Origin of the sequence: Streptomyces umbrinus (genome assembly GCF_030817415.1) — a bacterium.
Classification (GTDB): domain Bacteria; phylum Actinomycetota; class Actinomycetes; order Streptomycetales; family Streptomycetaceae; genus Streptomyces; species Streptomyces umbrinus_A.
The window spans coordinates 1,364,480-1,421,577 of sequence record NZ_JAUSZI010000002.1 but is presented as its reverse complement, the minus strand read 5'-3'; the positions used below and the strand labels follow the sequence as shown (position 1 = coordinate 1,421,577).

Here is a 57,098-nt window from a genome sequence, read left to right as displayed (position 1 = left end):
GGGGTCCGCCACGACATCGATCCCGGTGATCAGGTCGTCCGTGATCGTGAAGGCGAGCACCAGGAAGAGCCGCCCGTGCGGAGCCATCGCGAGTCCGACCGAACCGTTCACCAGCGCGGGACCGGTGAACCGGGCCCGGCCCGTGGCGGCCATCGCGCCCTTGGCGACCGGGTGCGCACCGTTCACCACGACGGGCTCGGGCGTCGGGACGACCGACCTGTCGGCGTGCAGCACCACGTCCGGATGGAGCAGGGCGACCAGGGCGTCGAAGTTCCCGCCGCGGGTGGCGGCCAGGAAGGCGTCCACGACACGGCGCCGACGGGCCAGATCGGCCTCGGGCAGCGGTGAGGCACCCTTGACCCGGCGCCTGGCACGGCTCGCGAGCTGTCTCACGGCGGCCGGAGAACGCTCCAGCATCGGGCCGATCTCGTCGAAGGGCACGGCGAACATGTCGTGCAGGACGAAGGAGAGGCGCTCGGCAGGGGACAGCGTGTCCAGCACGACCAGCAGGGCCACCCCGACCGAGTCGGCCAGCAGAGCCTCCTCCTCGGGATCGCGCCCATCGTCCTGACCACGCGCCGGAACGGTCACCTGCGCTTCGAGCGACTCCTCACGCCGGTGCTCCCTCGAGCGCAGCATGTTGAGGCACACCCGCGCCACCACGGTCGTCAGCCACCCGCCGATGTTCTCCACGCCGTCGGTGTCGGCGCGCCCCACCCGCAGCCAGGCGTCCTGAAGAGCGTCGTCGGCCTCACTCGCGGAACCGAGCATCCGGTACGCCATCGCGTGCAGACGGGGCCGGTGTTCCTCGAAACCCTCGGTCAGCCAGTCGAGCTCGCTCACGTGTCACATTCCTTCGTCGGCCGGGGTCATGGCAGTAGATCCACGAAAACCCAGCCGAAGGTACCGGGAGCCGGACTCCCGGGCCGAGCGATTTACGGAGGAACCATGACGACTCCCATCCTGGTCACCGGCGGTACGGGCACCCTGGGCAGCCACGTCGTCCCCCTTCTGCGGGAGGCCGGCCACGACGTGCGGGTCCTCAGCAGGCACGGCCGCGCAACCGGTGACGGCGTCGAGCACGTGACCGCCGACCTGCTCAAGGGTGAGGGCATCGAGGCCGCGCTGGCCGGAGTCGAGACCGTTCTCCACCTCGCGGGCGGCCCCAAGGGCGACGACGAGGCGACCCGCAACCTCGTGCGGGCCGCATCGCGCGCAGGAGTACGGCACCTGGTGTACATCTCTGTCACCGGCGCGGACGCGGTCCCGCTGGGCTACTTCCGGGCCAAGCTGGGCGCCGAGCGTGCCGTGGCCGACTCCGGCCTGCCGTGGACGACACTGCGGGCCGCCCAGTTCCATGACCTGGTCCTGAAGATGGCGCAAGGGATGACGAAGCTGCCCGTGATCCCGGTCCCGGGCGGACTCCGCTTCCAGCCGGTCGACTCCCGCGACGTGGCCGCCCGACTCGTGGAACTGACCCTCGGCAAGCCGGCCGGCCTGGTCCCCGACCTGACCGGCCCGACGGTCCACGCCCTGGCCGACCTGCTCACCACCTACCTGAAGGCCCACGGCAAGCGCCGCCTCATGCTCCCAGTCCGCATGCCAGGAAAGGCAGGCCGCGCCTACCGCGCAGGCAACAACCTCTCCCTCACGGACACGACGATCGGCAAGCGAACCTGGGAGGACTTCCTGGCGGAGAGGAGCGCCCTTCAGGGGCGCGGGGAACTGCGCGACCAGCCACTGACGGCCCGCAGCCATCGAACAACAGGCTTGGTTGTCATTGCCGGGCGAGCGACACAATCAGGACGCCGGCCCCGCTGATGAGCGCCATCCCGAACAGCCACACCGAGAGCACCCGTCGACGCAACACCCGATACGCCTCCTCATACTCACCCCGCAACTCAGCACCCCGCTGAACCGTCCGCTGCCACGAAACCCCCGCCAGCGCCACGTACACCTCCGCGAACCGCTCCTCGACCTCGACCCGCTGACTGTCGGTGAGCCACCCGAACTGCCGGCTGAAACGGCCCGCTTCGGCCCGCCCTTCACCCAGGGTCGCCTCGATCAGCAGATGACCCTCCAACTCGTTGATCAACACCCCCGCATCGACCGGCCGTTCGTCCATCGCCGTCACCGCAGAACCCTCTCCGGCACAGGCAACTGCCCGGCCACGGCACTGATTTCGGGATGGTGCAGGTCGAACGCCGGGGATTCGGAACGGATCCGCGGCAGGACGACGAAGTTGTGCCGCGGCGGAGGACAGGAGGTCGCCCACTCCAGCGAACGGCCGTAACCCCACGGGTCGTCGACCTCGACCTTCTCGCCGTACTTCGCCGTCTTCCACACGTTGTAGAAGAACGGCAGCAGGGACAGCCCGAGGACGAAGGAGAAGATGCTGGACACCGTGTTCAGGACCGTCAGTCCTTCCACGGCCAGATAGTCGGGAATCCGGCGCTGCATACCGTTCGTGCCCAGCCAGTGCTGGACGAGGAAGGTGCCGTGGAAGCCGATGAACAGCGTCCAGAAGGTGATCTTGCCGAGGCGTTCGTCGAGCATCTTGCCGGTGAACTTCGGCCACCAGAAGTGGAAGCCGGAGAACATCGCGAACACGACCGTGCCGAACACCACGTAGTGGAAGTGCGCCACCACGAAGTAGCTGTCGGAGACGTGGAAGTCCATCGGCGGCGAGGCCAGGATGACACCGGTCAGACCACCGAAGGTGAAGGTGATCAGGAAGCCCGTCGCCCACAGCATCGGGGTCTCGAAGGACAACGATCCCTTCCACATCGTGCCGATCCAGTTGAAGAACTTCACACCCGTTGGCACGGCGATGAGGAACGTCATGAAGGAGAAGAACGGCAGCAGCACACCGCCGGTGACGTACATGTGGTGGGCCCACACCGTCACCGACAGGCCGGCGATGGCGATGGTCGCGCCGATCAATCCCATGTAGCCGAACATCGGCTTGCGGGAGAAGACCGGGATGACCTCACTGATGATGCCGAAGAACGGCAGCGCGATGATGTACACCTCTGGATGCCCGAAGAACCAGAACAGGTGCTGCCACAGCAACGCTCCGCCGTTGGCGGCATCGAAGATGTGTGCGCCGAATTTCCGATCCGCCTCCAGCGCGAACAGCGCGGCGGCCAGGACGGGGAAGGCGAGCAGCACGAGGACCGCGGTGAGCAGCACGTTCCACACGAAGATCGGCATGCGGAACATGGTCATGCCCGGGGCGCGCATGCAGATGATGGTGGTGATGAAGTTGACCGCGCCCAGGATGGTGCCGAAGCCGGAGAACGCCAGACCCATGATCCACATGTCGGCGCCGATGCCCGGCGAGCGGACCGCGTCGGAGAGCGGGCTGTAGGCGAACCAGCCGAAGTCGGCCGCCCCCTGCGGGGTGAGGAACCCGCCGACCGCGATCAGCGAGCCGAACAGGTACAGCCAGTAGGCGAACATGTTCAGCCGGGGGAACGCCACGTCGGGCGCGCCGATCTGCAGCGGCATGATCCAGTTGGTGAAACCGGCGAACAGCGGCGTCGCGAACATCAGCAGCATGATCGTGCCGTGCATCGTGAACGCCTGGTTGAACTGCTCGTTCGACATGATCTGCGTGCCGGGACGGGCCAGTTCGGCGCGCATGAACAGCGCCATCACGCCGCCGATGCAGAAGAACGCGAACGAGGTGACCAGGTACAACGTACCGATCGTCTTGTGGTCAGTGGTGGTCAGCCAGCGGACGGCGGCGAGGCCCGGGCGACGGCCCGCACGCGGGGGCGCGAGCGCCGCGGTGACAGTGTTGCTCTCCATACCCCGCCTGTGTCCGAGGCCTGTCCCGGCGTCACACTTGAGCGGAGCGACAAGGATCACCGCATTCAGGTGTGACGATCGAGGGATTGCCGGACACCTACGGAACATGAGCAACGACGAGACCTTCGCCGCTGCCTATCGCGAGCACTACTGGGCGGTCAGCCGGTACGTTGCGCGGCGACTGGACGGCCGGACGAGCGAAGTCGAGGAAGTGGTGGCGGAGGTCTTCGCCGTCGCCTGGCGGCGCCGGTCCGACCTGCCCGCGTCCCCCCTTCCCTGGCTGTACGGCGTGGCACGCAACTGCCTGTCCAACGCGGTACGCGGCTACGGACGCCGCCGGCGACTCGTCGACAAGCTCGGTCACGACGAGACCGCGCACGGCCGGCAGATCGTGGACAGCCCCGACTCGGAGCAGCCCGGCGCCTGGGTGCACGACGCGCTGGCCCGCCTTGCCCCCGCCGATCAGGAGGTTCTGCGGCTCACCACCTGGGAGGAACTCGGCATCGACGAGGTCGCCGTGGCCCTCGGCTGCGGCAACAGGGCGGCGGCGATGCGGCTGCACCGCGCCCGCCGTCGGCTCAGAGCCGAGATCGACAGCATGCGGACCGCCGTGGCCGCCGGTCCCACGACGCCTCGCCGCGACACCCCGAAGGAGCAGCGCCATGGCTGACGAACTCGAACTGCTGCGCCGCGCCAACCCGGTGCCGTCCGGCGACCCCCGCTTCGGCGATGGACCGCTGGGCCACGAGGCCGAGCGCCGCCTCAGCCGGCTCATGGGACCGGCGGCCGACGAGAGCCCGGGGCCAGGGCGCTTCCGGCTCGGCCGCAACAGCCTCGGCCGGCTTCTGCGAGGCCCCCGCCCCCGCCGTACGCGTCTCGTGTGGGCCCTAGCGACGACCGCGGCCGTCGCCGTGACCTCCCTCACGATCCTCCTCGCGGGCCCGAGCACCACCCCCGCGGTGGCTGCGCCGCGCCCGCTGGTCGTCCGGGCCGACTCCACGCCGGTACCGCTGGACCGGCTGGCCGAGCGGGCCGACGGGGCGGCGGCGGACGGTTCGTCCGGTCTGCGCAAGGGCACGCATGTGCAGTCGTGGAGCATGGGCATGTCGGAGGACAAGCCTCCGATCACGCTCCCCGTGGAGCGCATCGTGCGCTGGAACGCGGACGACAGCCACACGGAACTGGTCGTCGCGACCGACCCGCGCCACCCGGGCCGGCCGGTGCTGTCCGACGCGGACGGCGATCCGGACCTCGTCGACGACGGTCACGTCATCAGCGATCAGACCTTTCCGCCGAGCTGGAGCGACGCCCCGCCCGAGTCGCCGCCCCCGCACGACGCCGAGCGGCTGCGCGCCTATCTGCAGGAGGCGCAGCACACCGACACCCCGCTGACCACGCGCGAACTGCTCGACGCCACACGGCTGTTGCTCGACACCTGGACCCTCGGCCCCCGTGAGGACGCGGCACTCGCCCGAGTCCTCGCGGACGCCGGCGGACTGCGGCCCGTCGGCCAGGTGACCGATCGCCTGGGCCGGAGCGGTCAGGCGTACGTGTACGACGCCACCGGGGCCCGGCAGATGCTGATCATGGATCCGGTCACCGGTGCCGTCCTCGGCCTGGAGAGCACCGCCACGGCCGCCGACCCCGAGTACGGACTCGAGGTGGGTGACGTCATGGACTACAGCGCGTGGATTCGCTGATCAGGCACCGGTCTGCCGCGTGGCCGCCTCGACGGTCTGGGCCAGCAGCGTGGCGATCGTCATCGGACCGACCCCGCCCGGCACGGGAGTGATCAGCGAGGCCTGCTCCCGTGCGCTGTCGAAGTCGACGTCGCCGATGTTGCCGGGGTTGTAGCCGGCGTCGACGACGACCGCGCCCGGCTTGATGTCCTCGCCGCGGATCAGCCGGGGCCGCCCCACCGCGGCCACCACGATGTCGGCCTCCCGCACGACCGACGACAGATCGGCCGTGCGCGAGTGGCAGTACGTCACCGTGGCGTCGCGGCCGAGCAGCAGCATCCCCACCGGCTTGCCGAGGATCGCGCTGCGACCGACCACGACGGCCCGCTTACCGGCCGGGTCGACGTCGTACTCGTCCAGAAGCCGCATGATCCCGCCGGGCGTGCACGACGCGAAGCCCGGCAGACCGAAGCTCATCGCCGAGAAGGACGCCAGTGTGACCCCGTCGACGTCCTTCTCCGGAGCGATCGCCTCGAACGCCGCGCGCTCGTCGATGTGATGACCCATCGGGTGCTGCAACAGGATGCCGTGCACGGTCGGGTCGGCGGACAACTCGGTGAGCGTGCCGATCAGCTCGGCCGTCGTGGTCCCGGCGGACAGAGCCACGTGCCGCGACTCGATACCCGTCTTGCGGGAACGGTTCTGCTTCATGCGTACGTACGTGACGGAGGCGGGGTCCTCACCCACCAGCACGGTGGCCAGACAGGGCGCCACCCCCGTGCGTTCGGTGAGGCTGGCCGCCCGCTTGGCCGTCTCGTCGGTGATCCGCCGGGCGAGACCGGTGCCGTCCATCAGCTGGGCCTGGGGCATGAGCCGCTCCTGAGCGTCGTAGAAGATGCCCAGGCGCGCGGCGAAGACGTGTGCGTCGGGCCGCTCCCCGGTGGTACTCCACCTCAGCGCCAGTCACGGCCTGCCATCACCCTACGCTCCGCTGGGGTGTGGTTCTCGTCTGCGGGCCGTCGGTGGCTGGTCGCGCCCACGCGGCGGAGCCGCAGATGTCACAGCCCCGCGCCCCTTGAGGGGCGCGCTGTACCGCAGCGGAATTGAACGGTTCTGCTCAGCCGAGGGTCAGGAATCCTCCTCCGGCCCGGACGTCGGGTCCACGCCTGCCAGGAACCCGGTCGCCTGCGCCTCGATGCGTACGGCGCCGATGGCCGCCGCCCAGCGCGCCACCTCGGTCGCGAGGGCCGCGGCTCCCGCCTCGTCGCCGTGGTCGCGGGCCAGAACGGCCAGGAGAAGCTGCTGGGAGAGGGTGCCGGGGACGTTCCCCGCCCGGGCGCCGAGAGCGGTCGCCCGGGTCCAGCGCTCGCGTGCCCGCGCGTGGTCGAGGTCGTCGTGGTCGTGGTCGCCGAGATGCCGCAGCGCCTCACGGGCGAGCAGGTCGTCGCCCGACTCCCCGGCGCTCAGGGCGAGTTCGTAGTGCGCGGGCGCCGCCTCACGCTCGGCGAAGAGGTTGTCGACGATCAGGCCGAGGTACATCCGCGCCCACCCCCGGCGCACATCGTCGGCCGCCCGCTCGCACAGCTCCTGCGCACGCCGCCGCAGCTCCGCCAGCTCGACGGGATCCTTGCCCGCGGGCCCGAACCGGAACGTGCCGTCACCGAGGAGCAGCCGGAAGTACGTGTGCCGCAGCCGTACGAAGTCCAGGTCCCAGATGCCGACCGGTGCGGTTGGTTCGGCCAACGCCCTGTCCGCGGCGGCGATCCGGGTGGCCGCGGTGTCCGTACCGCCGAACCAGTCGTGCTCAAGAGCGACCTCCGCCCCGGCCAGAGCGAGGGCCGCCCGGCCGCGGGGCTCGGCCGTTGCGGCCGCGTCGAGGAGAGCCAGAGCGCGCTGCCATCGTCCGGCCCGGGCAAGTTCACGCGCCGCGGCGACGACCTCGTCCACCGGAAGGACGGCTTGGGTCGTACTCGTCTTCGTCATGGCGAGGAAGGTAGTAATCAGAAAAACTATCCACAAGAAAACTATCGGGCGGTTGTCAGGACGTCAGGAGGAAAAAGGTGGGTGACTCGGTCGACCGGCACGTCGCGCTCTGGTCGAAGGAGCTCGGCTGGATGGACCCGGTCAAGGAGGCGATCTTCGCGCGGCTCGCGATCCTGGCGCGGCACGCGGCGCAGGCCCGCCGGGACACCCTGGACTCCGACGGGCTCAAGCACTGGCAGTTCAAGGTGCTGCTCACCCTGCGCAGGCTCGGCCCGCCCTACGAGACGAGCCCGTCACGGCTCGCCGATCTGCTCGGGCTGACCCGGGGCGCGCTGTCGGCACGGCTCGGCCCGCTGGAGGGCGCCGGCCTGATCACGCGTACGCACGACGCGGCCGACCGCCGCCGGGTCCACGTACGGCTCACCCCGGCGGGATACGACGCCTTCGAGCGGCACGCGGCCTCCGAAGAACATGGCGAGAACGCGCTGCTCTCAGTGCTGTCAGAAGGAGAGAAGCGGACACTCGCCGACCTGCTCCGGAAGCTGGTCGAGGCCGCAGAGGCCGCAGAGGCCGCCCCGGACGGGTCTGAGCCGAAAAGGTCCAGGTCACACGGGTCGTGATCCGGACCCTCGGCATACCCCTTACTGCTCTGTGTCGTCCCATGCCTGCAGCACCGTCTGGTCGACGATCTTCCCGTCGCGCAGCGACATCATCGAGTTCGCGAGCACCCTGGTGCCGTCCGCGTACTGACAGGACTCGGTGAAGGCGACCTGGTCGCCCTGGATCACACACTGTTCCAGCTTGTGTGTCATGTCGCGGCTGTAGACGTCGTCGAGCATCTCGCGGATCTGCTCGCGGCCGTGCATGACCTTGGGGTGGCTGGGCTGGGTGTTGCGGTCGACGACGCGCATCTCCGCTTCGTCCGCGTACAGCGACAGGAGCGCCGACGCGTCCTGGCCTTCGATGCCCCGGCGCAGGGCTTCGGTGTCGAAGCCGGAGCTTGTCGCAGTGCCCATGATGGACCTCCTTGTGGGACCACTCGCGAAGGCCGCGGCCCGGTATGGAGCGGGCCGTTGAGGGCCTCTCCCTCTGAGACTCCTCCGGCGCGGCGGCCACGGCAAGCGCAGGCGGACCGATGCGCCTGTCGGGTGGGGGGCCGTGCGCGGCCGTGTCCGTGCGCGGCCTGCCGACGTTGCTGAAGGCATGATCTCAACACGACGTATCGTCGCCGCCGTTGGCCTCGCCGTCGGCGTCACGGGCCTTGCCGTACCGTCCGCGACCGCTGCCACCACCCCGGAGACGGGGAAGGTGAACCCCATCGCGATGCTCGACTCGCTCGCCGTGAGCGACCTTCCCGCGGAGCACAAGGCCGAGATGCCGAGGGTCTCCGACCAGCTCGACAAGCTCAATGAGCTGAACGGCCTCTACCAGCTGGAGCAGCTCCACCAGGTGACCGACCTCGCGGCCCCCGCCATGGGACTGGTCGGGGCCTTCGAGTAGAGCCGTCGCGTACCGAACGGCCCGGTCCGTCGGCGTGTGCCTCGTGGGGAGGCCCACGCCGACGTCTTTCTGTACGGGTCAGGAGTGGGCCTTCACGTATGACTGGGCATCCGGGAGCCGGGCGGGCCGCCCCGGATGCGCGCGGGGGCGGTCCGGGTGAGGCTGAGGGCATGTCGGAACATCCCGTAGTGGTCGTGCACCCGCCGCAGGAGGAGGGCGGGCGACGTGTGACGGTCCACGGCGAGCCGATCGGCGTCGCCGTGAACCTCCTGGACGTCGTCGAGTTCCTGCGCCGCGCGGGCCTGGAGTTCGACGAGAACGAGGCCGCGGTGTCACCGCTCGTCGAGTGGCGTGGCGGAGGACCGTCCTACTGGGGCCCGGAGCCGCGCCGCCCCTGACGGCCGTGCGCAGGTCGGAGGGTGCGTGTAGGGGCCCACGTCCTTCCCCGGGAGTACCTGGTCCCCGGCGACTGCCGCCACGGGACCAGGGTGAATGCCTCCATGGGCACGATGTGCGGGGCCGCGGCGGCGCGGAGGCTGGTGGCATCAGGAATGAGGAGGCCGCCATGAACCGCCGGATCCGCATCCGTCCCACCCGCCGCACGACCACCGCGCGCGACACGACGATCGACCGCAGGACCCCCTCGGGCCGACTCCTTCCGTACTGACTGCCGTAGCGGCCCCCGGCGGACGTCAGCAGATGGTCTGGGTGCTGTTGACCAGGGTGTTGTTGCGGAACGTGGTGTTGTCACCGCAAGGGCTCTCCCGGATCGAGGAGTTGGTCACCCTGAGGTTCTGAACGGTGATGTCCGAGTTGTTCGGGAACTCCGAGCGGGCGGCCAGCCGGATCTCGCCGCCGCCCGTGACACTGCCGCTCTGGGCGGCGAGGTTCACGTTGTAGCAGTTCTCGATCAGGATCGCGTTGTTGCCGGTGTCGGAGATGGTCACGCGGTCGATGGTCGCGCCGCCGCTCTCGGAGACGCAGAAGACGCCCCGGCCGCCACCGCGCGCGACGACCTCGCCGACCCGTACGTTGGTCGGGTAACCGCTGCCGATCCGGCCGTTGCGGTTGGCCATGCGGAAGGCCGCGTAACCCGTACCGGCGCCCGCACCGTCCGCGTCGACCTTCGTGACCGTCGCGTTGACGGTCTGGTTCAGCAGGAGACCGGACTCGCCCACATTGCGCGCGGTGACCGTGCCGATGGTGATGCCGTCGACCCCGTACGTCTCCACGGCGTGGCTGCTCGCCCCGGAGACGTACACGTTGTCGATCCGGACGTTGCGCGTCCACTGGCTGGTGTCGCCGCGGTTGTCGATGCGTACGCCGAGACCGCGGGAGAGGCGCATGTCGATCTGGCCGAGCACGACGTTGGTGACGTTGCGCATGAAGATGCCGTACAGCGGGGTGCCCGTGAGGTTCAGATGCTGGACCTCGATGTCCCGGGCGCCGCGTGCGTAGACCGGGGCCTGGTCGCCGGAGCCCGAACCGGTGACAGCGATGGTGCCGCACACGTCGAGCACGGTGTAGCTCGGCAGGGAGACCCTGGAGCCGGCGCTGATGGCGCCCGAGCCGCGCACCACGACCCGTTCCTTCGAAGTGCGCCCCGCCATAAGGCTGTTGACGGCTGCCTGCATCGCGGCCCGCATGTCGGTACCGGTGTACGTGACACTGCTGCCGCGCCGGGCGGTCCAGGTGCCGCCGTTCAGTACCGCCTCCGCCTGGTACGAACCCTCGCCGCACGCTGCCGCCGCCTGTTGCGGGGCCGCGCTCGCGGGGGCCGTGAGCAGGGCTGCTCCTGTGAGCAGGGCGGTCGTGCACGCGACGGTGACGCCGGCCCGCCTCCCGCGGGCTCTGGCGGTTGTGGGGGGCTGGTCGGCGCTTGCGGTCTTGCGGGTGAGGTGAGGTGCGGCTCTGCGTCCCATCTCGACTTCTTCTCCTGTGTGGGGGTCCGCCGCCCGCGCGAATGCGTCGCAGCAAGCGTTTTCTATGGCGGGCGGTGAGTGTGGCAAGGGCTTTCTGCGGCGTCAAGAGGCCCGTGTGACAAAGGAGTTGGTCACATCTCGCGGCGTACGAGGAAAGCCAGCAGCGCACGCAGATCGTCCGCCGCGTGCGGAGCCGTGGGGAGGCCCTCGAGGCACGCGTGGACATGGGAGATGTGACGGTGGGCCTCCGCCAGCGCGGCGCTGCGGCCACCGGCCTCCTCGATCACGGCCGCGGCCCGGCGGGCGGCTGTCTCGTCGAGCTCTTCGGCGCTCTCCAGGAGGCGGGCCAGGGGGCGGACGGCGGTCGGGTTGTCGAGAGCCGCCAGGACCGGGAACGTCTTCTTGCGGCGACGCAGGTCCGCGTGGACCGGCTTGCCCGTGACGGCGGGGTCGCCCCAGATGCCCAGGAGGTCGTCGATCACCTGGAAGGCCACGCCGAGATGACGCCCGGCGCGGTCGAGCGCGGTGACCGTCGCCGCGGGGGCTCCGGCCAGTACGGCACCCAGGGCGGCGGCACAGCCCAGCAGCGCGCCGGTCTTGTGCTCGGCCATCGCCCGATACTCGTCGGGGCCCACCGCTTCCGGGCCCGTCCAGGGGCGTGACTCGAAGAGCAGGTCGTCGGCCTGACCGCTCACGAGATCGTTGAGCGCGGTGGACAGGTGACGGACGGCCGACGGGACGTGGCTGCCGGGCGCGGAGGCCAGGGTCTCCACGGCCAGGGCGAACAGGGCGTCCCCCGCGAGGACGGCAGGGCCCGTGCCGTACGCCTTCCAGACCGTGGGGCGGCCACGCCGGGTCGCGTCGCCGTCCATGATGTCGTCGTGGAGCAGTGAGAAGGTGTGCACCAGCTCCACCGCGACGGCCGCGCTCACTCCCGCGGCCGCGGCCGCCCCGGCCGCCTCCGCGCCCAGGACGGCAAGGGCCTGCCGCAGCCCCTTGCCGCCCGCCGCCGCGGCGGGTGCACCACCGGCCTCACACCAGCCGAAGGAGTACGCCGCCATCTCACCCACCCACGGGTGCAGCCGCCCGACCGCCTCGGCCAGCGCGGGGCGCACCAACGCCCGGCTGCGGTCGAGGAGTTGAACGGCCCGCTCGGCATCGGCCGTGGTCGAGACGGGCGGATACGGCGCGGAGGTCGTCATCGTCATCGCCGAACCTCCGTGCCTGCGAGGGTGGTTGCGGGGGTGCCGGCATCTGCGGCCTCAACCTCATCTGTTTCGGCGGCGGTGGAGGCCGGGCTGCAGGCAGTCGGCGTGGCGGCGGCCGGGGTCTCCGTGTCCACCGCTGACGGCCGGCCGGAGTCGGCGCCCGCGCCGGGCCCGGTACGGGGGCCCGCGTCCGGCACGGTGGCCGTCCGGACATCCGTATCCGCCACGATGCCGAACTCCGCCTGTGCGCGAGCCACCATCTGGCGGGCGTGCCGCAGGCCGATGCGTTCCAACACCTGTGCCAGATCGGCCAGTTCGGCGGCCGTGTCGTCCAGGTCGTGGCCCAGATGGGCGAGGGACTTGGCGAGGCCGAGCCGGGAGAGCGCCTCACCGCGGGGCTCGCTCATCGCGCGGAACTCCGCCAGCGCCTGGGAGTAGACGTCCCGGGCCTCCGCGTAACGCCCGGCCCGGTAAAGGACGTTGCCGCGCATCTTGTGGTTGTACGCCAGCGCGCTCGACAGGTTCATCTCCCGGCAGGTCACCTCGGCCTCGGCGAGCAGGCCGAGCGCGCGCTCGGCATCCCCGTCTCGGACGGACACGATGTCGGCCAGGCCGCGCAGCGCCCACGCGTGGCCGCGCCGGTCGTCGGCCCGCCCGGCGATCTCCGCGGCCTCCTCGAACATCGCGTACGCCGTGTCGTACGAGCCGGTGTTGCGGTGAATCTGCGCGATGCCCTCCAGGGCCCACACGGTGTGCCGCGCCTCGCCGCGCTTGCGTGCCTCGGCGAGGAGTTGCTCGTGCAGCGCGCCGACCGCCTCATAGTCGCCCTGGATCCGGCCCGTCTCCGCCATCCCGGCGAGCGAGTAGCCGCGTACGACGATGTCGCCGCCGCGCTCGCCGAACTCGGCCGCGAGCCCCAGCAGCCGCCAGGCGAGCGGGAACGCACCACGCTGGCGTGCCAGCGTGCCGCCGCTCCACAGGGCCCATGCCATCGCGGCGGTGTCCCCGGCCTCCCGTGCCGCGCGGTAACTCGCCTTCCACGCGCGGTCGGCGTCGCCGACCTGCCCGAGCCGACGGTGCGCCTCCGCGACCGCGAGGCCGGAGCGCGCCACCTCTCCCCGTGCTCCGGCGCGCTCGGCGGCGCGCAACTGCTCGGTGCCCGCGGCCAGTACGTCGACCAGGGAGGAGTTCACGGACAGGGTGGTGAGCGCACCTTGGTACTCGGGTGCGAATGCCTTGCCGTACATGCGTGCCTTTCGGTCTGCCGATGCTCGGACGGGCGGCGGCGGACCTGAGTTCGCATGCGTATACACGCTGTGTATACGCGATGTGTATAGTGTCCCGTTTTCCGCCCTGGGTCATGCGCCTTGGGTCGACGGGTCACTGGCGCCGCCGCGCCATCTCGTTGTCGATCAAGACGTCGGTGTCGGCGGCGGGGTTGCCTCTGCGGCGTAGATCACATTCGGGGCGGGGGAGCGGCCGTGGTGCGTCCGGGGCCGCGCACGGATTGTCGTGGTCGGCTCGGAGTGAACGGTTTCTTGGGAGCGATTCGACCGATTGATCCGAAGTGTGTTCTCCCGGTGTCGGCGGAGAGATTCCTGAAACGTCTTGCGGTTGCGGAGAGGTAAAATCCTGTCGGCGGTTCGGGGAGGGAGGGTGGGTAAAAGGGAAATCCCTGTGAATGAGCCGGAGCGACGTCCCGTGATGGAGTCAGTTGTGTGGGGATTTGTTTCTCGACATCGCGCCGCATGCGGATCTTGAGAGTGGGACTGACGGGGACTTCTGGCGCTGACATGTGAATTTTACAGAGTGGCCTTGCGCTGCCGTCCGTGTTTCGCAGGGGTGAATCATGACGCTGCTTTTGGCGGACTTGCGGCGCTGTCGTCCGACTAGAGTAGTGACTGATTGCAATTGGCCGGGTTTTCGGTTCTTGAGGCCCGGCGGGGCCTGGCCGAATCGATTCCACGGCGTAGCGGCAGGTCGACGCGATGTTGACCGGCGGGTAAGTCTGGCGCTAGCTTCCAACGGGTTGGTTTTCGCGTGGGAGTTTCCCCCCGACGCCGCGTGAACGGTGTTTGTCCGCGTGGGCCAATTCGTCGTCTCCAGGCACCCCCCACCGTGCAGTCTCACCGATTTTTTCGGAGAATCATGACGTCTGCTGTGCGCGCCGAGGACATGATCATTGGAATCACCCCGTTCGGTGAGCCAGAAGCCAGGCTTGCCGCCGCCGTCAGCCGTGCGGGCGGCCTCGGGGTACTTGACCTGGGAGTCGGCGACCGAAGAGCCAGAGAAGCGCTGGCATCTCTGAGTCGCTGGGCGCCGGGACCGTTCGGAGTGCGGGTCGGAGCGCACTGCCGGATGGCTCCCGGAGAACTCGGTCCCGGGAAACTCGAACCCGGAGAATTCGCGCCTGGAAAGAAGAACGGAAAGCCGGGAAAGCGAGACGGCGGTGGTCTCCATACCGTCGTCCTCGGCATGGATTCGCCATGGCAGATCGACGAGGTCACCGCGGCGTACCGAGTCCTGGTGGAGGTCACGGACCTGGAGCAGGCTCTGGTGGCGGTCCGCGCCGGAGCGCACGGCCTGATCGCCCGCGGCAGCGAGAGCGGCGGCCGGACCGGGGAGCTCAGCACCTTCGTCCTGCTCCAGCACCTGCTCGCCGAGCCCGGCGTGGACCTCCCCGTCTGGGCCTGCGGCGGCATCGGCCCCCGTACGGCAGCGGCGGCCGTGGCCGGTGGGGCGGCCGGAGTGGTCCTGGACAGCCAGTTGGCGCTGCTCGCCGAGGCGAGGCTTCCGGAGCCGGCTGCCGCGGCACTGCGGTCCATGGACGGTTCGGAGACAGTCGTGGTGGGCGGGCACCGGGTGCTGCACCGCAGGGGTCCGGACGTCCCGCGCATCCCGGCCGACGATCCGTCGCTCGTGTCGGAAATGCTCGGTGCCCAGGACCCTCTTACCCAGCTCCTGCCGGTCGGTCAGGACGGCTTCCTCGCCGCCCGCTTCGCCGAGCGCTGGGGCGACGCGGGCCGGACGGTCCGCGCCCTGACCGACTCCGTACGGGACGCCGTACGCGACGACGGGCCGGCCGGGGCACTGCGTCCCGGGTCCCCGATGAGCCGGGCGCTCGGCACGCGCGTGCCTGTCGCCCAGGGGCCGATGACCCGGGTCAGCGACCAGGCACGGTTCGCCGCCGCCGTCGCCGGGGACGGGGCCCTGCCGTTCATCGCGCTGGCTCTCGCGAGCGGCGAGCAGACGCGTACGGTCCTGGAGGACACCCGCGCCGTCGTGGCCGGCCGGCCCTGGGGCGTCGGCGTGCTCGGCTTCGCACCCGAGGAGACCAGAAACGCCCAGCTCGAAGCCGTACGGGAGCTGCGGCCCACGCACGCGATCATCGCGGGCGGACGACCGTCCCAGGCCGAGGCGCTGGAGCGGGCCGGGATCAGCACCTTCCTGCACGTGCCCTCGCCGGGCCTGCTCCGCCAGTTCCTCGACGCCGGAGCCCGCCGATTCGTCTTCGAGGGCTCCGAATGCGGCGGCCACGTCGGACCGCGCGCGAGTTTCCCCCTGTGGGAGGCCCAACTCGCCGTACTGGAAGACTTCTTGGACGACGCGGATGCCCAAACGGCCGAGCGCGTCGAGGTGTTCTTCGCGGGCGGCGTCCATGACGAGCGCTCGTCGGCGATGATCGCCGCACTCGCCGCTCCTCTGACCGCGCGCGGAGCCGCCGTCGGCGTCCTCATGGGAACCGCCTATCTGTTCACCGACGAAGCGGTGGAGTGCGGGGCGGTCCGGCCGCTCTTCCAGCGGCAGGTCATGGCCGCCACCCGCACCGCGTTGCTGGAGACCGCACCCGGCCATGCCACCCGCTGTGTGCCCAGCCCGTTCAGCGAGAACTACCGGGAGTTCGAGGCGGAGCTGCGCGAGCGCGGCGTGCCGGAGCGGCGGATCTGGGAGGAACTGGAACGGCTCAACGTCGGGCGGCTGCGCATCGCCAGCAAGGGCATCGAGCGGGACGCCACCGGTGAACTGGCGGCCGTGGCCGAGGAACGCCAGCTCTCCGAGGGCATGTTCATGGCCGGAGAAGTGGCCGTCCTGCGCTCGGCGACCACCACGATCAGCGCGCTGCACGGCTCGGTCACCACCGGCGCGGCGGGATTCCTCGCGGCCCGCACGGCTCTCCTCCGGGAACGCCTCGGGATGGACACGGCCGAGGAGCCCGCAGCGCCCGAGCCGCTGGACGTGGCCGTGGTCGGCATGGCCTGCATGTTCCCGGGGGCCCCCGACCTCGCCGCCTACTGGGCGAACATCCTCGGCGGCCACGACGGCGTCGGTGAGGTCCCCGCCGACCGCTGGGACCCCGCCGTGCACTACTCGGAGGACGCGAAAGGCGCCACTCCGTCCAAGTGGGGTGGCTTCCTGCCGCGGATTCCCTTCGACCCGCTGCGTTACGGCATCCCGCCGACCTCGCTGGGCAGCATCGAGCCCGTACAGCTGCTGGCACTGGAAGCCGCGCGGCGGGCACTGGAGGACGCCGGTTACGGGGAGCGCGGCCGGGGCTTCGACCGGTCGCGGACCTCCGTGGTCTTCGGCGCCGAAGCGGGCAGCGACCTTTCCAACGCCGCCACCCTGCGTGCCGTACTGCCCTCCTACTACGGGGAGGTTCCCGGCGGTCTGGACGGGCAACTGCCCCGGCTCACCGAGGACTCCTTCCCCGGGATGCTGGCCAACGTCATCTCGGGGCGGATCGCCAACCGGCTGGACCTGGGCGGCGCCAACTACACCGTCGACGCGGCGTGCGCGTCGTCCCTCGCCGCCGTCGACGTGGCGTGCAAGGAACTCGTCGGCGGTACGAGTGACGTCGTGCTGTGCGGCGGCGCCGACCTGCACAACGGCATCAACGACTACGTCCTCTTCTCCTCCGTGCACGCGCTCTCGCCGACCGGCCGGTCGCGCGCCTTCGACAGTTCGGCGGACGGGATAGCCCTGGGCGAGGGCATCGCCTGTGTCGTGCTCAAGCGGCTCGCGGACGCCGAACGGGACGGCGACCGGATCTACGGCGTGATCAAGGGAGTCGGCAGTTCCAGCGACGGCCGCTCGCTCGGACTCACGGCACCCCGCCCCGAGGGGCAGCGCGCCGCGCTGGAACGGGCCTACCGCAACGCGGGCATCTCACCGGCCGACGTCGGCCTGGTCGAGGCCCATGGCACAGGGACCGTGGTGGGGGACCGTACCGAACTGACCATCCTCAGCGAGGTGTTCACCGAGGCCGGGGCCAAGGCCGGTGGCTGCGCGCTCGGTTCGGTCAAGTCGCAGATCGGGCACAGCAAGTGCGCCGCCGGTCTCGCGGGCCTGATCAAGACCGTGCTGTCCCTCTACACGGGAGTGAAGCCGCCCACTCTGCACATCAAGCGGCCGAACCCGGCATGGCGGGAGGAGAGCAGCCCGTTCGCCTTCCACACACGGGCACGGCCCTGGGCGGTCCCGGCCGGGGAGCGCGTCGCCGGACTCAGCGCGTTCGGCTTCGGCGGGACCAACTTCCATGTGGTGCTCAGCGCCCACACGGCCGCCGAACCGCCCGCCCACGGCCTGGACAGCTGGCCCGCAGAGCTGTTCACCTTCCGCGGTACGGATCCGGCGGCGGCCCGGCGAGCCATCGAGGACGTACTGAAGGCCGCCGGGACCGACGGCCGCCCGTGGCGCCTGCGCGACCTCGCGCTGAGCGCGTCCCGCCGTGCCGACGCCCGCTACGAACCGGTCCAGGTGGCCGTCGTAGCCACGGACGTCGACGGGCTGATCGGCCGGCTGCGCCGGGCTCTGGCGGGCGAGGACGACCCGGCCGGGGGCATCCACCTCGCGGAGACCGGACGAGCGCTGGTCGGCGGGAGCGAGCAGGTGCGGGTGGACGTTACGCAGGCGGACATGGCGCGGGTGGACGCGGCGCAGGCGGACATGGCGCGGGTGGACGTTACGCAGGCGGACATGGCGCGGGCGGACGCGGCGGAGGCGGACGTGGCGCGGGCGGACGCGGGACAGGTGCCGTCCGGTCCGCGTCGGCCGGCGGTGGCCGACGGCAAGGTCGCGTTTCTCTTCCCGGGCCAGGGCAGCCAGCGGCCCGGGATGCTCGCGGACGTGTTCATCGCCTTCCCCGAGCTTCAGCACTACCTGCACCTCGGCCGCGACCACGCCGACGCGCTGTACCCGCCCGCCGCCTTCGACACGGCTGCTCGGGACCGCCGGCGAGCCGGGATCACCGACACCCGGGTCGCCCAGCCCGCGCTGGGCATCGCCGGACTCGCCGCCCACGCACTGCTCACCGCGGCCGGTGTACGACCGGACATGGCCGCCGGGCACAGCTACGGCGAACTGGTCGCCCTCTGCGCGGCGGGCGCGATCACGCCGGAGGCGCTGCTTGAGCTGAGCGCCGAGCGGGCGGCGGCGATCCTCTCGGCCGTCGGCGAGGATCCGGGAACCATGGCGGCGGTCGCGGCCGGTGCCGAAGACGTCGAACGGGCCCTGCGCGAGACGGGCGCCCCCGGCACGGTCGTCGTCGCCAACCACAACTCGCCCCGGCAGACCGTGATTTCCGGACCGACGGAGGCGATGGCCACCGCCGTGCGACTGCTGCGCGCGGCGGGACACCGCGCCGAAGGCATCCCCGTCGCCTGCGCCTTCCACAGCCCGGTGGTGGCCGCCGGCGGAGAACGGTTCGCCGAGGCACTCGCGCGCCGGACCGTGCGTCCGCCCGAGTTCCCGGTGTGGTCCAACCGCACAGCGGCCCCGTACGGCGACGACGCCGACGGGATCCGCGCGGAACTCGCCGCCCAGATCGGCGCCCCCGTCGGATTCGTCGCACAGATCGAGGCCATGTACGAGGCCGGGGCAAGGGTCTTCGTCGAGGCCGGCCCCGGCTCCGTACTCACCCGGCTGGTCACGCAGATCCTCGGCGACCGCCCGCACCGCACCGTCGCGTGCGAGCCGCGTCACGACAGCGGACTGCGTGGCTGGCTCGACGCGCTGGCCCAACTGGCCGTGGCGGGGCTGCCGGTACGCACCGGATGGCTGTTCCAGGGACGCGACGCCGTCGACGCGACCCGGACCCCGGAGCCCGAACGGCCCGGCTGGACGGTCGACGGCCAGCTGGTCCGTACGGCCGCCGGAGAACTCCTCCCCGGTGCCCTCGCACCGGCCCGACGCGTTGTGGAGACGACAGTGACGACGAGCCACGTGAACCACGGAGACGGCGTCCCGGCCGACAGGGACGCGCTGATCGTCGAATACCTGCGCACCAGCCGGGAGATGGTGGCTGCCCAGCGGGACGTGCTGATGACCTACTTCGGCGCCACGGCGGGGGAATGGATTCCCGCGCCCGTCGCACCCGCCGCGGTCGGCATGCGTCAACAGGCGGTACCGGCCGCGGAGCTTCCCGTGGCCCAACTGCCGGTTCTGCGGCCGGAGGAGGCCGCATCAGCGCTCGCCACCTCCCAGACGCGCGCCACCCCGTCGGTCACGGCAGCGGTCACGGAAGCGGACGTCCTGGCCGTCGTGCTGGAGATCATCAGCGAGCGCACCGGCTATCCCGTGGACATGATCGAGCCCGATCTCGACCTGGAGGCCGACCTCAGCATCGACTCCATCAAACGGGCCGAGATCGCCGGTGAACTGGCCAAGCGCCTGAGCGCCGGGGGCGGCGTGGACATCGCCGGGCTGGACGACGCGGAACTGGAGGACCTGGCGAAGGCCCGTACGGCCGCGTCGGTGACGGGCTGGCTCGCCGCGCGTCTGGCGGGGCCCGCCGAACCGTCCGGCGGTACGGCTCCGAGCACGCCGCCGGTTGGGACCGGGCAGCCAGAAGGGCCACGGAACGGCACAGCGGTCGGGCAGACCGAGACGCCAGAGTTGGTGGAGGTCGCAGGCGAGGCGCCGAAGCGGTTTCAGCTCCGGCCCGTCCTGCTGGAGCAGCAGGACGGTGACGGCTCGGCGGACCCGTCCGCCGTACTGGCCGGGAAGCGGTTCGTCCTGCTCGGCTACGAGAGCGAGGACGTGTCCCGGGAGGTGTTCTCCCGGCTGGCGGCGCACGGAGCCGACGCCGTGATCCTCCGCCCGGAGCACCTGCTCACCGAAGCGGACGGCCGGGTGGACGGGGTGCTGTACCTCGGCTCCCTCGCCGATTCCTCGTCACCGGTGCTGCCCCATGCCTTCCCCGTCTTCCAGGCCGCCCTGCGCCAGGGCCCGCGCTGGCTGCTCGCCGCCCGGCCCGCAGACGGGGGCTCCCCGGGCTTGCGGTCGGAAGGGCTGCACGGTCTGTTCCGTACGGTCGCACGCGAGTACCCGGAGACCGTCGCGCGGGTCGTCGACCTCGAAGACACCACTCCGGCCGCCGTCGCCGACGCGCTGGTCGCCGAACTGCTCGCGCCCGACCCGGCTCCCGTCGTCCTGCGAACGGCAGCCGGTCGCCACGGACTTGACCTCGTGGAGACACCGCTGGGCACCCTCGGAACCACCGGCGCCGGACCGGCGGGTGACGGAGCCGCCGAGGCCGCCGCCATCGGCCTCGACCGGGACTCCGTGGTGTTGTTGGTCGGCGGGGCCCGCGGCATCACCGCGACCTTCGCCGCCGCGCTCGCCGCGGCCTCCCGGTGCCGTGTCGAACTGCTCGGCAGGACTCCGGCGCCGACCGGCCCCGAGGATCCGGCCATCGCGGCCGCCACGGACCGCGCCGCGCTGCGTACGGCCCTCGCGACCCGCGCGGGCGGGGGCCTGACGCCCGCCGACATCAACCGCGAAGCCGAACTCGTGCTGGCCCAGCGGGAGATCACCGCCACCCTGGCGGAGCTCACGGCCCTCGGCAGCACCGCCCGCTACCACTCCGTGGACTTCCGGGAGCCGGACGCCGCGCTCCAGGCGGTGAAGGAGATCCACGCCGAGCACGGCCGGCTCGACGGTGTCGTCTACGCGGCAGGAGTGATCGAGGACCGGCTGATCGCCGACAAGACCGCCGAGTCCTTCCAGCGCGTGTACGACACGAAGACGAGCGGCGCCGAGACCTTGCTGACGGCTCTGGAGGAGTTCCCGAACGGGCCCGCGTTCGCCGTCCTGTTCGGGAGCATCTCGGCCGTCCTCGGCAACCGCGGCCAGGTCGACTACGCGGCCGCCAACGACGCCCTCCAGAGCCTCGGCGCCGACTGGGCCGCCCGCACCGGTCACCGTGCTCTGACCGTGCACTGGGGACCGTGGGCGCCGACCGGCGGTCACACCGGAATGGTCACCCCGGAACTCGGACGCGAGTACGCCAGGCGCGGGATCAAGCTGATCGACCCCGAGGAGGGCACCGCGGCGCTGCTGCGTGAACTCGCCTGGGGCGACGAGTCGGCCGGAGCCGTTGTCTACACGTCGTCGGGCTGGTGACATGACCGACCTGACGGATCAGCACGATCTCGCGGCTCGGGATGATCTGAGGGGACGTCAACTTCCGTCTCCTGTAGCCATCGTGGGGATGGCCGTACTGCTGCCCGGCGCCGCCGACCTCGACGCGTACTGGCTGAATCTGCTGGCGGGCACGGACGCCATCACCGACGTGCCCGACGGGCGGTGGGACGCCGACTACTACCGGCCCGATTCCGCGACCGGGCCGGCCGTCGCCGACCAGGTGTACTGCCGACGAGGCGGCTTCGTCGACGAACTCGCCGACGTGGAGGTCACCCGGTTCGGGATCATGCCGAACTCGGTGCCCGGCACCGAACCCGACCAGCTCATCGCGCTGCACGTGGCCGCCTCCGCCCTCGCCGACGCGGGCGGCGAGGACCGGCTGCCGGAGCGGCACCGCATCGGCGTCGTCCTCGGCCGGGGCGGCTACCTCACGCCCGGTCTGGTCCGCCTCGACCAACGCGTCCGTACCGCCGGTCAACTCGTGCGTACGCTCGGCGAGTTGCTGCCCGATCTCGACGCCGGCCAACTCGACCGGGTGCGGGCGGCGTTCACCGAGCGCCTCGGGCCCGACAGCCCCGAGTCGGCCATCGGCCTGGTGCCCAACCTCGCGGCCTCGCGCGTCGCCAACCGCCTCGACCTGCGCGGCCCCGCCTACACGGTGGACGCCGCCTGCGCGTCGTCGCTGGTCGCCGTCGACCAGGCGGTGAGCGAACTCGCCTCCGGACGCTGCGACTTGATGCTCGCCGGAGGAGTGCACCACTGCCACGACATCACGCTCTGGAGCGTCTTCTCCCAGCTCCGCGCGCTCTCCCCGAGCCAGCGGATCCGCCCCTTCCACCGCGACGCCGACGGCATCCTGATCGGCGAGGGCACCGGCGTGGTCGCGCTCAAGCGGCTGGCTGACGCCGAACGCGACGGTGACCGGATCTACGCGGTCATCAGGGGCACCGGCGTGGCGAGCGACGGCCGCGCCGCCGGTCTCGTCACCCCCGACCCCGGTGGCCAGGCCCACGCCGTACGCCAGGCCTGGCAAGCGGCGGGACTCGACCCCGCCCAGCCGGGATCCATCGGCCTCCTGGAGGCCCACGGCACCGCGACCCCGGCGGGCGACGCGGCCGAACTCACCACCCTGGCCGAGGTGTTCGGCCCCGGCACGGACGGTGACCCCGCGGTGATCGGTTCGGTGAAGTCGATGATCGGCCACACCATGCCCGCCGCCGGAGTGGCCGGCCTGGTGAAGGCAGCCCTCGCCGTCCACCACGGGATGCTCCTGCCGACGCTCCACTGCGACGACCCGCACCCCGCCCTCGCGGCCACCCGTTTCCGTCCGCTGGAGACGGCGACGCCCTGGGAGACCAGCCCCGAGCGGCCGGTGCGCCGGGCGGCCGTCAACGCGTTCGGCTTCGGCGGGATCAACGCCCACGTCGTGCTTGAACAGGCGCCTGCCGCACGGGCCACCGGAACGCCTGGTGTGCGGGCCAACCGGCACAGGACGATCACTTCCCCGGCCTCGTCCGCACTCCAGAGCCTGCCCCCGCGTCCGTCCTCCTCCCGGACCGCCGCAGCCGCAGCTCTTGCCACAGCTACCGCTTCCGTCGCCGAGCCGGAGCAGGTGCTCCTCCTCGCCGCCGACAGCCCCGAAGGCCTCGCCGCTCTGCTGGAGGCCGACGACTCGGCCCTGCTCGCGGCCGGTCTCGACACCGGCACCGGCCGGACGCATCCGGACGCGGGCCGGGCCCGGCTCGGCATCGTCGCCCCCACCGCCAAGCGGCTCGCCCTGGCCCGCCGGGCGGTCGCCAAGGGACGTGCCTGGCACGGCCGCAGCGACGTCTGGTTCACGCCGAGCCTTCTGCTCGGCGGCGGCGAGGACGAGAGCAGGGGCGGCAAGCTGGCTTTCGTCTTCCCGGGACTCGAAGGCGACTTCGAACCCCAAGTCGACGACGTCGCCGCCCACTTCGGCCTTCCCGGCGTCCCGGGGCCCGCCCCGAACGCCGAGAAGGCCCGGGTCTCGGACGTGGGCCGGCACGGATTCGGTGTCGTCGGTGTCGGCCGGCTGCTCGACGGCGCGCTGCGCCGCATGGGCGTCGTCCCGGACGCGGTGGCCGGGCACAGCGTCGGCGAGTGGACGGCGATGGTGGCCGCCGGGATGTACGCCGGGGACGAAGTGAGCGACTTCATGGCATCGTTCGACCCCGACGCGCTGACCGTCCCCGGCCTGTCCTTCGCCGCTCTCGGCGCCCCCGCAGGGCGCGTCCTGGAGGCCCTCGACGACGGGTGGACGGACGCCGGAATCGTCCTCTCCCACGACAACGCGCCGAACCAGTCGATGGTGTGCGGACCGCACGACGCGGTGGAGGAGTTCGTACGCTCCTTCCGCGCCCGGGGTGTTCTCAGCCAGGTGCTGCCCTTCCGGTCCGGCTTCCACACACCGATGCTGAAGCCCTACCTCGCGCCCATCGAGGAAGCGGCGAACCGTTTCCGGCTGCATCCGCCGACCGTGCCCCTGTGGTCGGGGACGACCGCGGCGCCGTTCCCCGCCGACGAGGCCGCCGTACACGACCTGTTCGTCAGACACCTTCTGGAGCCGGTCCGCTTCCGGCAGTTGATCGAGGCCATGTACGCGGCGGGGCATCGCGCCTTCGTCCAGGTCGGCACCGGGCAGCTCGGCTCACTCGTCGGAGACACGCTGAGCGGGCGCGACCACCTGGTCGTGGCGGCCAACTCGCCCCACCGCACCGGCCTTTCCCAGCTCCGCCGCGTGGCGACGGCACTGTGGACCGCGGGCGCGAACGTCACTCCCGCGCTGCCGCCGTCCGTACGTTCCGCCGGCCCCGCCGCCCGCCCGGCGGGAGCCGTTGACCCGCCACACCCTGCGCGGGTGGACCGGCCGACCGTCCGCCTCGACCTCGGCGGGGCGCTCATCTCGCTCGACGGCCCGGCTCTCACACAGCTGCGCGCCGAGCTTCGCGGCACAACGGCCCCGGGTGAAGCCGTCCCCACGGCGGTTGCCGCGGGCCCGTCGCCACTGGACGCGCTCGCCGCGCGCATGCCGTTCGCCGCCGAACTGAGCGCGCTGTTGCGGGACACGGCTGACACGGCCGCCGCACTGATCACGGCAGGAAGCCGCCACTCAGGCCCTGCAACGGTCCATGCCCCTGCCTCCGCCCCGGGGCTTTCTCCCGCCCGGCCAGCCGCTCCCACCCCAGCCCCCACCCCCACGCCCCCTACCGTCGGGCCACCCGCTGCCGGGCCACCTGGACAGGAATGGCGCACCGCCGTCCCCGTATCCCCGGAAGCGATGCCGTACCTCCTGGACCACTGCTTCTTCCCGCAGCGGCCCGGTTGGCCCGACGTGGCGGACCGTTGGCCGGTCGTCCCCGCGACCACGATCGTTCACCACATCATGGAGGCGGCGGAGCGCGCGGCCCCCGGTATGCGGGCGGTCGCCGTGCACGGGGCCCGGTTCGACCAGTGGCTCACCGCGACACCGGCCGTCGACGTACCGGTCACCGCCGTCCCCGACGGCCCCGGCCGGCTCGCGGTCTCCTTCGGCCCCCGCGCCCGTGCGGTGGTCGAGCTCGCGGCCCGCCATCCGGTGACATCCCCGACCCCGTGGCGTACGGACCCCGCCTCCGAGCGAGCCCCCGACCACACCGCGGCCCAGCTCTACTACGAGCGCTGGATGTTCCACGGACCAGCGTTCCAAGGGGTCACCGAACTCACCGCGATCGGCGACAGGCACGTACGAGGAGTGATCACCACCCCGCCGGCCCCCGGCGCCCTGCTCGACAACGTGGGCCAGCTCCTCGGCTACTGGATCATGGCGACCCGTACGGAACGGACCGTCGTGTTCCCCGTCCAGATGCGGCACATGCGGTTCCACGGGCCGCACCCGCGCCCCGGGACGGACGTGGACTGCCTGGTGAGGATCACCTCCCTCACCGACACCGTGCTCGAAGCCGATGTCCAACTGGTCGTCGCGGGCGAGGTGTGGGCGGAGCTCACGGGCTGGCAGGACCGCCGGTTCGACAACGATCCGCAGACCAGGCCCGTAGAGCGGTTCCCCGAACGCAACACGCTCTCCCAGGCGCGGCCCGGCGGCTGGTCCCTCCTCCACGAGCGCTGGCCCGACCTCGCCTCGCGCGACCTGATCATGCGCAACTCCCTCAGCGGCGCGGAGCGTTCGGAGTACGAGCGGCACGCTCCCCGGGGCCGCAGACAGTGGCTGCTCGGGCGGATCGCGGCCAAGGACGCCATACGGCAGTGGCTGTGGGACCAGGGCGAAGGACCGGTCTTCCCGGCCGAGATCCGGGTGCGCAACGACGAGTCGGGCCGCCCGTACGTCACGGGACTGCACGGCCGGACCCTGCCCTTGCTGGACGTCTCGCTGGCCCATCGCGCGGAGGCCGGGGTCGCCATCGTACGGCCGCACAGGCCCGAGCCGGGGCCGGGCATCGACATCGAAGAGGTCGTCGAGCGGGACGCGCAGACCCGCGCCGTCGCCCTCGGCGAGGACGAGTTGAGGCTGCTGGGCGCCCGGTGTGCCGCCACCGGCGAATCGGAGGCGCTGTGGTTCACCCGGTTCTGGGCGGCCAAGGAAGCGGTCGCCAAGGCGGAGGGCACCGGCTTCCGGGGACGCCCCCGGGACTTCACCGTGCTCGAAGCGACGGCCGGGAACGCCGAGGACGCCGGGGACGCAGGGGTCCGGCTGTTGGTCTCGGGGCGCCTCGAACGCGCGTACACCGTGCACTGCGAGCGGATCGGCAACCCGCCGGGACTGCCGGACAGGGACTACGTCGTGGCCTGGACGACCGGACCCACGGACGAAGAACCGACGTACCAAGAGCCGACGTACCAAGAGGAGAGCGATCGATGAACCCGAGTCAGTCGACCGGCGCGGCCGACGACGACCCCGTGCGCGCGGACGAGGAATCGGTCCTCGCCGATCTCACCGGCATGCTCGCGATCCTCCTCGACGAGTACGGCCTCGACGACGTCGAGGTCCGCATGGAGACCACGTTCAACCGCGATCTGGAACTGGAGAGCATCGACCTCGTGACCCTGGCGGGCCTCCTGGAGGAGCGGTACGGGGAACGGGTCAACTTCGCCGAGTTCCTGGCCGGTATGGAGTTCGACGAGATCATCGAACTCACCGTCGGCAGGCTCGTCGAGCACGTAGTGCGGAGCCTCGAAGCGGCGGAGGCGGTCTGAGCCATGGCTATGGTCGACACCGGCGACGTCCGGCTGCATGTCCAGCGGATGTCCCCCAAGGGAGGACGTCCCGTCACCGCGACCGCGGTGCTCGTCCACGGTCTGCTCACCGACAGCCTGGCCAGCTACTACTTCACCCTGGCACCGGTGTTCGCGGTGTCCGGCATCGACGTGATCATGTACGACCTGCGCGGCCACGGCCGCAGCGAGCGCCCGGAGAGCGGCTACCGCCTCGACGACCATCTCGACGACCTGGAGGCACTGCTCGACCGGCTGGAGGTGACTGGACCGGTCCAACTGGTCGGCAACTCCTTCGGCGGGTCCGTCGCCTTCGGCTACGCCGCCCGCCATCCGGAGCGGGCGGCCGGCGTCTCCCTGATCGAGTCGGAGCCGGCGACCGCGGGTTGGGCGGCGACCATGGACGGGGTGCTGCAGCAGGTGCTGACCGAGCTGGCGCACAACGAGGCCGCCGCGCTGGCCTGGATCACCGCCAATCGCAGCCAGAACACCGCCCGCCTGGCGAAGGGCGCGGCCCGCCTGGCCCGCGAGACCACCCTCGTCCGGGACATTCCGGTCAGCAAGGTGCTGACCGAGGACCAGATCCGGTCCGTACGCTGCCCGGTTCTCGCCCTCTACGGTGGCGAGTCGGCCCTCGTCGAGCGGGCACCGTGGCTGGAGTCCCTGTTGCCCGACTGCCGGACCGTAGTGGTGCCGGGGCACGAGCACTCCGTGCTCGTCGAGGCGCCGGGTACGGTCGGCGACCACATCCTCTCCATGATCGGCGAGGGGACGGGCGAGCAGGGCGTGGCGGAGCGGGGCGTTGCGGACCGAGGAGTGACGGAGCGGGGCGTGGCCGAGTTCGCGAGGGTCGAGGGCCGGTGAGCGGGTTCCTGTTCGTCGTGCCGCCTCTGGTCGGCCACATCAACCCGACGGTGGGCGTGGCGACGGAACTGACCGCGCGGGGACACCGGGTGGCCTGGGCCTCCGCGGATCCGGGGCTCGTCCGGCGGCTCGCGGGGGACGAGGCAGTGGTGTTCCCGTGCGCGGGACCGGTCCTGACAGGGGAAGACGGAGTGCGGCCGGCGGACCTTCGGGGTCCGGAGGCGCTGAAGTTCCTGTGGGAACGGTTCCTGGTGCCGCTGGCCGAGGCGATGGCCCCCGGAGTGCGGGCGGCCATCGGGGAGTTCGGCCCCGATGTCGTCGTCGCCGATCAACAGGCCTTCGCCGGAGGGGTGGTCGCCGAGCGGCTGCGTGTGCCGTGGGCCACCTCGTCCACCACCTCCGCCGAATTCACCTTCGCCGACGCGCTGACGGGTATGCCCAAGGTCGCGGACTGGCTCGACAGGCTGCTCCACGATCTGCGCGGCCGTATCGGTGATCCGTCGGGCACGGCCGATCCACGGTTCTCCCCGCATCTGGTGCTCGCGTTCAGCACGCCGGAGTTGGTCGGCGCAGGCGCAGGCGCAGGGTCGGGGGCCGGGGTCGGTGACCGGATCCGCTGGGTCGGCCCCTCGATGGCGCCTCGGCCCGCCGCGGCCGACTTCCCCTGGACCTGGCTCGACCCCGCCCGTGCCACGGTGCTCGTGACCCTCGGCACCGCCAACACCGATGTCGGGGCCCGCTTCCTCGCCGAGTGCCGCGACGCCCTGCGCTGCCGTGCGGACCGGGTGCAGGCGGTGATCGTCGATCCCGCGAACGTGCTCGGCGTACCCCCGGACCTGGACGACAAGGACGTACTGATCCGGTCCTCGGTCCCTCAACTCCCGCTCCTCGAACGGGTCGACGCGGTCGTCTGCCACGCGGGGCACAACACCGTGTGTGAGGCGCTGTGGCACGGCGTCCCTCTCGTGGTGGCCCCCATCCGTGACGATCAGCCCGTCGTGGCCGGGCAGGTCGTCGACGCGGGCGCCGGCATCCGGGTCAGGTTCGGCCGGGTCACCGCGCCCAAGCTCGGCGCGGCGATCGACGCCGTACTCCACGAACCCGGCCACCGCACCGCCGCCGAGCGGATCCGTACCGCGTTCCGTGCCGCGGGTGGTGCCGGCGCGGCAGCAATTCACCTCGAAGAACTGGCCGGCGCCACGCCCTCCAAGGAGGCCCCATGAGCGACGCAGAGCACGAACCACAAGGGGCGGACGGCGAGCCGACGCCGAGTCGCACCGATCAGGTCACGGACAGCGAGCCGACGCCGAGTCGTGCCGAACAAGTCGCCGCGCTGCGCCCCGGCTACCAGGCCGACCTGGCGCGCGGCCTTGACCGCTTCTTCGAACCCCGGCGCTCCGACTGCCCCTGGTGCGGCTCGGCGCGGCTGAGGACGCGGCTGCGCACCACCGACCTGCTCCAGCACAAGCCGGGCCACTTCGTCCTCGACCGCTGCCAGGACTGCCGGCACACCTTCCAGAACCCCCGACTGAGCGCCGAGGGGCTGGAGTTCTACTACCGCGACTTCTACGACGGCCTGGGGGAGAAGCAGCTCGGCAACACCTTCGGGGGCCGGACCGCGATGTACCGGCAGCGAGCGGAGTCCCTGCTGCCGTTCGCCGCGACGCCCAAGAACTGGCTGGACGTCGGCACCGGCCACGGCCACTTCTGCGAGTCGGCGCGGACCGTCCACCCCGGCACGACCTTCGACGGGCTCGACTTCACCGACGGCGCCGAACTCGCCGAGCGCGCCGGACGGGTGGAGCGGGGCTACCGCGGCAGCTTTCCCGAGCTGGCCCCGGAACTCGCCGGCCACTACGACGTGGTGAGCATGTTCCACTACCTGGAGCACAGCACGGAGCCCGGCCGTGAACTGGAGGCCGCGCACCGGGCGATACGCCCCGGCGGCCATCTGCTCATCGAGGTCCCCGACCCCGACAGCCGCTACGCACGTCTCCTCGGCCGCTGGTGGCTGCCTTGGCTCCAGCCTCAGCACCTGCACCTCGTCCCGGCCGAGAACCTGCGGCGCAGACTGACCGGCCTCGGCTTCACGGTGGTGGCGGAACAGCACGCCGAACCGCATGATCCGGTCGACCTCCTGGCCGGTACGTGGCTGGCCATCGACGCGGCCGCGCCACGCGAGGACCTGCCGTGGCTGCCGAAACCGCCGAACCGCCGGCAGCGGACGCTGCGCACCACGATGGCGATCGCCGGGGTGCCCTTCCTGATCCTGGCCACCCTGCTGGACCGGTTCGTGGTCAAACGCCTGTCGCACCGGCTGGGTCTGTCCAACGCCTATCGGCTCCTGGCGCGCCGCGACTGACGTGACTGAAGGGCGGTGCCAACGGTGCTCACGGCACGGCCGCCCTCAACGGCCCTCCAGGATCCCCCGTGCGAACGCCGCCTGGCCCACGTGCTGCAGGTCGTCCGAGAGGACGCTGACGAGCCGGGCGCCCAGGGTGACGGGCGGGGACCAGTTCGCGTCGACGATCCGGTCCAGGTCGTCGGCGCGCAGGTCGCGCAGGGCGGCCAGCGTCTGCTCGTGGACGGCGTCGTAGTAGCCGAGCAGCAGGTCGCCCGAGTCGACCTGGACCTTGGCGACCTGGCGCGGGGTGTGGCCGTAGCCCGTGTCCCGGCCGGGCAGGCCCAGCGCGAAGCGGTCCGGCCAGTCCTGCGACAGCCAGACCTGTTTCAGGCCGAAGGCGTCGGCGACGTGGTCGTCCTGGACACGGGTGAGATGCCAGACCAGCCAGCTGATCGAGTTGGTCCCGTCGTCGATGCGGGCGTTGAGGTCGCCGGGGGAGAGGCCGTCGACGGCGGCATGGACCTCTTCCCGGATGCGGCCGTGCGCGTCGACGAGAATGTCCTTGGCGTGCATGGGCTCCTCCACGCTCTCCGCGGGTTCCTGTCCCTGCCCAGTGTCCCCCGCGGACCCGCCGCGCGCGTCGCGCCGGTGGGAGAGCCGGTCAGTGCCAGCCGGTGTACGGCTCCTCGACGAGCTTGAAGACCGGTTCGCGGCGGACCGGGTCCAACGCCGTGGTGAGCTGGACGCGGTCGCCGGTACGGATCGCTATGAGCGGTCCCGTGACCCGGCCCCGGACGGTGAAACCCTCCGCCATCTCGACGAGCGACACATTGCGCGCGCCGGGAGTGTTGCGCTGGACGACGGTGGCGTGGCGGATGACTCCCAGGCCCGCGCTGCGTTCCGTGCGCAGGTCACTGCCCTGGCAGACCGGGCAGAGCAGCCGGTGGAACATGGCGGTCCCGCACCAGCGACAACGCTGGTAGAGGAGCCCTTCCTCGGCGGCCGGGCCGCTGGTCGTCGTCTCCGGGTCGAGTACGCCCGTCGTGGTCCCGCTTCCTCGGTGGAACACGATGTCATCTCCCTGCGCTGGGCCGGAATCTGAGAAAGTGCGCGGAGCGCCGTGCACGAGCTCAGAATATGGCACGCAGTGTCACGCGTAAAGGCACTCAGTACCCTCAATCATTCGGGATCTCGACCAAGAGCCGTCTCGACCTCCTGGACGACCCGCCACATCGGCGCGCCGCGCCTGGAGATGACGACGACCACGTCGTCGTCCGCGGCCTCCTTCGCCGGTTTGTCGGTCGGCCGCTGTACCGGTCCGACGGGGTCGGGCTCCGAACCGAAGACCCGCTGGACGTGGGCGAGCGCGTGGTCCACCTCCGCGGTCGCGTCGCTCTGGCCGTCCGAACGCAGCCAGGACCGCAGCCCGTTGTTGTGCGCGGCGACCACGGCCGCGGCGATCACGTCGGCCCGCAGCGTCCCGTCCCGACGACCGGCGAAGCGCCCGCGCAGATACTCGGCGAGCGCGCGCTCGTACCGCCAGACCACCGAGAGTTCGTACGTCCGCAGTCCCGGGACCTTCTTGGTCAGGTGGTAGCGCTGGACGGAGAACGTCGGGTTCTCGGCGTACATGCGCAGTACGACGCGAGCGGCGTCGCAGACCCGGGCCACCGGGTCGTCCGCGTCCCCGCCGTCGTTGCTGCCGTTGTCCTTGCCGAGGAAGTCGTTCATCTCGGCCAGGCAGCGCTCGTGGTCCGGGAAGACCACGTCCTCCTTGGACGGGAAGTACCGGAAGAAGGACCGCCGTCCGACCCCCGCGAGAGCCACGATCTCGTCGACGGTGGTCTGCTCGTACCCCCGCTCCAGGAACAGCTGGAACGCCGCCGCGACGAGGGAGTCCCGCATCGGCGGCTTCGGAGGTGTCACATCGGCCGCCTGGTCAGGGCGGGGTGCCTCGCTCATGGTGGGGAACCTAGCACCGGACGAGGGTCGTATGGCACTCAGTGTGCTCCGATCAGGGAACTGAGTGCCATGCCCGGCCGGGACCGGGTGCGGGCCGGTCCGAGGCGCCGAGTAGGGTCCTGGCCTGTGCCCGGCCGTGAGGCCGGAGCGAACGCTGGTGCGCGTGTGACGGGGGTCGGAACGGTGCGGCGCTGGATCAAGGTGTCGGTGGCGGCTGCGGTGGTGCTGGGTATCGGCGGGTACGTGGCCGAGCCGTACGCACAGGACCGGATGCTGGCCGGCAGCGCGTGCGGCGGGGCACTGCCCCGGGACGTCGTGGACCGGCTCACCCCGGACGACGCACACCTCGAGAGCGAGGAGTCCCGGCAGACCGGCGCGCTGGGCTCGTACGGCTGCGACCTCACCATGAAGGGCGATGAGGTCAACGACTCACGCCTCATCAGCATGGAGGCGTACACCCGGCGCGACGACCAGGACCGGGAGTTCTTCCGGGCCTTTCCCGAGGAGGGGTACTCCTCGCAGTCCGCGGTGCCCGAGGGGCTGCCCGGGTTCATCGACCGCCTCGGCGTGATCCAGCTCCTGATGCCCTGCCCGGACCTCCCGAAGGACGCCGAAGGGCGGCAGGGCAAGCTCCTGGTACGCACCTGGATGGGCCGCGACACGCTGTACGGGGTGCCGGGAGCCGCGTACCAGGCGGTCGTCGCGCTCGCCAACTCGGCCTCGGACCGGCTGGGTTGCGGTGCCGAGCCGCTCAAGGCACCGAAGGGCAACGCGGTGCCGCCCGCCCTCGGGGACGAGCCCAAGGGCGTGCCGCTGACCCGGGCCGAGGGCACCGGCTGCGAGTGGGTGACCAGGGCGGGCCTGCCGGAGAGCGGCGACTGGCGCGTCGAGGCGGGCATGAACGACTCCGCGCCGACGGGACAGTGCGACCTGAGCAGCGAGTCGGGCGACAGCGGGAACGACAAGGGGATGTACTTCGTCGCCTGGTACGGCGACTGGAGCAACCGCCTCGTCTTCGAGGACAGCAACGGCGAGTTCCTGTCGACGACGGCCACCGCCCGCTGCGACGGCGAGGCCGCCAACTTCGCCCTCAGCGCCTCCGACGACATCCCCGGCGTCGACAAGGCCGCAGAGCGGCGCATGTTCAAGCAGTTCGCGCAGGACCAGGTGGACCGCCGCGACTGCTCCGGGCTCCGGTTCCGCTTCTGACCGCTGGTGGCTCCGCCCGCCAGTGGTCCGCTAGTAGATCGTCATCCACAGCGCCCGTACGTACCAGTTGTCCACCAACTGCCGCATCGTGGCGGCGCGTTCGGCGGACACCTTCCGGTCCTGGGCCCATCCTTCGAGGACCGTGAACAGCTGGTGGCGGCCGTCCATCAGGTCGCCGCGCACCGGACCGGCGGCCTTGCGGTCCGCGATGTCACCCATCGGCGGGCGGTCGTCGAGCTGCCGGGACGCGGGGCGGAACGTGCCGCGCGTGTGCTCGCGCACCGCCTTGTCGAAGGCGGCGAGGTCGGGGATCGTCCCGTTCCTGACGTACGCGGCGCGGTACTTCATGAGGTTGCCGATGCGGCCCGACATGTCCTGGATGTCGTTGTCGGGCCAGTCCTGCGGGGTCGACTCGAAGCGCTTGTCGGTCGAGGGGCGGAAGTCGGGGTCGCCCCCCGAGCCGGTCAGCCGCTCCAGGTAGTACGCGAAATAGGCGCGCTCGGCGTCGTAGAGGATCGCGAACGCCTCGGGATCCTTGGCGAGTTCGGCGACGAGGTACTCGATGTTCGCGTCGGCGTCCGCGTAGCTGTCGCTGTGCTCGAAGACCACGTGCGCCTCACCCGCCGCCAGGAAGCGCCCGTACCGGGAGTAGCCGTCCGAGTCGAGCTGGGCCTCCTCGGCGCGCACCGCCGGGCGGTTCGCGTCGTCGTCGCTGATCGAGTCGTCGCGCCCCGAGTCCACCACGTACTCGGCCAGCATCCGCGCCACGCCCGGGGCGAGGCCATCGGGGATCTCCGCGTTGTGGAGGACGGCCGCCACCGCGTACGCGCCGCGTGCCTGCGCCAGGGTGTGCGGTGTGCCGGAACTCTTCGCACGGGTCGCCGTGTTCACGATCTCGCCGAGTACGCGGGCGCCGTCGTCGCACACCTTCTCGTGTGCCAGCAGCTTCCTGACCGAGCCGAGCCGTTCGAGGTCCTCGCCGGGATCCAGTGCCCTCGTGGCGGCCGTCGCGTCGTCGGCGAGCGCCCGCTTCGAGGCGGGCAGTCGCCAACAGGGCTTGTCGTGCCCGGAGTCGGCGAGCGCGAGCGGAAGGGAGACCCCGGCGGCGAGAACGACCACCGCTCCGCCGACGACGGCCCGGCGACGCTTCCGCGGTTGCCCCCGCAACGAGACGTGCCTTGTCAACGATCCGAATCGGCCCCGAGGTTCGACGGACGTCTCCTCGTCGCCCCCGTCAACGCCACTGTCGCTCCCGCTTCCCCCATCACGCATCCCGGCAGACTAGCGAGCGTCCGCGGTCGCGAACGCGCCGGGTCCGCGGGTGCCCGGGTCAGTGGCCGTGCCGCGTGTTGTGGCTCTCCACCAGGGCCTGCGAGACGACGCGGACACCCCGGGCGATGTGGTTCAACTGCGTGAGCTCGGCCGCGTACAGCTTGATCGTGTTCTCGATGACGGACTCCGGCATCCCCAGGGCGGGCAGCTCGGCCCGGGCGCTGTGCAGCGCGGTGCGCACGACCCGGATCTCCTGCTGGAGCTGGATCTGCGCGTGACGGGCGAGCAGCACGGGCTGACGGATCAGCAGCGGATAGCTGGAGTAGCGGGAGGGCACCAGGTCGCGCAGCCACTTGGCGGCCGATCGTTCCCAGTCCCGGTTGCCGGGCGTCTTGACCTGACACGGCCAATCCGTGCTGATGGGGGAGTACGTCAGGGACATGGGCATCGCTTCCGAGGTGGCCGGCGGGTGGTGAGGGTCGTTCTTGGCGGCCCCGGTCTAGGGGATGGACCGGGGCCGCCACGGGCGTGCGCGAGCGGTGCCCGTTCAGTGCACCCGGGGCCGATACGAGAAGGGAGCGTCGTTCCCGGGCCGACCGGGACCCCACCGGATCCCGATCAGCGAGAAGTATTCATATATACCGTCCGGTACGCAAGGGTATGAAAAAATTCATGTGAAGGTACGGCTGAATCGCCCCTTGCGGACACCGGTCACCACATGCCGGAGAGGTCAGTCCTTGACGAAGAACGCGTGCTCGTCCGCGACCTGTTCGTAGTCCTCCAGGCGGGCCTGCGTACGCTCGGGATCGGCGTCGGTCATGGCCTGGAGCAGGGCCGCGGACAGCACCACGGGCGCCGCGTACGAGTCGAAGACGAGGCGTGAGCCGGTGCCGGTGGCGAAGACGACGTCGGCCTCGTCGGCCAGCGGCCCGAGCCCCAGGTCGGTGACCAGGGCGACGCTCAGCCCGGCCCGCCGGGCGACCCGCATGGCCGTCAGCGTCTCGTGCGCGTGCCGGGGCATGGTGAAGGCCAGCACCCAGGTGCCGCCCGCCTCGCGCGACTGGAGCAGGGCGTCGTACGCGACGCTGCCGCCTCGCGTGACCAGCCGCACGTCCGGGTGGATACGACGGGCGGCGTATGCGAAGTATTCGGCCAGCGAGCCGGAGATCCGCAGCCCGAGGATGGTGAGGGGAGTCGACTGCGACAGCGCGCGGCCGGTCTCGATGACCTGTTCCGGGTCCGCGAAGTCGCGGCGCAGGTTCTCCAGGTTGTCGATCTCGGCGTCCACGGCCGCCTGCAGTTCGTTCGGCCGGGCCGCCTCCGCCTCCTCGGCGGCCTCGGGCGTGCTGGCCAGCTTGCTGAGCGCGATCGACTGGAGGCGCTCGCGCAGCGCGGGATAGCCGCTGAAGCCCACCGCCGTCGCGAAGCGGGTCACCGAGGGCTGGCTCACGCCCACCCGCTCGGCGAGGTCCGTGATCGACAGGAACGCGGCTTCGGTGATGTGCTCGATCAGGTACTGGGCGATGCGGCGCTGCCCGGGAGAGAGCCGGGGGCCGTCGAAAAGTGCCCGCAGCCGTGTGGTGGGAGCGGCCTCCGCCTCCGGGACCGGTTTCCCCGAACTGATGGCAGACGCCTGCGCGCGGGCCTGCTGCGGCGATGGCACCGATGCGCCTCCTTCGTGTCCCACTGGGGTTCAACATAGCTCACAGGAAGGAGGGTCCGGCGGACAGTTGCGCGTGGTCAGAGGGCCACCGTCCGGACGGTTTTCCGGGGTGTGCCGCGCGGTACTCGCCACGGTCCACTGTTACGCAGGGTCGAGCCCCGACTTCCAGGGGCGCGAGGCGGTGACGTTGTGCGGCTCCGCCGCGTGGGCGCGGTCGGCCACGACGCACCCGCACCGGATCACCCACCGTCCCGGAGCTACCCCGACCCCTGGCATGATCGAGCCCATGGGTGAACGCGTAATCGCCGCATGCGACGGTGCTTCGAAGGGCAATCCGGGTCCCGCCGGCTGGGCCTGGGTCATCGGCGACGGGACCGGCACAACTCCTACCGAGTGGGAGGCAGGACCGCTCGGCACGGCGACCAACAACGTTGCCGAACTGACCGCGCTGGAGCGGCTGTTGACCTTCGTGGCGCCGGATGTGCCGCTGGAGATCCGGATGGACTCCCAGTACGCCATGAAGGCCGTCACGACCTGGCTCCCGGGCTGGAAGCGCAAGGGCTGGAAGACGGCGGCGGGCAAGCCGGTGGCCAACCAGGAACTCGTCGTACGGATCGACGAACTGCTCGACGGCCGCTCGGTCGAGTTCCGGTACGTGCCCGCGCACCAGGTCGACGGCGACCCGCTCAACGACTTCGCGGACCGGGCCGCGAGCCAGGCGGCCTTCGTCCAGGAACCGGCGGGCAGCGAGCACGGCTCTCCGGAACCGCCGAAGTCGCCCGCGGCCAAGAAGACGGCCAAGAGCGCGGGGCCGCCGCGCAAGCGTGCCTCGTCCTCCGCCGCCTCGTCGGCCTCGTCGTCGTCCTCGCGCACGCTCAAGGCCAAGTTCCCCGGCCGCTGCCGCTGCGGCCGCTCGTACATCGCGGGCGAGACCATCGCGAAGAACGCCGACGGCTGGGGCCACCCGGAGTGCCGCACCGAGGCCTAGGACCGGGCCCCTGACCGGCGGGTTTCCCGCCCGGATGCGAAATCCGCCACCTGCGGTGACCCTGGAGGCGTGGGGGTGAACTGATCAGGAGGATGACTCATGTCCGTAATGGACAAGATCAAGGGCATGCTGAAGGGCCACCCGGACCAGGCCAACAAGGGTGTCGACAAGGCCGGAGACTTCGTCGACGACAAGACCCAGAGCAAGTACAGCGGTCAGGTCGACGGCGCCCAGGACAGGCTCAAGGACCAGTTCGGTTCGAACCCGGACCAGGACCGGCCGCCGCAGTCCTGACACCGTCACACCGCGATCGCGCACCGGCGGCGAGGGCCTGCCTCGCCCCCGCCACGGGCCGGTCCCCCTCGTGGGGGCCGGCCCCGTGGTGTTCGTCCTGCCAAGTGGTCAGCGCCCGCGGGCACTTGACGGCGGGCAGGTGACCGTCGGGCCGGCGAGCATGCCTCCGGTGTAGAGGCTCTGGCCCCGGGGCATCCAGTACCCCAGCTTGGACACGACCGTCGTGCAGGTGTCCGTGAGCCGGGCCCGGACGACCACCGTGGAGGGCCTGCCCGGCTGGAGGTCGGTGAGGGCGCAGTCCAGGGCGTACATGCTGCGGGCGCTCGACGGATAGCGGCCGACGAGCGGATTGACGCAGCGCGGGTCGGCCGTCGTCAGCTCCACCCCCGAGGTCTCCTCGCCGATGAGCCCGAAACGGGCGCTTCCGTCCCCCTCGTCGCTGTCGCGGGAGACGGTGTACGTCACCGTCGTGGTCGTGTTCGGCCGCAGTGTGTGCCGGTCGGCCTCGATGCGATGGGTGACGACGGGCTTCGGGTCGGTGAGGGTCAGGGTGGCGCGGACCGTGCCCCGCAGATCGACACCGGCGGGCGACGAGCGGACATGGACGGTGCCGCTGACCTCGTACGTGCCCGGGCCGGGGTTCTCCCTGCCGCCCGGAAGCGGGCCGGTGGCGACCGTCCTGCCGTCGCGCCGCAGGGTCCAGGTGCCGGACGTCCGGCAGGTGTACCGGACGGAGGATCCGGCCCGCCCGCAGGTGGCCGGTGCCGACAGGGACGTACCGGCACCCCCGCCGCTCGCGCACAGGCTGACGGAGGCCCGTTGCCCGCTGTCGCCCTTCAGGGTGCCCGCGGGGGCGCAGAGCATGGCCGGCGGGGGCGGCTCGGGTGCCAGGGTCGTGTGTGCGGCTCCCGCCGGCCGGCCCATGGCGGTCCAGCCCGCTGCGGCCAGAACTGCCGCCGCGGTCAGCACCAGGGTCGTCCTGCGAGGCATGGGGTGGGGCGGCATCGACTCCTCCTCCGGCTCCGGGGCGCCAACGGCCGGACGTACAACGGTCGTGTGCGCCCAGATGTGGTCGCATGCGGTCGAATGGGGTCGCACGCGTCGAGGAGAGGAAGCGGGAGGCGCCGACGGCCGGGCCGTTCCCACGCCGGGTGGGACGGGTCAGGGCCGGTACGCGTCGCCCGGATGGGCCAGGTCGTAGGGGCGCAGGTACGGAGTGGGACGGTACGCGGTGTAGCGGGCCGGAGTCGTCGGATCGGCCTGCGCCGCCCGTGAGTTGAGGGAGTCTGCCCCCGTGTCGCCCCATCGGCCCGTGTCGACCCGGTGTTCCAGCGTGTCCAGGGCGGCGACCTGTTCGGCGGGGCTGAACGTGCAGTGACCGGCGTTGTCGACGTACGCCTGGCGCAGCAGCGGGCGCGAACCGGCGGCCGTGGCGGCGCGCAGGTAGGCGCTCTCGGTCTGCACGGGGACGAGGGCGTCGCCGGTGGTGTGGATGCTGAGCTGAGGTTTCGTCAGCCGGCCGGTGAACGTGCTGGTCCGGCTCATCCAGTCGACCGCGTTCTTGTCGGCCTTGACGCGCGGGGCGGTGTTGAGCGCCCTGAGATCGGCCTTCAGGGAGCGCCCGGCCGCCTTGTAGAGGCCCTTGACCTCCTTGTACGCCGAGGACGTGCGCAGCAGCTTCGCGTAGTCGACGCCCGTGTTCCAGGACGAGTTGCCGCCCGCCAGCACCTCCGTGTCCTGACGCCAGCTGAACGCCGCGGTCGCGAGCAGGCCCCGGACGGCCGTGTACTGGTTGGCCTGCTGGGCGTTCCAGTCGTCGGGAGCGGGGCGGGGCTGGGAGGGGTCGTTCCAGCCGGGGATGTTGTGCAGGGCCGCTGCGAGGGCGATCCGGGCGCGACCGTCCGCGGAGGTCTGCGCCTCGGTGACGACGCCGGTCAGGGTGGCGGCGGCGGTCGTGGCCGCTGCCTGGTCCTGGAAGCCGGCCAGCGGTATCGAGGCGTCGGGTGCCAGGAGGGTCTTGAGGGCGAAGACCGGATCGAGCGTGTTGTTCCAGTTGGCGACGCCGCCGTGGACCAGCCCGCAGACGGACAGCGATCCGTCGATCCGGTCGCCGTGGCGCTCGGCGATCCTCGTGGTGACGAACCCGCCGTACGACTGACCCCAGGCGAGGGTCCGCCGGGCCGCCCCGAACCGCTCGGTGAACGCGTCGAGCGTCGCCAACTGGTCCGGCACCGCGTGCTCCACCGCCCAGCCCGTGGTGGCGTACGAGGAACCGACCAGCGCGTAGCCGTCCTTGAGGAGGAGCGCGCGGGTGGCCGGGTCGGTGACGTTCTGGGCCGGGTTCGGCGCGCCCTTCGGCCGGAAGCCGTGGCTGAACAGGAGGACGGTGCCGTTCCAGCCCGCGGGGACGTCCATGACGTACGTCGCGCCGGAGGCGAGCGTGCCCTCGACGTGGACGTCCTCCGCGGTGGCGGGGTGAGCCGGGGCCGCGGTCACCATCAACAGGACGGCGACCGAGAGGAGAAGTCGGCGATTCACGAGGGGATCCCTTCGGCGGTGGGGGGCATGACGGCACAACTGAGCCTGGTCTTACGGCGGTTGGCACGACATGTGCACAGCGGGCTTCCTGTGACGGGGCGGGCACAGTGAAGGTAGGCACGTTTGCGGCGGTGGTCAATAATGTGCGCAACATCAGTTCGGGGTGATGCGCGCGCACCGCGGTGCCCGCGTGCGTGACCCACAGGTGCTCGCCGAGGTCCGCCGGGACCTCGGCGAGCACACCTGGGCCGCGCGGTCCGTGTATGGACCGCGCGGCCGTCCCCCTCGGGGCGGGGGCTATCCCGTGGGGCAGGTGTTCCGGTATTCGCTGATCTGTGTGTTGGGCACGGGTGCCGGGCAGAGGAACTGCTCGTACCGCACGTCCTCGTCGACGAACCGCTTCAGCCAGGCGATGCTGTACTTCGCGATCGTCACGTTGGAGCCGAGCGCCACGTTGTGGTCCGCGCCCCGGAGCTCCAGGTACGCCTTCTCCGGTGCGGCGGTGAGGCTGTTGTAGAACACCTCCGCGTGCGAGGCGGGCGAGGCGATGGCGTCGTTCTCGGCGCCGATGATCATCGTGGGCACCCGGTCGGTCTGCCAGGTCTTGTCGTTGCTCCACGGCATGAGCGGCACGGCCGCCTTGAGCGCGGGGCGCGACTCGGACGCCTTGAGCGAGCCGCCACCGCCCATCGAATGACCCATCACCGCAAGGCGGTTGGGGTCGATGCGGGTGCGCACGGAGCTCGACTGGACGAGGTAGTCGAGTGCGTTGAGCATCTGGGTGGCACGGTCGTCGGGCTGGTCGAATCCCGAGTTGGTCTCCAGCGTCAGGACGACGAAGCCCTGCGACGCGAGGCGGGGTCCGTACCAGCTGATCAGTGCCTCGGGCGTCACGAAGCCGGGGCTGACGACGACTGCTCCGAACGTGCCCTGGCTGGTGTCGGTGGGGTAGTAGGCGGTGCCCGACTTGAAGGTCGGGCCGTCGACGGTGGTCTGAGCCGTGGCGAAGGGACCGCGCTCGGCGGTGATGGACTGCTCGGTGGGGTCGGGGCCCCGTTGGAAGTCTCCGGGCCCGGCCTGAGCCTCCTGGGGGAGGAGGCTCAGGCTCACCGCCAGGGCGGCGGCGCCGGAGAGGAGGCCTAGGCGTTTCGCTGCGCGGGTGCTGGCATGTCTCATGCGGCCAGAGCATGCTGACCGAAAGTCAGTACCGCTTCTGGCTCAACTGCTGAATTCCGTACGGAAGTTTGTCAGGGCAGCAAGGAACGACGCACTGACCTGCTGCGCAGCGCGAGCTGAACGTCGAAACGGAATGCCGGGTCGTCGAGCCTGTCGCCGTACAGCGCGGCGAGTTGCCGCAGTCGGTTGCGGGCGGTCTGCGGATGGATGCCCAACGCGGCGGCGACCTCCGGAGCGGTCCGCCCACCGGAGGTGAGCAGCGCGTCGAGTGTGTCCGTGAGCCGTTCCGCCTTGCCAGGCGGGAGGGCACGCAACGGCTCAAGTACCTGGTCGGTCAGGAGGGTTCCGATCGGCGAGCCGTGCAGGAGGTGCAGCTCCGCGAGATGGTTCTCGGCCCTGAGCCGCCCCAGGCGCCGCCCCAGCCGGGCACAGTGCAGCGAGACCCAGGCCTCGTTCAGCAGCACGCTCGGGCCCACCGCCACCTCCGTTCCCTCCAGGACGGTCAGCAGGCTGTCGTCGGGCGCCACCAGATGCAGTTCGCCGCCGCGGCTCACCCGCAGTACGTCCTCGTGGACCGCGGTCAGGTCGGCGGAGGCGGGCAGCACCGCGCATCGCACCCGTTCCGGCAGCGGCCAGGCGGCCCTGCGGGCGAGATCGGGAAGCGGTTCCGCGAGCGGATCCCGGTTGCGTTCCAGCAGCCGTGCGGCGAGCAGCCGCCTGGTGCGCAGCATCTCGTCGGCCGCCCCGGCCCGCGCCTCCTCGAAGCCCGCCACCGACCCCTCGGCCATCGCGTGGATGTGCGTGAGCACGGCCTCGCTCAGCGGGACGGCGATCTCACCGGAGAACGCGGCCTCCCGGGCCACGTCCATATAGCGGCGGCACGCAACCCGGGCGCCGATCCGGTATGCGGCCTGCAGCCCGTCCATGCCGCGCCCGCTCAGGTACTCCAGTCTGCCCAGCCGCTTGAAACGCGGCACGTAGTGCTGCTGCGGTGCGTCCGGCTCCTCCACCAGCTCCGTGAACTGCGTCGCGGCCAGCCGGACCGCCTCGGCGAGGTCATGGGCGACGGCGGAGCCGATCGGCTGCCGGTAGCCGCGCACCTCTCTGCGGATGGCCTGCACCATCTCCGTGGTGAGCTCGGGAAGTCTGGCCCGGAGCAGCGGGGCGAGCGCCGGAGGCAGGTCGTGCCACGGGCGCCTGGATAAGAGCGGATCGACAGCTGACACGTCCAACTCCCTTGCTTGGCCCTGTAGTCGGACTCCCTCCGCCGGCCTGCGGCGGGGAGGTGCCCCAACCGGGCGACGCCATGCACGCTCGCGCCTGGCACGCCGAGAGCACGCCTGTGGCGGCTCTCGACTTCGCTCGACCAGGGGGACCCCCATACCGCCGAAGGATCCGCCCTCCGGGCGGAGGACGGGAGTTGGCGACAGGGCCTAGCACGGGACAGTGAGTCGTCGTGGTCCGGAGTGTAAGCCGGGTGACACTTTCGCCACCGGTCCTCGCGCGGAATCTGGCGTACGTCACACAGGTCCCGGAGGCTGCCCAGCCCCACGGGAATCCACGGGAGGCCCCTTGACCCCCACGCACGAACGGGCCGCGCGCACCCACACGCACGAACGAGCCGCGCGAACGAAGGACCCGCACGCTCAGTACGCCGCACCGCTCCCGGGCGAGACACGGCGGATGCTGCTGCGGCACATGCCTGCCGCCGTCGACGAGATGGAGGAGGCCGTCCGCACCGGCCTGCCGCACTACGCGCACCTCGTCGACGGCACGTACGGCTACTCGGTGCGCCAGATCATCGACCGTACGGTCCACTGCTTCGTGTCGATCCACGACGGCGGCCGGCCCGGCCCCGCCGCCACCGCCGAGATCATCGCCCTGTACGAGCGGATCGGCGCACGGCACGGCCGCCTGGGCTGCCCGCTCGACGCACTGCGGGACGCGCTCGACCTGGCCGGACGGGTGGCGTGCCGTCGGCTCATCAAGGACGCGTACCGACTGCACTGGCCCGCGCCCCTGCTGGCGACGCTCACCGAGGACACGTTCACCCTGATCGGAACGGCCATCGCGGCCGCGACGCGCGGCTACGCCGAGGAGAGCCACCGCGCCCCGCTCGACGTGCAGCGGGACCGGCTGCGGGACGCCCTGGTCGCCGAGCCCGACGACCGGGCCCGGCCGCTCGCCGAGCTGGCGGCGGCGGCCGACTGGCGGCTGCCGGGCACGCTCGCCGTCCTCGCCCTGCCACCTGGCGACCATCCGCAGACGCACGTCCTGCCGCCCGAGGTGCTCGCCGACCGCAGCCCCGCCGCGCCCTATCTCATCCTGCCCAATCCCCGTACGCCGGGCCCGCGTTGGCTGCCGAAGACCAAGGGGGCGGCCCTCGGGCCCGTGGTGCCCGCCGACCGGGGCGCGGTGTCGCTGCGGTGGGCGCGGCGCGGTCTGGAGCTCGTCGAGCGCGGGACTCTGCCCGCCGGCACACCGCTGCGCTGCGGCGACCACGTGGCCGTCATGACCGCGTTCCAGTCGGGCGACCTCCTCGAAGCCGCCGCGGCCGAGCTCCTCGGGCCGCTCCTCGAACTCCCGCCCCGCCGCCGCGAACCGCTCCTCGAAACCCTGCTGGTGTACCTGCGCTGCGGCGACAACGCCGTCCTCACGGCGGAACGCCTGCACGTCCACGAACAGACGGTCCGCTACCGCCTGCGCCAGATCACCCAGCTCACCGACGGCACCTGCCCGGACCCCGAACGCCACCTGGAGACCATGCTCGTACTGACCCGGCTGTTGTCCCCGGGCACCGCGGACCGGGGGGCGGTCGGCTGGCGGGCCAGGGCGGGCGAGGCGGGCGGCGCGGCAGGGGCGGCAGGACAGGCAGGCGGCGCGCACCAGCCCGCCCGGCCGAGACAGGCGTAGGCGCGGGCACCGGGCCCGGAGCATCCCGTTCGAACCGTCAGGGAAGCTCGGCGCGGCCCTTCGCGCCGTGCTCCCGAAGCCACTGGACGACGCCGTCCGCGTCGGTCGTCCGAGCGATGTCGAGAGGGGTCTTGTTGTCGTAGCCGACCCAGTCGAGATCGGCTCCCCGCGTCAACAGATAGTCGGCGGCGGCCAGTTGGCCGCCGTGGCAGGCACCCCAGAAAGCACGGGTGACGGCGTCGCGGCCCGGCGGTTCGGCGCTCTCGACGACCTCCTTCACCCGGTCCAGCAGGCCGAGCGTCGAGGCGTCCATGAGCGTCGTGCACGCGCCCAGTTCGACCAGTCGGTGCGCGGCCCGCCACTGGCCGAAGCCGCGGGCGTCGGCGAGCGGTGTGCCGCCGCCGATCACGGCACCGGTGGCCTCGATGTCGGCGCCCGCCTCGACGAGGGCGTCCAGTACGGGCACGTCGTTGCTGCTGGCCGCCCAGTGCAGCGGGGTCTCCGAATGGGCGCCCTCGAAGCGGGCGTTGGGGTCGGAGCCCGCCGCCACGAGAGCGGCGACGATGGCGGGACCGTTCGGGTAGTGGCCGGGCCAGTCCGCGGCGATGTGCAGCAGGCTGCGTGTCCCCGCTCCGGCGCCGCGCCGAACGATCCCCGTTCCGGCGAGGCCGGGGTGCTCGGCGAGGCACTGCCGGAGAGTCGGCAGGTCACCGCCGCGGATCGCCTCGGTCACCGCGACGGCGAGCGGATCCTGCGAGTCGAGCGTCTCCATCTCACGCCTCCTGCCGAGGACGCCCTGTCGGGGGCGTCCTGCTCGGGATCGGAACGATACGCCTGGGGTGAGCCTGCCAGAGACGGAGATGCGGTGTGGCGCCGGGCTCACGGAAGAGCCCGGCGCCGGCTGGTCAGGACGCGTCGATCCCGTTCGTGCACGCGGCCCCCGGCTCCGGGGTCTGCGCACCCTGCACGTACTTCGTGAGGAACTGCTGGACCCGCGGATCGGACGCCTTGTCCACGGTCAGCTGCTTGCCCCAGGCAGACAGCATGATGGCCCCGGCCTGGTCCTTCACCGGACTCATCAGCGTGTACGGGGTCTTGGCGACCTTGTCGGCGAGCGTCTTCACATCGGCGTCCGCGGCCTTGTCGTTGTACGTCACCCAGACCGCGCCGTGCTCCAGCGAGTGCACCGCGTTCTCGTTCGGTATCGCCTTCGTGTAGACCGTGCCGTCACAGGTCATCCACGCCTGGTTGTGGTCGCCGCCCACCGGCGGGTTCATCGGGTAGGACACGGCCTTCGCGACATGGTTCTGCGTCAGCTTCTTCGCGTTCCAGGACTTCTCGCCCTTCACGGGCTTCTTCACGGCCGCCTGCTGCTGCTCGTCCTTGTCGTTCGCCTTGTTGAGGCCGTAGGCGCCGAACGCGACAAGCCCGACGACGATGACCGTGCTGACCGTGATCGTGAGGACGCGGTTTCTGCGGTCGCGGGCCTTCTCCGCCCGCCGCAGCTCCTCGACGCGCGCCTTGCGCGCCGCGGCGGCCGACTTCTTGCTGGTCCTGCTCATGGGAATGCGTTCCTTGTCCCCGCCGCGCCGGTTCCTTCGGGCGGCGGTGGGTGAGGGGTCGGACGGACGTCTCTGGTCTGGACGTCGGTCTAGATCCGCTGCACCTGGAGGACATGGAGATCGGGGGCGCCGCGCGCGGGCGGCAGCACGGGGACGTGCGGGGCCGCGACCGGGCGCGCCACGACCGGCATACGCGGCAGCACCGCGGGCAGGGGGTGCGCGGCGACGGGCAGTACGGCCCGCGCCTCCCGGGTGGGCAGGCCGCAGCACCGGTCGTGCTCGGCGGGGGAGCCCAGCCGCTCCTGGGCGACGGAGACGGTGACGACGGGATCGGCGACCGGAGCCGCCCGGCCGTGCGAGGGCACGTACCCCAGACACATCACCAGCGCCGCGAGCAGCACGGCGAGGACAGGGCGCAGCACCGCGTCCCGCGTGACGCGGTGCGGTCGCCGGTGCGTCCTGCTGCTCATCACGGTGATGGTATGCGGTGCGCGCGACGGCGGTTCGCGGACCCCGCAGATCGGCCGGGTACGTACCTCCGCGAGACGGGGAACGCACCTCCATCCGTGAGTAGACACTGTCTACTCACGGCTGGTAGACAGTGTCCATGACCGAACAGGAGGCGGGACTTCGAGCCCGTTTGGTGGCCGTGGGCGTGGACCTGGTGACCCGGGAGGGAGCGCAGGCGCTGACCCTGCGGGAGATCGCCCGCAGGGCGGGTGTCTCGCACGGCGCCCCGCGCCGCCACTTCCCGACCCACCTCGAACTGCTCTCCGCCATCGCGCGAGAGGGCTTCGCCGAACTGGGGGCCGAGGTCGCCGAGGAACTGCGGGGCGGCAAGGAGCCGGCAGGCGGTGAGGAACCGGGCGGCGTCGGGACGAGCCCGCGTGCCCAACTTGCCGCGCTGGCCCGGATCTACGTCGACTTCGCGCTGTCCCACCGCGGTATGTACGAGCTGATGTTCCGTCACGATCTGCTGGAGAGCAACAGCCTGGGCCTGCGCGAGACCAGCCTGCCGCTGTTCAACTCCCTTGTGGACCTGGTGAGTCGGGCATGCCCCGACGTGCGGGCACCGGACGTGGCGGGTGCTCTCTGGGCCAACCTGCACGGCATCGCGCAACTGTGGGGCTGGGGCAGTCTCCAGCTCGCGACAGGGGCCGACGGCGTCGAACCCCTCGTACGGGCCGCGCTGGACGCCCACCTCGGACCGGAGCCCCGGTGAACTCGGCGCGCGACCAGCGCCTCACGCTCACCGCCGGCATCACAGGGGCCGCGCTCGTCGCTCTCGACGGGACCGCGCTGACCGTGGCGCAGCCCAGCCTGCGGCACGACCTGGACGCCTCGTTCGTCCAGATGCAGTGGACGAGCACCGGCTATCTCATCGCCGTCGCGAGCCTGCTCGTCTTCTCCGGACGCCTCGGTGACCGGTACGGACACCGACGGGTCTTCGCCCTCGGAATGCTGGGCTTCGCCGTCACCGCTGCGGCGATCGGCCTGGCGCCGAACGTGGGCTGGGTCATCGGCCTGCGCGTCGTGCAGGGGGTCTTCGGCGCGCTGCTGCAACCGGCGACCCTGGGAATGCTGCGCGCCGCCTATCCGCCGGAGCGTCTCGGGATGCCGATAGCCGTGCGTACCAGTGCCATCGGGGCCGCCGCCGCGCTCGGCCCGTTGGTCGGCGGGGCGCTGGCGACCCACTTCGGCTGGCGGTCGGTCTTCTTCCTTGGTCTCGTCCCGGCGCTCGCGGCGGTGGTGCTCGTCCTGGTGGCGCGGGTGCCGAGGGAGGCCTCGGACGTCCCCCTGGACCTGCCGGGCGCGTGCCTGCTGGGGGTGACGCTGGTGTGCCTGGTCCACACCCTCGTCGGTCTGCCGGACACCGGCTGGACGGCCGCGAGCGCGCTCGGACTCCTCTGCACGGCGGCCGCGTGCGCCGCCTTCGTCCGCCACGAACGGCGTACGACAGGGCCGTTGATACCACCCGACGTGTTCCGCTCGACCACGATCACCTCGGCACTAGGTGTCCTGCTCACCGCGTCGGCGGTGCTGTTCGGCACGCTGTTCCTCAGCACGTACTACCTCCAGGACGTACTGGGCCTGGACCCCCTCCGCGGCAGCCTGCACGCGCTGCCGCTCGCGGTGGCCATGGTGGTCGGCGCACCGGTCTCGGCCGTACTGCTGCGTCGCTACGGTCCGCGCCGAACGACCGTGGCGGGCATGGCTGTTGTGGCCCTCGCCACCCTTCTGCTGTCCCGGCTCGGTCAGACGTCGGGATCCGTGGCGATCGGCGGATGTTTCCTTCTGCTGGGGTCCGGCTTCGCCCCCGTGACGGTCACCGCGACCGCGGTCGTCGTGCGGGAGGCGTCCGTGCGCTCGGCGGGTGTCTCCGGCGGACTCCAGCAGACCGCGATGAACATCGGTCCGGCCCTCGGGGTGGCCGTGGCCACCACGCTCGCACCGGCCGGTGACTCCGCCAGGGGAACCGCGCTGGTCGTCCTCGCCGCGGTCGCCGCACTGGGTGCGCTACTGGCCGGCAGACTCCCTGCCGTGGCAGGGAAAAGGCGCCCGGACCCCGCCGGGAGTCCGGGCGCCAGAAGCACAGCTGATCACCCGTAGAACGGCCCCGGTGTACTCCATGTCGTCGTACCGAAGACGTTCGCGTCGTCAATGCTGATGTTGACGTTGCTGACCTTGAGCCCGTACTGGGTCGCGGTCATGCCCGCCGGGCAATTCACCTCCACGGGAGGGAAGTTGACGAAGAAGTGCGGGCCGAACTCGCCCGCGTAGTTCCGGTGCGCGCTCAGGATCCAGTTGCTGTCCGGCTCGTAGTACGTCGAGCCGAGGCGCTGCTGTTCGGTGCGGACGACGAAGCTCGTGCCGTGGTCGAAGCTGCCGTCGGCACGGAGGCACCCGAAGGTACGGGCGGTGTCGGCGTGCGCCTGGAAGTAGTTCCCGGTGCTGTTGAGGCCGGCCAGATAGCCCGGCTGGTTGCGGACGTTGTGCAGGACGACGCCGAGCTTGAAGCCGCCGCAGCCCGCGGTCGGGTCGTAGTCGTGGTAGATCAGCTGGCACTTGCGGTCGCCGAAGTAGGCGGTCGGATCCGGGTTGTAGGGCTGAGGCACCACGGTCCCGTAGAACTTCACGGTCGCCGAGACGCCGCCCTCGGTGCCCGCCGGGATCTCCACGGTGGTCGTGGCGTGGGCGGCGCCCGTGCCGGTCAGGACCAGAGCGAACCCGGCGAGCAACGCGACGATCAGCCGTGCCGGATGTCCCAGCACACGCTTGTTCCCCATAGCTGACTTCCCCCCTGTGCATGTCATGCACATTCACGCGAACGGTGACCAGCGCACGCTAGCGGCACCACCGCCCCATGAGGGGACAAACAGCCCAGTCCTCACAACCGGAACGCTCACGTGCCGAACCGGATCAGCGTGCGGCGAACTGGATCAGGGCGTGCGTCCCGCTCGTGCGCCATGCCTCCTCGCCCGCGTCCAGCTCCTCCAGCGTCCGGGGTTCGAGTCCGGTCACGACGTCCGACTTGAGCGTCCGCAGCGCCGCCACCGGACCCGGGAAGTACGCGGTGGCCTCGGCGAACGGTGTCGTGGCCGGCCAGTGGCGATCGCCCACCAGACGGCGGTAGTTGAGGTCGCCCTTCATCACGGTGAGCGTGGCGGACGCGAAGTCCTCCCGGAGGTCGGCCGACATCCGCTCATAGGGGTGCGGTGCGCACGAGAACGGGTGTGTGCGCAGGGTCAGCTGCCCACCGCTGACAGCCTGCCGCAGCCGCTCGCCGACCTCCGCCGCGTGTCCGGACGCCCTGGTCATACGGTCGAGACAGGCCAGGGTGTCGGTGGTGGTCGCGTCGGAGACGTAGTACGGGTACGGCTTGAGGTGAAGGACGACGGTGGCCGCCCGCCGTGTGGTCAGGAGATGGTCGGCGAGGACGAGGTCGGGAAGCAGCTCGGGACCGGCGTTGTCGGCGACCAGACAGACCTTTCCGGGCTCGCCGGCTTCGAGGGTCTCCAGGAGCGCGGGGGAGTCGTCGACGACCAGGCCCGTCACGCGCTCACCCAAACCCCCGGCGCCCGCGGACAGTTGGAAGCCGAGATCGGCCCGGTTGCCCCAGAGGGAGGAGAGCAGGAGGGTGCGGTCCCGTTCCTCCAACGGGAGTTCGGGCAGGCGGTCGAGCGCGGAGAGCTCCTCGTCGACCTTGGAACTCGTGAGTTCGGCGTTCTTGAAGGGGGCGAAGGGGTCGATGCCCAGCCAGGGACCCGGTGCGAAGTGGCCCAGGGCGGCCAGGAGTTTGCGGTAGAAGAAGCTCTCAGCCCACAGGAACGGCACGTCCGGCCAGCGCTGCCCGTAGTACGGCTCGTCCCGCCACCGCTCGGCGCCCGGCTCACTGTCGTCGAGCCGTTCGATGACCCCCTTGGTGATCTCCTCCAGCAGGGAGTCAAGCGCGCGCTGTTGCTCGGGCGGATACGGAGTGGCCCGCCGTACGCGCTCGATGAGGGCGGGGTGCCGCTCGTCGAGCACGCTCCGGGCGAAGGAGCCGGGGGAGCTGACGATGACGGGGGCGTGATCGGGGCTGTGGCTGCTGGGGCTGGTGCGCGTCATACCCCCAGTAAACCGTTCCGTCACACGGTGACGTCGGCTCCCTTTCCGGTGGGCAGCCAGCGGAAGCGGTCGCGGATGTCGGCCGGAGCGCCGGCGAGTTCCGCCTCGATGGCGGTCCGGCCCTCCTGGAAGTGGCCCCAGCCCTCGTAGTGCACGGGCAGGACCGTGTGCGGCCGCAGTTCGCCGCACAGACTGACGGCCTGCGCCGCGTTCATCGTGTAGCGGACGGGGCCGGTCAGCGGGAAGCGGACGCTGCCCAGATGCAGCAGCGCGGTGCCCACGTCCAGACGGCGGGCCACCTCCCGTACGCCGTCGTACAGGACGGTGTCGCCGGAGACCCACAGCACGCCGTGCCGCTGGCCCTCCCAGCGGAGCGCGAAGCCGATGACGTCCCCGGTGACCGCCCGGGACAGCGGCGGACCATGGCGGGCCGGAGTCGCCGTGACGTCGATCGCCGGGCGTCCGGGCGCCTCCAGCCGTGTGCTCGTCCAGGCCGCCAGACCCCGCGCGTTGCCCCCGAGCCGACCTGCCCCGGACAGCGTGGTGAGTACGGTGCCGACGCCCGGCAGCAGGGCACGGCCTGCCGTGTCCAGGTTGTCGCCGTGGTGGTCGTGGGTCAGCAGGACGGCGTCGATCGGCGGCAGGTCCGCGACGGCCAGCGCGGGGCCCGCCAGTTTGCGGGAGGAGGTGCCCCAGCCGAACGCGTAGCGGCCGCCCGGCGGATCGAACGTCGGGTCGGTGAGCAGCCGCCAGCCGTCGGCCTCGATCAGCGTGGTCGGACCGCCGATGTGCGTGACACGGACCTCGGTCATGCGGTGACCCCCTCCCAGGGCATGCGGTGATCCCTGCTCGTCGGCTTCTTCGGTGGCCCGGGGCGGCCCGTGCGGTCGCCCCGGGCGCGTTGTCCGCCCCTACTTGGCGTGTTCCACGGCCCAGGACAGGGCGTGGTCGGCGATCTCCTCCCAGCCGGGCGAGGCCGGCATGAGGTGGGGCTGGCCCGGATACACCTTGACCTCGGTGACGGTCTTCGACTTGTAGTGCTTGGCGTTGGACTGCTGGACCTTCGGCGGCATCAGATGGTCCTCCTCGCCGGAGAGGAACAGCAGCGGGGCCCGGTCGTCGTTGTGGTAGTTGACCCAGATGTCCTGGTGGCCCGGCTGGAGGTTGGCCAGCACGCTGTTCCACAGGATGCGGCCCGAGGCGGGGATCGCGTACCGCTCGTACAGCGCCCGGGACTCCTCCTCGGGGAACGTGTTGGTGAACGCGTAGTGCCACTGCTCGAAGGTGAGGCCGACCGCCTTGTGGTGGTTGGCGGGGTTCTTGAGCACGGGGAACGTGGACTTCACCTGGCTCGGCGGGATCACCCGCACGCCCTCGGTGGGCGCGGAGTTGATGGCCACGCCCGCCGCGCCGAATCCGTGGTCGAGGAGGACCTGGGTGAAGGCCCCGCCCGCGGAGTGGCCGATCAGGACGGGCGGCGCGTCGAGTGCGCGGATCACGGTGGCGAGGCTCTCGACGATCCGGGGCGCGGTGATCGCCTCGATCGGCGTCGGGTCGGCGTTGAGGGACTCGACCTCCGCCTCGAACCCGGGGTAGGCGGGTGCGATCACGCGGTAGCCCTGCTTCTCGTAGCGGGCGATCCAGTGTTCCCAGCTGCGGGGCGTGACCCAGAAGCCGTGGATCAGAACGACGGTGTCCGGCTTGCTCATTGGTTTTCCTTCCGGGAGGTCAGCGGGTGGCGTGGTGGGCGGCCAGGATCTGGCGGACGACGACGGCCGGGCGGGACATCATCACGACGTGCGACGCACCCTTGACCTCGACGACCCTGCTCCCCGCCCGCTGCGCCATGAAGCGCTGCACGGCGGGCGGGATGACCTTGTCGGCGGTCGGGATCACGTACCAGGACGGCAGCGACTTCCAGGCCGGTACGCCGCTCCCGCCCGCCAGACCGCCGATGCTGCCCGGGCGTTGGGCCGCCGCCATCAGCCTGGCCTCGGAGCGCGGCAGATCGCCGGCGAAGACCTCGCGGAACTTCGCCGGGTCGATATAGCCGTCGAGGCCGGGATCGCCGGGAGGCGCGTCGGCGGGCAGCGGGAACGGGCGGGTCACCAGGGCGCCGGGCAGCTCACTGCCCGGGAACTGCTCGGCCAGCTGCAGCGCGCTCTCGCCCTCGTCGGGGGCGAACGCGGCGACGTACACCAGCGCCTTGACGTTCGTGTGGCCGCGCCCGGCGTTGGTGACGACCTCGCCGCCGTAGGAGTGGCCGACCAGGATGACCGGGCCGGGGATCGTGTCGACGATGCTGGAGACGTAGGCGGAGTCGCCGGCCAGGGTGCGCTGGGGGTCCCCCCGGACGGAGTCTGGGGGAGGGTTCGCGGCGGCGATGACCGGGAAACCGGCGTCCTGCAGTCCGGCCATGGTCTTGTACCAGCCGGACGCGTCGGCGAACACGCCGTGGACCAGGACGACGGTCGGCTTGGCACCGCCGGCCGAAGGTCTGGCACCGGCTGCCGACGCGGAGGGCAGCGCGCCGCCGAGGCCGAGTGCGCCGGTGCCGGCCGCGAGCAGGCCGCCGAGGACGCGGCGGCGGGGATGACGGTCGGACGTCATGTGATGAGCTCCTTCTGGATCGGGGCATGTCGGTGGCGGGGCATGCGGACGGAGCTTCGGGAGCGCGCCGAGGCGCCTCACCGGTTCATTGGAGGTGCCTCAGGGGGTGCCTCAGGAATTGAGGAACTCCAGCAGATCGGCGTTGAGTTGTTCCTTGTGGGTGTCGGTGATGCCGTGCGGCGCGCCCGGATAGACCTTGAGCGACGCGTTCTTGATCCGGGCCGCGGAGGCCTTGCCGCCCACCTCGAAGGGCACGACCTGGTCGTCGTCGCCGTGGATGACGAGCGTGGGCACGTCGAAGGCGTCCAGGTCGGCACGGAAGTCGGTGGCGGAGAAGGCCGCGATGCACTCGTACGCGTTCCGGTGTCCGGACTGGAGCCCCTGGAGCCAGAACGCGTCGCGTACGCCCTGGGAGGGACCGGCGCCGGGCCGGTTGCCGCCGAAGAACGGCCCGTCGGCCAGGTCGCGGTAGAGCTGCGAGCGGTCGGCGAGCGAGCCGGCGCGGATCGCGTCGAACACCTCGACCGGTACCCCGCCCGGGTTGTCGTCGGTCTTGAGCATGAACGGCGGCACGGCGGAGACGAGCACGAGCTGGGCGAGCCGGGCGGTGCCGTGCCGGCCGACGTAACGGGCCACCTCGCCGCCGCCGGTGGAGAACCCGACGAGGGTCGCGTCCCGCAGATCGAGCGTGTCGACGAGCGTCGCGAGGTCGTCGGCGTACGTGTTCATCTCGTTGCCGAGCCAGGTCTGGGTGGAGCGGCCGTGGCCACGGCGGTCGTGGGCGATGACGCGGAAGCCGTTCGAGGCGAGGAACAGCTGCTGCGCCTCCCAGCTGTCCGCGTTCAGGGGCCACCCGTGGCTGAGCACGACCGGGCGGCCCTGACCCCAGTCCTTGTAGTGGATCCGTGCACCGTCGGAGGCGGTCACGTACGGCATTGGGGTGCTCCCGTCTGTGGGTTCGTTCCGACCGCCCGATCGTCCGGCGGGGCGGGTCGTCCTCGAACCACGTGGAGCGCGTAGTCGTCAGCCGGTTCAGAGGTCCGGGGTACGGGCGAGCTGTCGCCGAGAAGTGACGTCGAGCTTCCGGAAGATCTTCCTGAGGTGGTAGTCGACGGTGCTGGCGCTGATGAACAGCTGGGCGGCGATCTCGGAGTTGGTCGCGCCCGACCTGGCGAGGCGGGCGATCGTGAGCTCCTGCGGGGTCAGCGCGTCGGTCGTCCCGGTGGCACCGCGGTGGGGGTGCTCCCCGGTGGCGGCGAGTTCCTGGGCGGCACGGGCGGCGTAGCCCATGGCACGCATGGCGTCGAACATCGCGACGGCCGTGCGCAGTTGCTCACGGGCGTCCTTGCGGCGCTTGCGGCGGCGCAGCCACTCGCCGTACAGCAGATGGGCGACGGCGAGATCGGAACGGGCCCGCGTCTTCGACAGTAGGTCGAGCGCCTCGCGGTAGAGGGCTTCCGCCTCGTTCGTGGCGGCGAGCAGGGCCCGCGAGCGCGCCAGCAGCCCCAGCGCCCAAGGGGTGCCTGAGGCGGAGGCCCGGGATGTCAGCGTGCGCAGGGCCGCCGTGGCCAGGACGCGGTCGCCGCAGCGTACGGCCGCCTCGACCAGGTGGGGGAGCAGCCGGGAGTGCACCCCGAGTACGTCGTGCTCGATCAGCTCATGGGTGGTGCTGCGCGCCTGGGCGTAGTTGCCGCGGCTCAGGGCCAGGACGATCATGCCGATGCGGGCGATGGACTCGACCGCACCGGTGCCCAGCCAGGTGCCCGCCGCCATCGACCCGTACAGGACCGCGGGGAGGTCGTCGAGTTCGCCGTGCCAGGCGAGCAGTTCGGGGTGGCGGTAGATGGCCCACATGTCGTCCGTGGCGCCGATCGCCGCGCGGATCTGGCTCCCCTCGGCACGCAGTTCGTCGGCGGCAGGCAGTTCGCCGAGGTTGGTCTCCGACATCACCGCGCAGTACAGGGCGATGTCGAGCTGCATCAGGGCGCCGGTCGCGCGGGCGGCGTCCGCGGCCCGCAGGATCACGGTGGAGTGCGTCACCTCGTCCCACAGCATCATCGACAGGGTGACGACCGGCATATAGCCCCGCAGCACCTGCTCGTCGGAGGTGCGCGGGTCCAGCAGCACCGCGCAGGCCCGCCGTATGTGGGGCACGGCGCGCTCGTAGCCCTCGGTGACCAGGACGGCGAACGCGCGCAGCACCAGGTCGATGCCGGTCGCGTCCCCGGCGCGGGGCACCAGGTCGTCGATGGCGCGGGCGATCTGGGCCACCGTGGTGTCCCGCATGAGGTGTTCCGCGGTGATGGCACGCTCCACCGCTCTCAGCAGCGCCTCGCGGGCGAGCTCCGGCGCGCCGCCGACGAGGAAGGGCGCGGCCCTCAGACACAGCGCGGGAGCGCGCGCGAACGAGTCGGCGGCGCCCAGCGCGATGACCGCGTGCGCCCGGACCAGCAGGGTCCGGCCCCGGCCGACGTCGCCGATCAGATCCAAGTCGATCGCGTCGAGCAGCGACTCCGCCTGCAACGGCGCCCCGGCGCGCAGCGCGGCCTCGGCCGCCGAGAGCAGCCGCCCGGCCCGGACTTCGCCCTCGGGCGTCAGCTCGGCGGCCCGGGTCAGGTAGGTGGCGCGGGCCGCGTATCCGCCGCGGGAGCCCGCCCGGTCGGCCGTCCGCTCCAGTTCGGCGGCGACGGCGGCGTCCGGGCCGATCGCGGCCGCGGCGAGATGCCAGGCTCTGAGGTCGGTGTCGGCCGGGCGGTCGGTGACCTCGGCCAGCGCCTGGTGCGCGCGTCTTCGCTCGGCGCCGGTGGCTCCGCCGTACACCGCGGATCGCACCAGCGGGTGCCGGAACTCCGCGGCCGAGCGCAGCACCACGAGGCGGGCGGCCTCGGCCGGACCCGAGGCCTCGGCACCGGTCCCCATCTGCCGTGCCGCACGGGTGAGGTAGCCGAGGTCGCCGCTCGGCTCGGCGGCGGCGAGCAACAGCCAGGTGCGCGCGGGCCCCGGCAGCTCCCGGACCCGCTGAAGGTAGTGCGCCTCCAACCTGCTTCCCACGGGCAGGGGTTCGGGCAGCGCGAGCCCGCCGGAGAGCTGGTCGGCGGAGAGTTCGAGACCGAGGTCGGTCAGCGCCAGCGGGTTCCCGGCGGTGGCGGCCACGATCCGTGCCGCGACGCGGGCGTCGAGCTGTCCGGGCACTGCCCCCCGCAGCACCTCAAGCGCGAACGGCTCCTCCAGACCGGTGACGTCGACAGCGGCGGGCAGGCCCGCGGGTACGTCGAATCCGGTCCGCGCGGCGAACAGCAGGCCGACGCCCTCCGCGTGCACCCGGCGGCCCACGAACGCGAGCACGCGCAGGGACTCCTCGTCGAGCCACTGTGCGTCGTCGACGATGGCCAGTACCGGCCGCCGCTTCGCTGTCTCGGCGAGCAGGGTGAGCGTCGCGTGCCCCACCAGAAACCCGTCGGGGGGCGGTCCTTCGGCCAGTCCGCAGGCCACCCGCAGTGCCGTGTGCTGGGCCAATGGCAGTGCACCGGGCTCCTTGAGCCCGTCGAGCAAGGGGACGAGCAGCCGGTGCAGCGCGGCGAACGGGAAGCCGGACTCCGCCTCCACGCCCACCACCCGCAGCACACGTAGTTCGGCGGCCTCGGTCACCGCGTGCTCCAGCAGGACGGTCTTGCCGATGCCCGCGTCGCCCCGCAGCACCGCCACACCGCTGAGTCCTTCGCGCAACTCCCGGACGAGCAGGTCGAGTTGCTCGCATTCCCGGGCGCGCCCCTTGAGGGTCATGTCGAACGATTGAACCAGTGCCACGGTCACGATGGACGACAATGGGCACTATCGGCTGTTTCAGTTATGTGAACCGGTATGTGTGCCGTGTTTTAGCCATGCCAGGTTCCAGCCGCGAAGGATCTCGGCCGAGCCGCTGTCAGCCCCAGCTCTGCGAGTACTGGTTGCGGTACCGCCTGCGCCCGCGCTCCGATCGGATCCGGAGGGCCACCAGGGCGACCAGGCTGCCCGCGATGACGAACAGTCCGGGACCGAGGTTCCTGAAGTCCGCGACCCGCTCCAGCGCCGAGGCCACACTGTCGGTCTCACCCTCGGGCGCCGTGTCCCCGGGGCCCGCCCCTCCGGGCAGGACCGCGCCGCCGGGAGCGGTCGAGGACGTGCCGGGAGGCGCCGCCGCGCCCGCGCCGTTGTTGGCGCTGCCCGTGTTCCCGGTGCTCCCGGAGGAGGGCGTCTCCTGGCCGCCCGACCCGGGCTCGGTCACCAGCTTCACACCGAGCGAGTCCAGCGCCTTGCTGACCGGCTGGAAGAACGTCGTACCGCCGCTCTGGCAGTCCC

48 protein-coding genes and 1 riboswitch (2 of these 49 running past the window's edge) are annotated in these 57,098 nt (G+C 71.6%); of the genes, 18 read left to right on the top strand and 30 right to left on the bottom strand.

The features are described 5' to 3' along the window. Positions 1 to 843: the 5' portion of a sigma-70 family RNA polymerase sigma factor gene (locus tag QF035_RS07105; protein ID WP_307519033.1), read on the bottom strand. 42 nt of this gene lie to the left of the window's left edge; 843 of the gene's 885 nt are visible here — the first part of the coding sequence; the start codon lies at positions 841 to 843; its stop codon lies beyond the left edge, outside the window. Between the two features lie 105 nt (positions 844 to 948). Between QF035_RS07105 and QF035_RS07100 the strand changes: the two genes are divergently transcribed. Next, positions 949 to 1,821 (top strand): SDR family oxidoreductase, encoded by an 873-nt coding sequence (locus tag QF035_RS07100; protein WP_307519031.1) that lies wholly within the window; start codon positions 949 to 951, stop codon positions 1,819 to 1,821. On the opposite strand, the gene QF035_RS07095 is transcribed toward QF035_RS07100, so the two are convergent. Continuing rightward, entirely contained in the window at positions 1,778 to 2,125 is a 348-nt protein-coding gene (locus tag QF035_RS07095) for a hypothetical protein (RefSeq protein WP_307519029.1), read from the bottom strand. The genes QF035_RS07100 and QF035_RS07095 overlap by 44 nt on opposite strands. A gap of 5 nt (positions 2,126 to 2,130) precedes the next feature. After that, positions 2,131 to 3,813 carry an aa3-type cytochrome oxidase subunit I gene (gene ctaD / locus QF035_RS07090; RefSeq protein ID WP_307519028.1) on the bottom strand — a complete coding sequence of 561 codons (1,683 nt, stop codon included), beginning with the start codon at positions 3,811 to 3,813 and terminating at the stop codon, positions 2,131 to 2,133. Between the two features lie 106 nt (positions 3,814 to 3,919). On the opposite strand from ctaD, the gene QF035_RS07085 reads away from it, so the two are divergent. Both QF035_RS07085 and QF035_RS07080 read left to right on the top strand, forming a co-directional pair. Further along, entirely contained in the window at positions 3,920 to 4,483 is a 564-nt protein-coding gene (locus QF035_RS07085) for an RNA polymerase sigma factor (protein WP_307519027.1), read from the top strand. After that, positions 4,476 to 5,513: a CU044_5270 family protein gene (locus QF035_RS07080; RefSeq protein ID WP_307519026.1), complete on the top strand. Its 1,038-nt coding sequence runs from the start codon at positions 4,476 to 4,478 to the stop codon at positions 5,511 to 5,513. Before QF035_RS07085 ends, QF035_RS07080 begins: the two co-directional genes overlap by 8 nt. Here QF035_RS07080 and QF035_RS07075 read toward each other — a convergent pair whose 3' ends face one another. Further along, complete coding sequence (locus tag QF035_RS07075; protein WP_307519025.1) at positions 5,514 to 6,362, bottom strand: bifunctional 5,10-methylenetetrahydrofolate dehydrogenase/5,10-methenyltetrahydrofolate cyclohydrolase; 849 nt, start codon at positions 6,360 to 6,362, stop codon at positions 5,514 to 5,516. 20 nt (positions 6,363 to 6,382) lie between these two features. Then, positions 6,383 to 6,469, bottom strand: a riboswitch (ZMP/ZTP riboswitch). Between the two features lie 151 nt (positions 6,470 to 6,620). Next, a complete protein-coding gene (locus QF035_RS07070) occupies positions 6,621 to 7,475 on the bottom strand; it encodes a hypothetical protein (RefSeq protein ID WP_307519023.1) in 855 nt (284 codons plus the stop codon). 77 nt (positions 7,476 to 7,552) lie between these two features. Between QF035_RS07070 and QF035_RS07065 the strand changes: the two genes are divergently transcribed. After that, positions 7,553 to 8,095 carry a MarR family winged helix-turn-helix transcriptional regulator gene (locus tag QF035_RS07065; RefSeq protein WP_307519021.1) on the top strand — a complete coding sequence of 181 codons (543 nt, stop codon included), beginning with the start codon at positions 7,553 to 7,555 and terminating at the stop codon, positions 8,093 to 8,095. A gap of 21 nt (positions 8,096 to 8,116) precedes the next feature. On the opposite strand, the gene QF035_RS07060 is transcribed toward QF035_RS07065, so the two are convergent. After that, complete coding sequence (locus tag QF035_RS07060; RefSeq protein ID WP_307519020.1) at positions 8,117 to 8,491, bottom strand: nuclear transport factor 2 family protein; 375 nt, start codon at positions 8,489 to 8,491, stop codon at positions 8,117 to 8,119. 187 nt (positions 8,492 to 8,678) lie between these two features. Here QF035_RS07060 and QF035_RS07055 point away from each other — a divergent pair, with 187 nt between their 5' ends. Both QF035_RS07055 and QF035_RS07050 read left to right on the top strand, forming a co-directional pair. Then, positions 8,679 to 8,975: a hypothetical protein gene (locus tag QF035_RS07055; protein ID WP_307519019.1), complete on the top strand. Its 297-nt coding sequence runs from the start codon at positions 8,679 to 8,681 to the stop codon at positions 8,973 to 8,975. Between the two features lie 170 nt (positions 8,976 to 9,145). Further along, the gene (locus QF035_RS07050) at positions 9,146 to 9,373 is read left to right on the top strand and encodes a hypothetical protein (RefSeq protein ID WP_307519017.1); all 228 of its coding nucleotides are present in this window, start codon (positions 9,146 to 9,148) and stop codon (positions 9,371 to 9,373) included. 294 nt (positions 9,374 to 9,667) lie between these two features. Here the strand turns inward: QF035_RS07050 and QF035_RS07045 are convergent, their stop codons facing one another. The 3 genes from QF035_RS07045 to QF035_RS07035 form a co-directional block, all read right to left on the bottom strand. Beyond that, positions 9,668 to 10,897, bottom strand: a complete 1,230-nt coding sequence (locus QF035_RS07045; RefSeq protein ID WP_307519016.1) for a hypothetical protein — start codon at positions 10,895 to 10,897, stop codon at positions 9,668 to 9,670. 131 nt (positions 10,898 to 11,028) lie between these two features. Further along, positions 11,029 to 12,105: a polyprenyl synthetase family protein gene (locus QF035_RS07040; RefSeq protein ID WP_373466611.1), complete on the bottom strand. Its 1,077-nt coding sequence runs from the start codon at positions 12,103 to 12,105 to the stop codon at positions 11,029 to 11,031. Continuing rightward, positions 12,102 to 13,352 carry a tetratricopeptide repeat protein gene (locus QF035_RS07035; RefSeq protein ID WP_307519014.1) on the bottom strand — a complete coding sequence of 417 codons (1,251 nt, stop codon included), beginning with the start codon at positions 13,350 to 13,352 and terminating at the stop codon, positions 12,102 to 12,104. The genes QF035_RS07040 and QF035_RS07035 overlap by 4 nt, the downstream gene beginning before the upstream one ends. Before the next feature lie 901 nt (positions 13,353 to 14,253). Here QF035_RS07035 and QF035_RS07030 point away from each other — a divergent pair. The 6 genes from QF035_RS07030 to QF035_RS07005 all read left to right on the top strand — a co-directional run bounded on the left by QF035_RS07030 (position 14,254) and on the right by QF035_RS07005 (position 29,983). Then, positions 14,254 to 21,507, top strand: a complete 7,254-nt coding sequence (locus QF035_RS07030) for an SDR family oxidoreductase (protein WP_307519013.1) — start codon at positions 14,254 to 14,256, stop codon at positions 21,505 to 21,507. 88 nt (positions 21,508 to 21,595) lie between these two features. Next, positions 21,596 to 26,404 carry a type I polyketide synthase gene (locus QF035_RS07025; RefSeq protein ID WP_373466931.1) on the top strand — a complete coding sequence of 1,603 codons (4,809 nt, stop codon included), beginning with the start codon at positions 21,596 to 21,598 and terminating at the stop codon, positions 26,402 to 26,404. Further along, entirely contained in the window at positions 26,401 to 26,739 is a 339-nt protein-coding gene (locus QF035_RS07020) for an acyl carrier protein (RefSeq protein WP_307519011.1), read from the top strand. The genes QF035_RS07025 and QF035_RS07020 overlap by 4 nt, the downstream gene beginning before the upstream one ends. Positions 26,740 to 26,742: 3 nt before the next feature. Continuing rightward, a complete protein-coding gene (locus tag QF035_RS07015) occupies positions 26,743 to 27,621 on the top strand; it encodes an alpha/beta fold hydrolase (RefSeq protein ID WP_307519009.1) in 879 nt (292 codons plus the stop codon). Continuing rightward, positions 27,618 to 28,844, top strand: coding sequence for a glycosyltransferase (locus tag QF035_RS07010; RefSeq protein WP_307519008.1), 1,227 nt, complete (start codon positions 27,618 to 27,620; stop codon positions 28,842 to 28,844). Before QF035_RS07015 ends, QF035_RS07010 begins: the two co-directional genes overlap by 4 nt. Continuing rightward, the gene (locus QF035_RS07005; RefSeq protein WP_307519007.1) at positions 28,841 to 29,983 is read left to right on the top strand and encodes a class I SAM-dependent methyltransferase; all 1,143 of its coding nucleotides are present in this window, start codon (positions 28,841 to 28,843) and stop codon (positions 29,981 to 29,983) included. The genes QF035_RS07010 and QF035_RS07005 overlap by 4 nt, the downstream gene beginning before the upstream one ends. Before the next feature lie 45 nt (positions 29,984 to 30,028). Here QF035_RS07005 and QF035_RS07000 read toward each other — a convergent pair whose 3' ends face one another. The 3 genes from QF035_RS07000 to QF035_RS06990 form a co-directional block, all read right to left on the bottom strand. Then, positions 30,029 to 30,538 carry a mycothiol transferase gene (locus tag QF035_RS07000; RefSeq protein WP_307519005.1) on the bottom strand — a complete coding sequence of 170 codons (510 nt, stop codon included), beginning with the start codon at positions 30,536 to 30,538 and terminating at the stop codon, positions 30,029 to 30,031. Positions 30,539 to 30,626: 88 nt separating this feature from the next. Further along, positions 30,627 to 31,037 carry a Zn-ribbon domain-containing OB-fold protein gene (locus QF035_RS06995; RefSeq protein WP_373466930.1) on the bottom strand — a complete coding sequence of 137 codons (411 nt, stop codon included), beginning with the start codon at positions 31,035 to 31,037 and terminating at the stop codon, positions 30,627 to 30,629. 107 nt (positions 31,038 to 31,144) lie between these two features. Further along, positions 31,145 to 31,870: a TetR family transcriptional regulator gene (locus QF035_RS06990; RefSeq protein WP_307530931.1), complete on the bottom strand. Its 726-nt coding sequence runs from the start codon at positions 31,868 to 31,870 to the stop codon at positions 31,145 to 31,147. Between the two features lie 222 nt (positions 31,871 to 32,092). Between QF035_RS06990 and QF035_RS06985 the strand changes: the two genes are divergently transcribed. Then, positions 32,093 to 33,136, top strand: coding sequence for a hypothetical protein (locus tag QF035_RS06985; RefSeq protein ID WP_307519002.1), 1,044 nt, complete (start codon positions 32,093 to 32,095; stop codon positions 33,134 to 33,136). 30 nt (positions 33,137 to 33,166) lie between these two features. Here the strand turns inward: QF035_RS06985 and QF035_RS06980 are convergent, their stop codons facing one another. The 3 genes from QF035_RS06980 to QF035_RS06970 form a co-directional block, all read right to left on the bottom strand. Next, positions 33,167 to 34,303: a hypothetical protein gene (locus QF035_RS06980; RefSeq protein ID WP_307519001.1), complete on the bottom strand. Its 1,137-nt coding sequence runs from the start codon at positions 34,301 to 34,303 to the stop codon at positions 33,167 to 33,169. A 163-nt stretch (positions 34,304 to 34,466) separates the two neighbouring features. Then, a complete protein-coding gene (locus tag QF035_RS06975) occupies positions 34,467 to 34,856 on the bottom strand; it encodes a hypothetical protein (protein ID WP_307519000.1) in 390 nt (129 codons plus the stop codon). A gap of 282 nt (positions 34,857 to 35,138) precedes the next feature. Then, a complete protein-coding gene (locus QF035_RS06970; protein WP_269649976.1) occupies positions 35,139 to 36,071 on the bottom strand; it encodes a MurR/RpiR family transcriptional regulator in 933 nt (310 codons plus the stop codon). Positions 36,072 to 36,345: 274 nt separating this feature from the next. Here QF035_RS06970 and QF035_RS06965 point away from each other — a divergent pair, with 274 nt between their 5' ends. Then, the gene (locus QF035_RS06965) at positions 36,346 to 37,059 is read left to right on the top strand and encodes a ribonuclease H family protein (protein ID WP_307518999.1); all 714 of its coding nucleotides are present in this window, start codon (positions 36,346 to 36,348) and stop codon (positions 37,057 to 37,059) included. Positions 37,060 to 37,158: 99 nt separating this feature from the next. Continuing rightward, positions 37,159 to 37,353: an antitoxin gene (locus QF035_RS06960; protein WP_143641087.1), complete on the top strand. Its 195-nt coding sequence runs from the start codon at positions 37,159 to 37,161 to the stop codon at positions 37,351 to 37,353. 108 nt (positions 37,354 to 37,461) lie between these two features. On the opposite strand, the gene QF035_RS06955 is transcribed toward QF035_RS06960, so the two are convergent. The 4 genes from QF035_RS06955 to QF035_RS06940 form a co-directional block, all read right to left on the bottom strand. Continuing rightward, entirely contained in the window at positions 37,462 to 38,358 is an 897-nt protein-coding gene (locus tag QF035_RS06955; RefSeq protein WP_307518998.1) for a hypothetical protein, read from the bottom strand. A gap of 156 nt (positions 38,359 to 38,514) precedes the next feature. Beyond that, on the bottom strand, positions 38,515 to 39,852 hold the full coding sequence (locus QF035_RS06950; protein ID WP_307530928.1) for an alpha/beta hydrolase family protein: 1,338 nt from the start codon (positions 39,850 to 39,852) through the stop codon (positions 38,515 to 38,517). Between the two features lie 336 nt (positions 39,853 to 40,188). Then, the gene (locus QF035_RS06945; RefSeq protein WP_307518997.1) at positions 40,189 to 41,067 is read right to left on the bottom strand and encodes a poly(ethylene terephthalate) hydrolase family protein; all 879 of its coding nucleotides are present in this window, start codon (positions 41,065 to 41,067) and stop codon (positions 40,189 to 40,191) included. Positions 41,068 to 41,138: 71 nt separating this feature from the next. After that, positions 41,139 to 42,191, bottom strand: a complete 1,053-nt coding sequence (locus QF035_RS06940; protein ID WP_307518996.1) for a helix-turn-helix domain-containing protein — start codon at positions 42,189 to 42,191, stop codon at positions 41,139 to 41,141. 448 nt (positions 42,192 to 42,639) lie between these two features. On the opposite strand from QF035_RS06940, the gene QF035_RS06935 reads away from it, so the two are divergent. Then, positions 42,640 to 43,980 (top strand): helix-turn-helix domain-containing protein, encoded by a 1,341-nt coding sequence (locus QF035_RS06935; RefSeq protein ID WP_307518994.1) that lies wholly within the window; start codon positions 42,640 to 42,642, stop codon positions 43,978 to 43,980. Positions 43,981 to 44,017: 37 nt separating this feature from the next. Here QF035_RS06935 and QF035_RS06930 read toward each other — a convergent pair whose 3' ends face one another. From QF035_RS06930 to QF035_RS06920, 3 genes are all read right to left on the bottom strand, one after another. Next, positions 44,018 to 44,752 (bottom strand): ankyrin repeat domain-containing protein, encoded by a 735-nt coding sequence (locus QF035_RS06930; RefSeq protein WP_307518993.1) that lies wholly within the window; start codon positions 44,750 to 44,752, stop codon positions 44,018 to 44,020. A 133-nt stretch (positions 44,753 to 44,885) separates the two neighbouring features. Next, on the bottom strand, positions 44,886 to 45,542 hold the full coding sequence (locus QF035_RS06925) for a DUF3105 domain-containing protein (protein ID WP_307518992.1): 657 nt from the start codon (positions 45,540 to 45,542) through the stop codon (positions 44,886 to 44,888). A gap of 89 nt (positions 45,543 to 45,631) precedes the next feature. After that, a complete protein-coding gene (locus QF035_RS06920) occupies positions 45,632 to 46,012 on the bottom strand; it encodes a hypothetical protein (RefSeq protein ID WP_307518990.1) in 381 nt (126 codons plus the stop codon). 137 nt (positions 46,013 to 46,149) lie between these two features. Between QF035_RS06920 and QF035_RS06915 the strand changes: the two genes are divergently transcribed. Both QF035_RS06915 and QF035_RS06910 read left to right on the top strand, forming a co-directional pair. Continuing rightward, entirely contained in the window at positions 46,150 to 46,764 is a 615-nt protein-coding gene (locus QF035_RS06915) for a TetR/AcrR family transcriptional regulator (protein ID WP_307518989.1), read from the top strand. Beyond that, the gene (locus tag QF035_RS06910; protein WP_307518987.1) at positions 46,761 to 48,152 is read left to right on the top strand and encodes an MFS transporter; all 1,392 of its coding nucleotides are present in this window, start codon (positions 46,761 to 46,763) and stop codon (positions 48,150 to 48,152) included. The genes QF035_RS06915 and QF035_RS06910 overlap by 4 nt, the downstream gene beginning before the upstream one ends. On the opposite strand, the gene QF035_RS06905 is transcribed toward QF035_RS06910, so the two are convergent. From QF035_RS06905 to QF035_RS06870, 8 genes are all read right to left on the bottom strand, one after another. After that, positions 48,143 to 48,829, bottom strand: a complete 687-nt coding sequence (locus QF035_RS06905; RefSeq protein ID WP_307518985.1) for a hypothetical protein — start codon at positions 48,827 to 48,829, stop codon at positions 48,143 to 48,145. The genes QF035_RS06910 and QF035_RS06905 overlap by 10 nt on opposite strands. A 133-nt stretch (positions 48,830 to 48,962) precedes the next feature. Beyond that, positions 48,963 to 50,150 (bottom strand): damage-control phosphatase ARMT1 family protein, encoded by a 1,188-nt coding sequence (locus QF035_RS06900; protein WP_307518983.1) that lies wholly within the window; start codon positions 50,148 to 50,150, stop codon positions 48,963 to 48,965. A 20-nt stretch (positions 50,151 to 50,170) separates the two neighbouring features. Further along, positions 50,171 to 50,962, bottom strand: coding sequence for an MBL fold metallo-hydrolase (locus tag QF035_RS06895; protein WP_307518981.1), 792 nt, complete (start codon positions 50,960 to 50,962; stop codon positions 50,171 to 50,173). Positions 50,963 to 51,061: 99 nt separating this feature from the next. Then, positions 51,062 to 51,859 (bottom strand): alpha/beta hydrolase, encoded by a 798-nt coding sequence (locus tag QF035_RS06890; protein ID WP_307518980.1) that lies wholly within the window; start codon positions 51,857 to 51,859, stop codon positions 51,062 to 51,064. 19 nt (positions 51,860 to 51,878) lie between these two features. Further along, positions 51,879 to 52,760, bottom strand: a complete 882-nt coding sequence (locus QF035_RS06885; protein WP_307518979.1) for an alpha/beta fold hydrolase — start codon at positions 52,758 to 52,760, stop codon at positions 51,879 to 51,881. Between the two features lie 111 nt (positions 52,761 to 52,871). Then, positions 52,872 to 53,696, bottom strand: coding sequence for an alpha/beta fold hydrolase (locus tag QF035_RS06880; protein ID WP_307518977.1), 825 nt, complete (start codon positions 53,694 to 53,696; stop codon positions 52,872 to 52,874). Positions 53,697 to 53,792: 96 nt separating this feature from the next. Then, positions 53,793 to 56,567, bottom strand: coding sequence for a helix-turn-helix transcriptional regulator (locus QF035_RS06875; RefSeq protein ID WP_307518975.1), 2,775 nt, complete (start codon positions 56,565 to 56,567; stop codon positions 53,793 to 53,795). Positions 56,568 to 56,682: 115 nt separating this feature from the next. Beyond that, positions 56,683 to 57,098, bottom strand: partial view of a S1 family peptidase gene (locus QF035_RS06870; RefSeq protein WP_307518974.1) — the 3' end only. The gene runs 1,006 nt beyond the window's last position; 416 of the gene's 1,422 nt are visible here — the last part of the coding sequence; the start codon falls outside the window, past its right edge — the gene reads right to left on this strand; its stop codon occupies positions 56,683 to 56,685.

Excerpts from the sequence above, each read along its gene's own strand:
- QF035_RS06955 (WP_307518998.1), bottom strand. The coding sequence starts at position 38,358 with ATGCCGCCCCACCCCATGCCTCGCAGGACGACCCTGGTGCTGACCGCG.
- QF035_RS07055 (WP_307519019.1), top strand. The coding sequence starts at position 8,679 with ATGATCTCAACACGACGTATCGTCGCCGCCGTTGGCCTCGCCGTCGGC.
- QF035_RS06920 (WP_307518990.1), bottom strand. The coding sequence starts at position 46,012 with ATGAGCAGCAGGACGCACCGGCGACCGCACCGCGTCACGCGGGACGCG.
- QF035_RS06905 (WP_307518985.1), bottom strand. The coding sequence starts at position 48,829 with ATGGGGAACAAGCGTGTGCTGGGACATCCGGCACGGCTGATCGTCGCG.
- QF035_RS07050 (WP_307519017.1), top strand. The coding sequence starts at position 9,146 with ATGTCGGAACATCCCGTAGTGGTCGTGCACCCGCCGCAGGAGGAGGGC.
- QF035_RS07015 (WP_307519009.1), top strand. The coding sequence starts at position 26,743 with ATGGCTATGGTCGACACCGGCGACGTCCGGCTGCATGTCCAGCGGATG.
- QF035_RS06975 (WP_307519000.1), bottom strand. The coding sequence starts at position 34,856 with ATGCCCATGTCCCTGACGTACTCCCCCATCAGCACGGATTGGCCGTGT.
- QF035_RS07095 (WP_307519029.1), bottom strand. The coding sequence starts at position 2,125 with ATGGACGAACGGCCGGTCGATGCGGGGGTGTTGATCAACGAGTTGGAG.
- QF035_RS06925 (WP_307518992.1), bottom strand. The coding sequence starts at position 45,542 with ATGAGCAGGACCAGCAAGAAGTCGGCCGCCGCGGCGCGCAAGGCGCGC.
- QF035_RS07035 (WP_307519014.1), bottom strand. The coding sequence starts at position 13,352 with ATGTACGGCAAGGCATTCGCACCCGAGTACCAAGGTGCGCTCACCACC.
- QF035_RS07075 (WP_307519025.1), bottom strand. The coding sequence starts at position 6,362 with ATGCCCCAGGCCCAGCTGATGGACGGCACCGGTCTCGCCCGGCGGATC.
- ctaD (WP_307519028.1), bottom strand. The coding sequence starts at position 3,813 with ATGGAGAGCAACACTGTCACCGCGGCGCTCGCGCCCCCGCGTGCGGGC.
- QF035_RS07025 (WP_373466931.1), top strand. The coding sequence starts at position 21,596 with ATGGCCGTACTGCTGCCCGGCGCCGCCGACCTCGACGCGTACTGGCTG.
- QF035_RS06945 (WP_307518997.1), bottom strand. The coding sequence starts at position 41,067 with ATGAGACATGCCAGCACCCGCGCAGCGAAACGCCTAGGCCTCCTCTCC.
- QF035_RS07005 (WP_307519007.1), top strand. The coding sequence starts at position 28,841 with ATGAGCGACGCAGAGCACGAACCACAAGGGGCGGACGGCGAGCCGACG.
- QF035_RS06990 (WP_307530931.1), bottom strand. The coding sequence starts at position 31,870 with ATGCGGGACTCCCTCGTCGCGGCGGCGTTCCAGCTGTTCCTGGAGCGG.
- QF035_RS07060 (WP_307519020.1), bottom strand. The coding sequence starts at position 8,491 with ATGGGCACTGCGACAAGCTCCGGCTTCGACACCGAAGCCCTGCGCCGG.
- QF035_RS07020 (WP_307519011.1), top strand. The coding sequence starts at position 26,401 with ATGAACCCGAGTCAGTCGACCGGCGCGGCCGACGACGACCCCGTGCGC.
- QF035_RS07040 (WP_373466611.1), bottom strand. The coding sequence starts at position 12,105 with ATGACGATGACGACCTCCGCGCCGTATCCGCCCGTCTCGACCACGGCC.
- QF035_RS07045 (WP_307519016.1), bottom strand. The coding sequence starts at position 10,897 with ATGGGACGCAGAGCCGCACCTCACCTCACCCGCAAGACCGCAAGCGCC.
- QF035_RS06890 (WP_307518980.1), bottom strand. The coding sequence starts at position 51,859 with ATGAGCAAGCCGGACACCGTCGTTCTGATCCACGGCTTCTGGGTCACG.
- QF035_RS06940 (WP_307518996.1), bottom strand. The coding sequence starts at position 42,191 with ATGGTGCAGGCCATCCGCAGAGAGGTGCGCGGCTACCGGCAGCCGATC.
- QF035_RS07100 (WP_307519031.1), top strand. The coding sequence starts at position 949 with ATGACGACTCCCATCCTGGTCACCGGCGGTACGGGCACCCTGGGCAGC.
- QF035_RS06965 (WP_307518999.1), top strand. The coding sequence starts at position 36,346 with ATGATCGAGCCCATGGGTGAACGCGTAATCGCCGCATGCGACGGTGCT.
- QF035_RS06880 (WP_307518977.1), bottom strand. The coding sequence starts at position 53,696 with ATGCCGTACGTGACCGCCTCCGACGGTGCACGGATCCACTACAAGGAC.
- QF035_RS07085 (WP_307519027.1), top strand. The coding sequence starts at position 3,920 with ATGAGCAACGACGAGACCTTCGCCGCTGCCTATCGCGAGCACTACTGG.
- QF035_RS07080 (WP_307519026.1), top strand. The coding sequence starts at position 4,476 with ATGGCTGACGAACTCGAACTGCTGCGCCGCGCCAACCCGGTGCCGTCC.
- QF035_RS06885 (WP_307518979.1), bottom strand. The coding sequence starts at position 52,760 with ATGACGTCCGACCGTCATCCCCGCCGCCGCGTCCTCGGCGGCCTGCTC.
- QF035_RS07000 (WP_307519005.1), bottom strand. The coding sequence starts at position 30,538 with ATGCACGCCAAGGACATTCTCGTCGACGCGCACGGCCGCATCCGGGAA.
- QF035_RS06895 (WP_307518981.1), bottom strand. The coding sequence starts at position 50,962 with ATGACCGAGGTCCGTGTCACGCACATCGGCGGTCCGACCACGCTGATC.
- QF035_RS06960 (WP_143641087.1), top strand. The coding sequence starts at position 37,159 with ATGTCCGTAATGGACAAGATCAAGGGCATGCTGAAGGGCCACCCGGAC.
- QF035_RS07070 (WP_307519023.1), bottom strand. The coding sequence starts at position 7,475 with ATGACGAAGACGAGTACGACCCAAGCCGTCCTTCCGGTGGACGAGGTC.
- QF035_RS06900 (WP_307518983.1), bottom strand. The coding sequence starts at position 50,150 with ATGACGCGCACCAGCCCCAGCAGCCACAGCCCCGATCACGCCCCCGTC.
- QF035_RS06915 (WP_307518989.1), top strand. The coding sequence starts at position 46,150 with ATGACCGAACAGGAGGCGGGACTTCGAGCCCGTTTGGTGGCCGTGGGC.
- QF035_RS06950 (WP_307530928.1), bottom strand. The coding sequence starts at position 39,852 with ATGGTGACCGCGGCCCCGGCTCACCCCGCCACCGCGGAGGACGTCCAC.
- QF035_RS07030 (WP_307519013.1), top strand. The coding sequence starts at position 14,254 with ATGACGTCTGCTGTGCGCGCCGAGGACATGATCATTGGAATCACCCCG.
- QF035_RS06930 (WP_307518993.1), bottom strand. The coding sequence starts at position 44,752 with ATGGAGACGCTCGACTCGCAGGATCCGCTCGCCGTCGCGGTGACCGAG.